Annotated in this window: 50 protein-coding genes (1 of these 50 running past the window's edge); 32 read left to right on the top strand and 18 right to left on the bottom strand. The window is 43.7% G+C overall.

Annotation, left to right across the window (positions count from 1 at the left end; genetic code table 11):
- The 5 genes from GJB59_RS18810 to GJB59_RS18830 all read left to right on the top strand — a co-directional run.
- On the top strand, positions 1-355 hold the 3' portion of the coding sequence (locus GJB59_RS18810; RefSeq protein ID WP_142826286.1) for an urease accessory protein UreF. It extends 332 nt beyond the left edge of the window; only the last 355 of its 687 coding nucleotides appear in the window; its start codon lies beyond the left edge, outside the window; it ends in the stop codon at positions 353-355.
- A gap of 34 nt (positions 356-389) precedes the next feature.
- Positions 390-1,001: an urease accessory protein UreG gene (gene ureG, locus GJB59_RS18815; protein ID WP_142826285.1), complete on the top strand. Its 612-nt coding sequence runs from the start codon at positions 390-392 to the stop codon at positions 999-1,001.
- A gap of 1 nt (position 1,002) precedes the next feature.
- Positions 1,003-1,827 (top strand): urease accessory protein UreD, encoded by an 825-nt coding sequence (locus GJB59_RS18820; protein WP_142826284.1) that lies wholly within the window; start codon positions 1,003-1,005, stop codon positions 1,825-1,827.
- A gap of 149 nt (positions 1,828-1,976) precedes the next feature.
- Positions 1,977-2,450 carry a hypothetical protein gene (locus tag GJB59_RS18825; protein ID WP_142826283.1) on the top strand — a complete coding sequence of 158 codons (474 nt, stop codon included), beginning with the start codon at positions 1,977-1,979 and terminating at the stop codon, positions 2,448-2,450.
- A gap of 75 nt (positions 2,451-2,525) precedes the next feature.
- Positions 2,526-4,088, top strand: a complete 1,563-nt coding sequence (locus GJB59_RS18830) for an ABC transporter substrate-binding protein (RefSeq protein WP_142826282.1) — start codon at positions 2,526-2,528, stop codon at positions 4,086-4,088.
- A gap of 283 nt (positions 4,089-4,371) precedes the next feature.
- Here GJB59_RS18830 and GJB59_RS18835 read toward each other — a convergent pair whose 3' ends face one another.
- The 4 genes from GJB59_RS18835 to GJB59_RS18850 all read right to left on the bottom strand — a co-directional run bounded on the left by GJB59_RS18835 (position 4,372) and on the right by GJB59_RS18850 (position 8,641).
- A complete protein-coding gene (locus GJB59_RS18835; RefSeq protein ID WP_185959980.1) occupies positions 4,372-5,925 on the bottom strand; it encodes an ABC transporter ATP-binding protein in 1,554 nt (517 codons plus the stop codon).
- Positions 5,906-6,754 (bottom strand): ABC transporter permease, encoded by an 849-nt coding sequence (locus GJB59_RS18840; protein ID WP_142826280.1) that lies wholly within the window; start codon positions 6,752-6,754, stop codon positions 5,906-5,908. Before GJB59_RS18840 ends, GJB59_RS18835 begins: the two co-directional genes overlap by 20 nt.
- A complete protein-coding gene (locus tag GJB59_RS18845; protein ID WP_142826279.1) occupies positions 6,754-7,707 on the bottom strand; it encodes an ABC transporter permease in 954 nt (317 codons plus the stop codon). Before GJB59_RS18845 ends, GJB59_RS18840 begins: the two co-directional genes overlap by 1 nt.
- 574 nt (positions 7,708-8,281) lie before the next feature.
- On the bottom strand, positions 8,282-8,641 hold the full coding sequence (locus GJB59_RS18850) for a hypothetical protein (protein ID WP_142826278.1): 360 nt from the start codon (positions 8,639-8,641) through the stop codon (positions 8,282-8,284).
- Between the two features lie 262 nt (positions 8,642-8,903).
- Here GJB59_RS18850 and GJB59_RS18855 point away from each other — a divergent pair, with 262 nt between their 5' ends.
- Entirely contained in the window at positions 8,904-9,584 is a 681-nt protein-coding gene (locus GJB59_RS18855) for a hypothetical protein (protein WP_142826277.1), read from the top strand.
- 239 nt (positions 9,585-9,823) lie between these two features.
- Here the strand turns inward: GJB59_RS18855 and GJB59_RS18860 are convergent, their stop codons facing one another.
- The gene (locus GJB59_RS18860) at positions 9,824-10,954 is read right to left on the bottom strand and encodes a 2-methylaconitate cis-trans isomerase PrpF family protein (protein WP_142826662.1); all 1,131 of its coding nucleotides are present in this window, start codon (positions 10,952-10,954) and stop codon (positions 9,824-9,826) included.
- A gap of 127 nt (positions 10,955-11,081) precedes the next feature.
- Between GJB59_RS18860 and GJB59_RS18865 the strand changes: the two genes are divergently transcribed.
- Positions 11,082-11,945 (top strand): LysR family transcriptional regulator, encoded by an 864-nt coding sequence (locus GJB59_RS18865; protein ID WP_142826276.1) that lies wholly within the window; start codon positions 11,082-11,084, stop codon positions 11,943-11,945.
- 185 nt (positions 11,946-12,130) lie between these two features.
- Positions 12,131-13,438 carry a CitMHS family transporter gene (locus GJB59_RS18870; RefSeq protein ID WP_142826275.1) on the top strand — a complete coding sequence of 436 codons (1,308 nt, stop codon included), beginning with the start codon at positions 12,131-12,133 and terminating at the stop codon, positions 13,436-13,438.
- 45 nt (positions 13,439-13,483) lie between these two features.
- Here the strand turns inward: GJB59_RS18870 and yyaC are convergent, their stop codons facing one another.
- Positions 13,484-14,074, bottom strand: a complete 591-nt coding sequence (yyaC, locus tag GJB59_RS18875; RefSeq protein WP_236015737.1) for a spore protease YyaC — start codon at positions 14,072-14,074, stop codon at positions 13,484-13,486.
- Positions 14,075-14,326: 252 nt separating this feature from the next.
- Between yyaC and tcuA the strand changes: the two genes are divergently transcribed.
- Positions 14,327-15,829 (top strand): FAD-dependent tricarballylate dehydrogenase TcuA, encoded by a 1,503-nt coding sequence (tcuA, locus tag GJB59_RS18880; protein ID WP_142826274.1) that lies wholly within the window; start codon positions 14,327-14,329, stop codon positions 15,827-15,829.
- Positions 15,830-15,897: 68 nt separating this feature from the next.
- Here tcuA and GJB59_RS18885 read toward each other — a convergent pair whose 3' ends face one another.
- Together GJB59_RS18885 and GJB59_RS18890 are read right to left on the bottom strand one after the other, a co-directional pair.
- Positions 15,898-16,800 carry a LysR family transcriptional regulator gene (locus GJB59_RS18885; protein ID WP_142826273.1) on the bottom strand — a complete coding sequence of 301 codons (903 nt, stop codon included), beginning with the start codon at positions 16,798-16,800 and terminating at the stop codon, positions 15,898-15,900.
- 369 nt (positions 16,801-17,169) lie between these two features.
- Positions 17,170-17,862, bottom strand: a complete 693-nt coding sequence (locus tag GJB59_RS18890) for an AIM24 family protein (RefSeq protein WP_142826272.1) — start codon at positions 17,860-17,862, stop codon at positions 17,170-17,172.
- 251 nt (positions 17,863-18,113) lie between these two features.
- On the opposite strand from GJB59_RS18890, the gene GJB59_RS18895 reads away from it, so the two are divergent.
- Together GJB59_RS18895 and GJB59_RS18900 are read left to right on the top strand one after the other, a co-directional pair.
- Positions 18,114-18,998, top strand: coding sequence for a proline iminopeptidase-family hydrolase (locus GJB59_RS18895; protein WP_142826271.1), 885 nt, complete (start codon positions 18,114-18,116; stop codon positions 18,996-18,998).
- A gap of 204 nt (positions 18,999-19,202) precedes the next feature.
- Complete coding sequence (locus tag GJB59_RS18900) at positions 19,203-19,883, top strand: protein kinase family protein (protein WP_142826270.1); 681 nt, start codon at positions 19,203-19,205, stop codon at positions 19,881-19,883.
- A gap of 36 nt (positions 19,884-19,919) precedes the next feature.
- On the opposite strand, the gene GJB59_RS18905 is transcribed toward GJB59_RS18900, so the two are convergent.
- The 4 genes from GJB59_RS18905 to GJB59_RS18920 form a co-directional block, all read right to left on the bottom strand.
- A complete protein-coding gene (locus tag GJB59_RS18905; protein ID WP_142826269.1) occupies positions 19,920-21,446 on the bottom strand; it encodes a PH domain-containing protein in 1,527 nt (508 codons plus the stop codon).
- Positions 21,443-21,937: a PH domain-containing protein gene (locus GJB59_RS18910; RefSeq protein ID WP_142826268.1), complete on the bottom strand. Its 495-nt coding sequence runs from the start codon at positions 21,935-21,937 to the stop codon at positions 21,443-21,445. Before GJB59_RS18910 ends, GJB59_RS18905 begins: the two co-directional genes overlap by 4 nt.
- Before the next feature lie 214 nt (positions 21,938-22,151).
- Complete coding sequence (locus GJB59_RS18915) at positions 22,152-23,183, bottom strand: DUF4097 family beta strand repeat-containing protein (RefSeq protein ID WP_142826267.1); 1,032 nt, start codon at positions 23,181-23,183, stop codon at positions 22,152-22,154.
- Positions 23,176-23,499 carry a PadR family transcriptional regulator gene (locus GJB59_RS18920; protein WP_142826266.1) on the bottom strand — a complete coding sequence of 108 codons (324 nt, stop codon included), beginning with the start codon at positions 23,497-23,499 and terminating at the stop codon, positions 23,176-23,178. The genes GJB59_RS18915 and GJB59_RS18920 overlap by 8 nt, the downstream gene beginning before the upstream one ends.
- A gap of 718 nt (positions 23,500-24,217) precedes the next feature.
- On the opposite strand from GJB59_RS18920, the gene GJB59_RS18925 reads away from it, so the two are divergent.
- On the top strand, positions 24,218-24,619 hold the full coding sequence (locus tag GJB59_RS18925; protein WP_142826265.1) for a hypothetical protein: 402 nt from the start codon (positions 24,218-24,220) through the stop codon (positions 24,617-24,619).
- 161 nt (positions 24,620-24,780) lie between these two features.
- Positions 24,781-24,936 carry a hypothetical protein gene (locus GJB59_RS18930; protein WP_185959979.1) on the top strand — a complete coding sequence of 52 codons (156 nt, stop codon included), beginning with the start codon at positions 24,781-24,783 and terminating at the stop codon, positions 24,934-24,936.
- A 124-nt stretch (positions 24,937-25,060) separates the two neighbouring features.
- Here GJB59_RS18930 and GJB59_RS18935 read toward each other — a convergent pair whose 3' ends face one another.
- Entirely contained in the window at positions 25,061-25,795 is a 735-nt protein-coding gene (locus GJB59_RS18935; RefSeq protein ID WP_142826264.1) for a Bax inhibitor-1/YccA family protein, read from the bottom strand.
- 183 nt (positions 25,796-25,978) lie between these two features.
- Here GJB59_RS18935 and GJB59_RS18940 point away from each other — a divergent pair, with 183 nt between their 5' ends.
- The 8 genes from GJB59_RS18940 to GJB59_RS18975 all read left to right on the top strand — a co-directional run bounded on the left by GJB59_RS18940 (position 25,979) and on the right by GJB59_RS18975 (position 35,408).
- The gene (locus GJB59_RS18940; RefSeq protein ID WP_142826263.1) at positions 25,979-26,962 is read left to right on the top strand and encodes a ketoacyl-ACP synthase III; all 984 of its coding nucleotides are present in this window, start codon (positions 25,979-25,981) and stop codon (positions 26,960-26,962) included.
- A gap of 439 nt (positions 26,963-27,401) precedes the next feature.
- Positions 27,402-27,725, top strand: coding sequence for an IDEAL domain-containing protein (locus tag GJB59_RS18945; protein ID WP_142826262.1), 324 nt, complete (start codon positions 27,402-27,404; stop codon positions 27,723-27,725).
- A 478-nt stretch (positions 27,726-28,203) separates the two neighbouring features.
- Complete coding sequence (locus GJB59_RS18950; protein ID WP_142826261.1) at positions 28,204-29,232, top strand: ABC transporter substrate-binding protein; 1,029 nt, start codon at positions 28,204-28,206, stop codon at positions 29,230-29,232.
- Between the two features lie 35 nt (positions 29,233-29,267).
- Entirely contained in the window at positions 29,268-31,010 is a 1,743-nt protein-coding gene (locus tag GJB59_RS18955; protein WP_142826260.1) for an ABC transporter permease, read from the top strand.
- The gene (locus tag GJB59_RS18960) at positions 31,007-32,077 is read left to right on the top strand and encodes an ABC transporter ATP-binding protein (RefSeq protein WP_142826259.1); all 1,071 of its coding nucleotides are present in this window, start codon (positions 31,007-31,009) and stop codon (positions 32,075-32,077) included. Before GJB59_RS18955 ends, GJB59_RS18960 begins: the two co-directional genes overlap by 4 nt.
- Positions 32,078-32,684: 607 nt before the next feature.
- Positions 32,685-33,152, top strand: coding sequence for an NAD(P)-dependent alcohol dehydrogenase (locus GJB59_RS18965; RefSeq protein WP_142826258.1), 468 nt, complete (start codon positions 32,685-32,687; stop codon positions 33,150-33,152).
- Positions 33,153-33,549: 397 nt separating this feature from the next.
- On the top strand, positions 33,550-34,545 hold the full coding sequence (locus tag GJB59_RS18970; RefSeq protein WP_142826257.1) for an ATP-binding cassette domain-containing protein: 996 nt from the start codon (positions 33,550-33,552) through the stop codon (positions 34,543-34,545).
- Entirely contained in the window at positions 34,542-35,408 is an 867-nt protein-coding gene (locus tag GJB59_RS18975; RefSeq protein WP_142826256.1) for an ABC transporter permease, read from the top strand. The genes GJB59_RS18970 and GJB59_RS18975 overlap by 4 nt, the downstream gene beginning before the upstream one ends.
- Positions 35,409-35,534: 126 nt before the next feature.
- Here GJB59_RS18975 and GJB59_RS18980 read toward each other — a convergent pair whose 3' ends face one another.
- Positions 35,535-36,509, bottom strand: coding sequence for a proline dehydrogenase family protein (locus tag GJB59_RS18980; protein ID WP_142826255.1), 975 nt, complete (start codon positions 36,507-36,509; stop codon positions 35,535-35,537).
- Positions 36,510-36,828: 319 nt separating this feature from the next.
- Here GJB59_RS18980 and GJB59_RS18985 point away from each other — a divergent pair, with 319 nt between their 5' ends.
- Complete coding sequence (locus GJB59_RS18985) at positions 36,829-37,377, top strand: GNAT family N-acetyltransferase (RefSeq protein ID WP_142826254.1); 549 nt, start codon at positions 36,829-36,831, stop codon at positions 37,375-37,377.
- A gap of 24 nt (positions 37,378-37,401) precedes the next feature.
- Positions 37,402-38,109: a class I SAM-dependent methyltransferase gene (locus GJB59_RS18990; protein ID WP_142826253.1), complete on the top strand. Its 708-nt coding sequence runs from the start codon at positions 37,402-37,404 to the stop codon at positions 38,107-38,109.
- 49 nt (positions 38,110-38,158) lie between these two features.
- Here GJB59_RS18990 and GJB59_RS18995 read toward each other — a convergent pair whose 3' ends face one another.
- The 4 genes from GJB59_RS18995 to fdhF all read right to left on the bottom strand — a co-directional run bounded on the left by GJB59_RS18995 (position 38,159) and on the right by fdhF (position 43,755).
- Positions 38,159-38,287 carry a YhfH family protein gene (locus GJB59_RS18995; protein ID WP_203583283.1) on the bottom strand — a complete coding sequence of 43 codons (129 nt, stop codon included), beginning with the start codon at positions 38,285-38,287 and terminating at the stop codon, positions 38,159-38,161.
- 79 nt (positions 38,288-38,366) lie between these two features.
- Positions 38,367-39,659, bottom strand: coding sequence for an isocitrate lyase (gene aceA, locus GJB59_RS19000; RefSeq protein WP_142826252.1), 1,293 nt, complete (start codon positions 39,657-39,659; stop codon positions 38,367-38,369).
- 674 nt (positions 39,660-40,333) lie between these two features.
- A complete protein-coding gene (locus GJB59_RS19005) occupies positions 40,334-40,813 on the bottom strand; it encodes a helical membrane plugin domain-containing protein (RefSeq protein ID WP_142826251.1) in 480 nt (159 codons plus the stop codon).
- 14 nt (positions 40,814-40,827) lie between these two features.
- The gene (gene fdhF / locus GJB59_RS19010; RefSeq protein WP_142826250.1) at positions 40,828-43,755 is read right to left on the bottom strand and encodes a formate dehydrogenase subunit alpha; all 2,928 of its coding nucleotides are present in this window, start codon (positions 43,753-43,755) and stop codon (positions 40,828-40,830) included.
- A 401-nt stretch (positions 43,756-44,156) separates the two neighbouring features.
- On the opposite strand from fdhF, the gene GJB59_RS19015 reads away from it, so the two are divergent.
- The 9 genes from GJB59_RS19015 (at position 44,157) to moaA (ending at position 51,066) form a co-directional block, all read left to right on the top strand.
- Positions 44,157-44,540 (top strand): Na-translocating system protein MpsC family protein, encoded by a 384-nt coding sequence (locus tag GJB59_RS19015; RefSeq protein WP_142826249.1) that lies wholly within the window; start codon positions 44,157-44,159, stop codon positions 44,538-44,540.
- Positions 44,527-45,318 (top strand): formate dehydrogenase accessory sulfurtransferase FdhD, encoded by a 792-nt coding sequence (gene fdhD / locus GJB59_RS19020; RefSeq protein ID WP_142826248.1) that lies wholly within the window; start codon positions 44,527-44,529, stop codon positions 45,316-45,318. Before GJB59_RS19015 ends, fdhD begins: the two co-directional genes overlap by 14 nt.
- Positions 45,319-45,559: 241 nt before the next feature.
- Positions 45,560-46,843: an L-lactate MFS transporter gene (locus GJB59_RS19025; protein WP_142826247.1), complete on the top strand. Its 1,284-nt coding sequence runs from the start codon at positions 45,560-45,562 to the stop codon at positions 46,841-46,843.
- Positions 46,844-47,063: 220 nt separating this feature from the next.
- Entirely contained in the window at positions 47,064-48,308 is a 1,245-nt protein-coding gene (locus GJB59_RS19030) for a molybdopterin molybdotransferase MoeA (RefSeq protein WP_142826246.1), read from the top strand.
- Complete coding sequence (mobB, locus tag GJB59_RS19035; RefSeq protein WP_142826245.1) at positions 48,296-48,817, top strand: molybdopterin-guanine dinucleotide biosynthesis protein B; 522 nt, start codon at positions 48,296-48,298, stop codon at positions 48,815-48,817. Before GJB59_RS19030 ends, mobB begins: the two co-directional genes overlap by 13 nt.
- The gene (locus GJB59_RS19040; RefSeq protein ID WP_142826244.1) at positions 48,804-49,244 is read left to right on the top strand and encodes a molybdenum cofactor biosynthesis protein MoaE; all 441 of its coding nucleotides are present in this window, start codon (positions 48,804-48,806) and stop codon (positions 49,242-49,244) included. The genes mobB and GJB59_RS19040 overlap by 14 nt, the downstream gene beginning before the upstream one ends.
- Positions 49,241-49,474, top strand: a complete 234-nt coding sequence (gene moaD / locus GJB59_RS19045; protein WP_142826243.1) for a molybdopterin converting factor subunit 1 — start codon at positions 49,241-49,243, stop codon at positions 49,472-49,474. The genes GJB59_RS19040 and moaD overlap by 4 nt, the downstream gene beginning before the upstream one ends.
- A complete protein-coding gene (mobA, locus tag GJB59_RS19050) occupies positions 49,471-50,034 on the top strand; it encodes a molybdenum cofactor guanylyltransferase (RefSeq protein ID WP_142826242.1) in 564 nt (187 codons plus the stop codon). The genes moaD and mobA overlap by 4 nt, the downstream gene beginning before the upstream one ends.
- Positions 50,035-50,049: 15 nt before the next feature.
- Positions 50,050-51,066 carry a GTP 3',8-cyclase MoaA gene (gene moaA / locus GJB59_RS19055; RefSeq protein WP_142826241.1) on the top strand — a complete coding sequence of 339 codons (1,017 nt, stop codon included), beginning with the start codon at positions 50,050-50,052 and terminating at the stop codon, positions 51,064-51,066.
- The last annotated feature ends 162 nt before the right edge of the window (positions 51,067-51,228 follow it).

The raw sequence follows: 51,228 nt of genomic DNA on the forward strand, positions 1-51,228 counted from the left end.
CTACGATTTTCCAGTACTTGCGCTCTATCGCGATCGGATTGACAAAAAGAAGGCGTTTGCGCACCCTTCAATCGTATTTACGATGATTGCCTATGGGCTGCAGGTTTCAAAAGAAGATGCCATTCTGTACTATCTGTATTCAGCTTCATCAAGCCTTGTTCAAAATGCCGTCCGGGCAATCCCTTTAGGACAGACAGCGGGAATCATGATTACACACAAATTCCATCCTGAGTTGCAATTGGCAATGAAGAAAATTATGCAGCTCACAGAGAATGACTTCGGGATTGTATCACCTGGGCTTGAGCTTTCCCAAATGCACCATGAACGCGTCAACATTCGTATTTTTATGTCGTAACTATAGAATTTTAAAAAGAGAAGGAAGTGTTTAGATGGGACCGATTAAAATTGGTGTCGGCGGACCGGTAGGGGCAGGAAAAACCATGCTCGTTGAAAAAATAACACGCAACTTGGAGCAGGAAATTGAAATGGCTGTCGTCACAAACGACATCTACACGAAGGAAGATGCAAAGTTCTTGATGGAAAACGGCGTACTTCCAGAAAACCGTATCATCGGAGTTGAAACCGGAGGATGTCCGCATACGGCTATCCGTGAGGACGCATCAATGAACTTTGCGGCAATTGACGAACTGGTAAAGCGCCATCCGGACGTTGAACTTATTTTCGTTGAAAGTGGTGGCGACAACTTGGCAGCAACCTTCAGTCCTGAGCTCGTCGATTTTTCAATTTACATCATTGATGTGGCACAAGGCGAGAAGATTCCACGAAAAGGCGGCCAAGGAATGATCAAATCGGATTTATTTGTTATCAATAAGACCGACCTGGCTCCTTATGTAGGTGCACGCTTGGATGTCATGGCTTCAGATACAAAAGTATTTCGTGGCGACAAGCCGTTCGTGTTTACAAACCTGAAAACTGAGGAAGGGCTCGATCGAGTCATTGAATGGATGAAGACCCACGTTCTGTTAAAAGGGCTGGAATAATATGACCTCATGGACAGGCGAGCTCTCGCTGGATTTAGAAGATAGAAAAGGAAAGACGGTTGCTAGAAATGTGTTCTTTCAAGGAGCATTCAAAGTGATGCGACCGATTTACCATGACGATACTGGCAAAGTCTGTTACTACTTGCTGAATCCTGGCGGCGGATATTTGGATGGCGACCGTTATCGAATGAAAGTGACGGCCAACAAAGGGGCTAAAGTTACCTTAACTACACAATCCGCGACGAAAGTTTATAAGACGCCGAAGGGATATGCCTATCAAGAGACGGATATAGTGCTTGAGAAAGGAAGTTACTTGGAGTTTCTCCCCGACCCGTTGATTGCATATGAAAATGCACGATATTTGCAAAAAAATACTATTCGGATGGAATCCGGAGCAATTTTTCTTTACACTGATATTTTAACGCCTGGATGGTCTCCGAGCGGAAAGAAATTCTCATATCATACAGTCCAATTGGTCAATAAAATATATTTTGATGGCAAACTTGCTGTATTTGACCATATCAAGCTGTCTCCGGGAAAGCAGGACATCTCGGGCTTAGGATTCATGGAAGGATACAGCCATATAGGATCGATGATTGTTATTGGTGAACAAACAAATGCTGAGTTACTCGATGAACTATATGAAATTATCCTTTCTCAGGGAGCTGATATGAAATATGGCTTATCGGAACTAGTTATTTCTGGCTTGAGCATTCGTATATTGGCTAATTCAACACAAGTAATCGAAAGAATTATCTTTGAATGCCGTCGCTTAATACACGAAAAATGGTTTGGTATGACACCTAACTCACTAAGGAAATATTAAGTTTTAATAATCTATCAGTTCAGCAAGTGGATAAATTTTTTATTGCAGAAAATCTAGAGGAGATTATCTTACATTCTTTCAAAAAGCGGATTACTTACTTTATTAATGAGGGAAACTATTAAAACAGAAGTTTTAAGGAGGTCTGGAATATGTTCAAAGAAGAGCAGGATGAACCACTACTAGAAAATTTTGAAGTAACATCCGTTTTTGAAGAGCGTGTATATGAAAGATATGAGTTTACATTTAAAGTAGAAAATCACGAATTTAAAGGCCACTATTATGAAAATAAAATCCAATGGCTACACCCTCACCCAAAGCAATTGATTGGTGAAGAGAAAGTGGGTGCGATTGAGTCCGTTATTCACAAGCTGATGGTGCAATATGGTATTTCAAGTGAAACGAAGGAATTGGAGGTTAAGCCAGTTTTCGAAGATAAAGCTTACAAACGTCTTCAATTTAGTTTGAATGTGCAGGGAGAGCAGTATAAAGGATTCATCCATGAAGATGAAATCCAATGGTTTCATCCACAACCGAAGCAAAAGCTGAAAGAAGAACAAATGGAAGCAATAGAAGCCGAAATTCAGGGGAAATTAGTAGATTATCAAAAAGAAGAAAACGAATGAAAAAGAAAGTTCTAAGAAGTAAGAGTGACTCAAAAAAATGAATCTAGCAAAACATTATCATTAAGGTGAGTGTTTATGAATAAAAGAATTAATTTTTGTTTTCTCGTTGCTGTCTTGTTAACTCTTTCAGCATGCAATCAAGAAAGTAGCACTTCTACAGATTCGCCAACAACTAAACAGCTCGTTTATGGCATGAATTCGGAGATTGAAAAAGTCAACCCAGTTCTGGATGAGAGCCAAGAAATCGACACTCTTCTCTTTCGAGGATTAACAAAACCTGATGCAGAAAATCAGGTGACCTCTGATTTGGCGAAAAGCTGGGAAATTTCAGACGACCAATTGATTTACACTTTTATACTTCGTGAAGATGCGACTTGGCAGGATGGGGAACTGGTAACAGCAGAAGATGTTAAATTCACGTTTGACCAAATCCAAAGTCCTGAGACGAATACACCCATTGCCGGTGAGTTTAACGAGATTGCATCAGTAGAAGTGACAGGTGAATATGAAATAAAGATGACATTACACAGACCCTTTCCTCCGCTTCTCGATAAGCTGAAAATCGGAATTGTTCCGGAACATTTGCTTAGTAATGAAGATCTCAATACAACTAATTTCAATCAAAATCCTGTTGGTAACGGTCCTTTCAAATTGAAAAAATGGGAAGCCGACCATACGATTACGTTGGAACGTAACGAAGAGTATTATGGAATTGCACCAAAATTAGATGAAGTGGTTTTTAAAGCGGTTCCGGATGCGAACACACGGATACTTCAATTGAAAACCGGTGAAATTGATTTAGCACTTGTAGAACCCAACCAGTTAGCCGGTATAAACGAAAATGATCCCTACTCAGTGTATGAAGTTCCAACGGCAGACTACCGTGCTGTGATGTACAATTTCAATCTCCCTTTATTTCAGGATAGACGGGTTCGCCAGGCGATGAATTATGCAGTAAATCGGGATGAATTAGTAAAGGGAATATTAGCCGAAAAGGGAGAAGCAGCATATGGGCCTTTGCAAAAATCATGGGCTGGAACTTCTAATGGAGAAGAATATACTTACAATCCTCAAAAAGCACGGCAACTTTTAGCAGAGGCAGGCTGGGTTAAAGGTACTGATGGTACACTCATGAAAGAGGGAAAGCGTTTTGAATTCGAATTGGTTTCTCCAATTCAAGATACTGTACGTGTAGCACTTGCCAATGTCGTCTCTGAACAACTCAAACCCTTTGGTATAGTTGCCAATCCGAAACCTATTGATCAAAATGCCATCAACTATGAGGCTGAAGAAGCATTAATCATAGGGTGGGGCAGTGAATTTGATCCAGATGACCATACGTATCGTCTGTTCCACAGCAGTGAAATAGGCGACGGACAGTATAATTTTGGATCTTACCAGAATGAAAAAGTTGACGAATTATTGTTGAAAGCGCGCACTACGACGAATACAGATGAAAGAAAAGCTTACTACCAGCAATTTCAGGAAGAAATCACAAATGATCCGCCTTACAATTTTCTTGTTTACCTTGAAGCATTATACGGTGTTAACGAAGATGTATCAGGAATCAGCACACGTACACTTGGCCATCATGGATTCGGTGTTTTGTGGAATATTGAAGAGTGGGATAAAGAATAAACGAAAATTACAAATAAAGTTTTAAGGCTGAATTGACCTAGTAGTTCATGACGTTAGAAAAACCTCTCAGTTAACACTCTATGACACTCGATCGGAAAATAGCAGTCCAATTTTGGAACGACCGTATGCAGTCTAAATTTTTAAAACTAAAAAAACACCTTCGTATTGATTCACGGCTATTTTCATACCTGTGAATCAACGAAAGGTGTTTTTACTTGTTTTATTTATAATTCACCGCAATCGCTTACTACACCCGACGTTGGCGGTGTTTTATTTTGTTTTTTCAAGCTCTAAGTCCTGGCATGTAGGATAAGAGACGTTTCGTGTATGGAGTAGTTGTTAATAATATTGAACTTGCATCCACTTCTTCTAAAATAACTCCTTTTTCCATTACATAAATTCTTTGACAAATGGCAAGAGCAACTTGAATATCGTGTGTAATGAAAAAAACAGCTAAATTTTCTTTCTTATTAATTGATTGAATCAGTAAAATGAGTTTTGCTTGGGAGCTCATGTCTAAGTTGGCAAACGGTTCATCCAGCACTATTAATTCTGGGTCTACTAATAGTGCACGGGCTAATGCAGCACGTTGTCGCATACCACCTGACAATTCGTGAGGGTATAATTTGCCATCTGAAGAAGACAAACCGACTTGTTGTAATACAGCATCAACTTTCTCTTTTTTCACTCCTTTTTCTCCTTTTTGATAATCCAAACCCTCGCCGACGATTTTTTCAACGGTCCACCGCTGATTGAATGAAGCAAGAGGATCTTGGTGAACCCATTGAATGCCTCCAAGGAAAGGCTGTTCCCCTAACCATTGGATGTTCCCGCTCGTACATGTTTCCAATTGCAGCATCAGCCGAGATAATGTGCTTTTGCCTCCTCCGCTTTCACCAATCAAACCAACTATTTCTCCCTTCCCTATATGTAGCGATACATCTGTCACCGCTGTAAGTTTTTCTTGTTTAAACCAATTCTTCTTTGTGTAATATTTGGTCACATGCTCAACTTTTATAAGAAGTTCCTTATTTGAGTGCTTTATTACTTTAGTGGGTCGAGCAAGCAGAGAATAATCTAATAGCAATTGCTTCGCTTGATGGGAGCGGGGGGCAGTTAATAGCTTGTTGGCCGAAGCCCACTCTGCTATTTTTCCATTACTCATAACTATCACTTCATCTGCAATTTCTGATACAACTCCAAGATCGTGAGAGATAAATAAAACCGAACTTCCTGATTTTTGTCTCCAGTCTTTGATTAGTTGGATCATTTCAGCTTGTGTTTGCAAATCGAGTGCAGTCGTCGGCTCATCAACGATCAATAGAGAGGGATTTAGTGCAATGGCTAGCGCTAATTGAACCCGCTGTCTCATACCCCCTGAGAGCTCGTGGGGATAGGAACGAAAAACTTTTTCGACATCGTTCAACTTCATTTGATGAAGCAGATGGAGAGCCTGTTCCTTTGCATTTTTTTTTGATATAGGAGAATGGGCAGCGAATAACTCTAAAAAATGCCGGCCAATGGTTTGAATCGGATCAAACGTCTCCCAGGTATCTTGAAAGACAATACCGATTTCTTTTCCTAGATAATATTTTTTCCTTTTTTTATTCATTGAGAGTACGGATTCTCCAGAGAATTTGACAGAACCGGACAGAATAGAAATACCGTTTGGTAGTAAATCAACAAGAGCCCGAACAGTCAAACTTTTTCCTGAGCCACTCTGACCGATGATTGCTGCAATAGTGTCTCTTCGAACAGAAAAGGAGATATCTGAAACGATTACTTGCTGTTGTTTAATAATCGTTAATTGGTCGACTTCAAGAAGAAATCCAGTCATTTTCATTCCCCTTTCTAAACTGTGGTGCCGCTAAGCGATCCTGTAGTCTGTCACCCAGAAAGTTAACCGTCAAGATAGTGTACATGATGCATCCGGCAGGAAATAGGGCTAGCCACCAAGCTCCTGAAAGTAAGTGGCTTTGGGCACCCATTAGCATATTGCCCCATGAAGGTTCTTGAGGAGGAATACCAATGCCTAAAAAACTAAGTGTGGCTTCTGCAAGAATTGCATGACTGATTCCGCTGACGGCCAGCACAATAATGGTTGGTGTACACTGAGGCAACATGTGGCGGTACAGTAATTGAAAAGGGGATGCTCCAACTATTTTTGAAGCCTGAATGAACACATCTTTTTTTATATAGATGAGTTCGGTGCGAATCAAGCGTGCAATAGGCATCCAACTAGTTAAGCTAATCACTAAAATAACGGCTACCGAATCGGAAGAAAACACCATTTGCAACCCAATCATTAATAATAAAGAAGGAATACTCAAAAGTGCGTCGATTATGCGCATCAACAGGCGGTCAATTCGCCCTCCTATTAATCCACTGATTGCGCCATAAACGACTCCCACGACGACAGAAACTAGCATAGCTACTAAACCTATGGCTAGGGAAACACGTCCGCCATATAAGAGTCGAGATAATACATCTCTGCCAAGTTCATCTGTCCCGAGCAAATGAATAGAACCTGGAGGTTGCAGTACGCTGTTCATTTGAACTGTGAGTGGATCATGTACAGTAAGCAATGGAGCAAAAATTACGGCCATGATAAGCACTCCAAATGAAACAACAGTAAAAACAGAGAAATAACGGCTTTGTTTGCTCATCATTTTTCCTCCTCAATCACTTGGTTACGTATTCGCGGGTCAATCCAAGCGCAAAGAAGATCAACTAATAAATTAACCATGATCACAAAAACCATACTTAGCATAATAATAGCTAGTAGGACGGGGTAGTCATTCGAGAGTGCCGATTTTAATGCTAGGCGCCCGATGCCAGGCCACGAAAAGATGGTTTCCACTACAACCGAGCTTGCCAGTGAAACAGCTAGAGACATACCTGCATATGAAAGAATAGGAATTGCAGCATTTGGCAATAGATGATTTTTCAATATAGTCCATTCCGAAAACCCACGTGCTTTCAAAGCGAAGATAAACCCAGCATCTTTGGTGATTATAATATGATTGCGCAAAAGCCGGACATAATAACCAACATGCGATAAAGCGAGGACGAGCGAAGGAAGCAGAATATAGCGGAGTTGTCCGTTTCCCATTCCGGATGTAGGCAAAATTCCAAGGTAGACCGAGAAAAAAACCATGAGCATCAAAGCGAACCAGAAAGGGGGGATGGAAAGAAGGATGAAACTGATAGCAGTTACTGCATGGTCATAAATTGAACGGTGCTGCAAACCAGTAGTGACACCAAATACTACAGCGAGGATGAGGATGAGGAATTGAGAAGACAGCAATAAAAGAAATGTTGGCTGCAATGTTCCAGCAACTACAGTTGCGACTTCCATACCGGAGATGGTGGAATGCCCCCACTCGCCTTGAAAAACTTGTCCTATCCATTTTGCATACTGTATTGGCAATGATTCATCAAGTCCTAAATTTTCTATAATGCGGAGCCGATCGGCTTCACTTAACTTCTGCAGTTGATTTCCGTACATAGCTGCTGCCGGGTCACCTGGAAGTATGCGTATGAAGGCAAAGCAAATCATGCTGCCAATAACCAAAACAAAGAGTGATTCGACTATCCTCTTTAAAATAAAATACCCCATTATTCTCCTGCTTTCTAAAAATCACTTAATTTTGAAAGAAATATCATCAACTCCATTCCTTCATTTTATCATACGAATACTCCAGTTTAAATCATAACGGAACAACCCATCCCTTTACTGAGTAGACTTTTCTAAAAAGTGTCAAAGACAATTTAGGTGAAAGAACATGATTAGCCCGATCATTAAACTAAACTTAAAAATCAATATATAGTACTGTAAATGCTCTATATGAAGCTGAATAAAAATAAGTTCATCATCAACAACTTTCTGGGACATACTTAATATTTAAGAATTTAAATAATAATTTAATTATAAGCATTTGTTGTTCTCTGCTTTTCTGTAAATTCACACGGCAACTTCCAGAATCGAAGCTTCATCGGAATTGATGAGATTTCTAAATAGCTTACATATCAGTAGTTATCGGAAAGGAAAAAGCAGGAAGAGAGCTTTTCTCTTACTTTTCATCTGGAAAATGTACTTTTACAAGCACTTTTAAAACGTTGAATTAAGCGCGCTCTTAAGTTTTAAATGGAATACTTATCTCTTAAGCCCAAGTGCTTTTTCAGCCAGTATCCTAAATTGTCCGACGGCTTAATTCTTTCTGAATCATTTCAAGCTGGGCGGATCGGAGCTTGCGTTCGTATGGAATCGTTTCGGATTTCGGCTTGGCGAGATAGTCCTCATTATACTTGATCTCCAGGTAAAGGATGTCAGTAGACTCCATAACGGCATGGCGGTGGGACTTTTCCACTTCTGCTTCGATTTTCCCCATTTCATACTCTGCTGGATCTCGCTGAGCAATTTCGGCTTGAATTAGCGTTATTGCTTTCAGATCTGGACTCTTTTCATTGTTCAATCGTATCAGCCGTTCATACAACTTCTTATTCGTCATTTTTTTAACGTTCGCTTCACTGAATTTCGAAAATATGTTCATCATTATCCTCCTTTAAAGCTCTGTTGGTGTAATTACTAAAGCATTTCGTTCACATAAAACGAAATTGGTTGTTCAAAATAGGAACTTTCGCTGATAAGTACACAGTACCATAACGGAATCAACTCCTATAGACTTAAAGAGATTAGGGTAGTTCAAGTCGCGCATATTAATTGTCTCAATTTCCTATAGCATTTGTTTGTGCTTGGACATTGTCCTTCGTAATTAATACAAAAAGTGCAAAAATGAAATGAGGGCTTTTAGAATGATTGGAAAACTTTTCAGGAAATTTTTTTTTAGAGATCACGGGCTGTCATCAACAGAGTTCGCGTCATTATTAGGCTATAAAACATGGAAAGAAGCTCAAGGAAATACCTATGCCATGTTCTTTACTGAAGGGGATGACTGTTGGTTTGCGACAGAACTTTCTGACGGTCAATGGGCGGTGTGGAAAGAAGAAGGAGAAATGCCCTTTCCTTTTACGGTGTTTTCTACTCGGAATGAAGCGATTGAACATCTACGAGTCTTGTTCATGAAAAGTGCCTTACCTGAAAGCCATTGGATCGAGGAAGCACCAAAAAAGAAAAGCAAAGCCTTCGTTGATAAAGAAACTCAAATGCAAATCTTGCTCTTTGGGAACCCCTTGCAATTTGCTTGTGAAACACTGGGTGTGAAAGATATGAGAATTCGTGAATACGCGGAAGTCTTTACAGTAAGCATGGAGGATGTATATGACTATGCTTTGAACCATGGACTTCCGCAAAGTGACTTGATGAGGGATCCGCTGATTGAAGGGTTTCATTATTACAAGAAAGACGGCAAATGGCACACTTTTTTCAGGGAGAGAGGACAGACATTTGACGAAAAGAAGTTTGATGACGAGGAGCTTGGAAAAAGATACATCATTAAAACCCTGGTGCAATTAAGTGGCACGGGATTGTACTAACACTTACAAGCGCAAAGGGCCAATAGGCGCTAATTTCTTAAGCTTTTATTCAAGGTTTTATGAGTTTACATATTAAAGACTATAATAGTGCTTGAGTTCGGTAACTGGAGTATGAAAGATAAAAACCCTTGAATAAAATTAAACCTAAATAGCGGTCACTTTTTAAAAAGTGATCGCTATTTAGGTTTAATTTCTCAAACAAATATACGAATGATTAAAAATTTTTAATAGGTGTTTTGTCAGGCCAAAGCTTCACTAAAATCATATTTATTTTTCGTATAAACATACCCTTCTAAAATTAGTCTAGCGGTGCGAACGACTTTTATATTGCTTATATGGCCAGCAACTAAGTCTACTTTAGTTTCAATGATGCCTGATGGGTGGCCTAAGCGCAACACGGTATTTTCGACTTGGACAACATCATTTAAAATGGTATCTGTTAAAAATGCGCCTGCTGTTGTGCAAATAGCGCCTGTGATTGCCAATGCCTGATGGGGTTTTTGCATGGACATCATTCGAATTCGACAATCCATTTCATCTGCTTTCCGTTCAATACCGTTAACATCCAGATAAGTTTCAGGAGGGGCAATAATCGTGAGTTTAGGCACGGCAGGCGATTTCACAGTAGCTTCTTCTTTGGTTGAAAACAAGCACATTTCAGCTGCCGCTGAACGGATTTCTTCTAATTCTCTAAGTTTTTTCACAGTAAACTCATGAGGCAATTCCGAACCAGTCAATCCTACATCTTCTGCTTTCACAAAAACCAAAGGGTTGGCGACATCAATAATGGAAACTTCAAGCAGGCCGTTTCTTGTTTCAATCCGGTCAATTGGATTTTCAGTCGGGAACAGTTTTCCAGTGACGGCACCTTGCGCATCAGTAAAGGATAAATAGATAGGAGAACCGGTCCCTGGAACACCAGGAATCGAGCATTGTCCTTCTGTTTTCACTCGCCCATTTTCCACTTCGACTTCAGCGATGATTACTTTCTGTGTGTTGGTATTAAAGATTCTGACCACAGTCACTGGCTCCAATGCTGCAACCAGTCCTTGCTCTATGGCATATGGGCCGACCGCGGAAGAGATGTTCCCACAATTCCCTTTAAAATCAACCAACTGATTTTCAATACTCACTTGTGCAAAGGTATATTCTATATCGATTTCTTTCATCTCCGATTTCTTTATGATCGCAGCTTTACTTGTCAAGGAGTTTCCTCCACCAAGACCATCAATTTGTCGCTGGTCGGGACTTCCCATGATATCCAATAAGAAACTGTCCCAGAGCACACGATCCTCCGGCATTTCCTCGTAATTGATGAATATTCCTTTACTGGTTCCGCCGCGCATGACGGCAATCGGTACTCTCATCAGATAAACCACCTTTCTGAATATTCTATTGCTTCTAAAAACATAGTATGATAATTTGAATCATAAGTGAAATAGATATTTTATTCACTATCTTATTAAAAAAATTTATAACATAGATGGAGTGATCGAAATGGATGAAAAAGATTGGGAAGCTATGCAAATCCTATATGAAGAAAAAAATATCAGTCGGGCTTCAGAACGCCTATACATTTCTCAGCCCGCCTTAACGTACCGCTTAAAAAATCTGGAGAAAGAAGTGGGAACAAAACTTTTTTTCAAAACGAAAAAGGGAATTGAACTGACGTCGGAAGGAATCTATTTAGCCCAATACGCTGAAGAAATGACTACAAAACTTCAAAACACAAAAGATTATATTCAAAACATGCAACAAGAAATTCGGGGAACAATTCGCTTAGGAGTTTCAAGCAATTTCGCGCAATACAAATTGCCTCCATTGCTAAAGGAATTTTTGACCACTTATCCAAACATCCAATTTAGTGTAAACACGGGATGGAGTTCAGATGTAATGGGACTGCTCAATTCATCAGGTGTTCAGCTGGGGATCCTGCGCGGCGATTACAATTGGACGGGATCGAAAACGTTGTTACAGACGGAGCAATTGTTTTTAATATCAAAAAAAGAAGTGGACTTAGAGAAAGTGCCGGAACTGCCTTTTATTAATTACAAGACGGATAGTTCGTTAAAAGACATCATCAATAAATGGTGGCATAACCAGTATATTGAACCGCCAATGATTACAATGGAAACCGACAGACAGGAAACCTGCAAAGAAATGGTGAAAAATGATCTAGGAATTGCCATATTGCCGGAAATTTGTCTTCGTCCTTCAGACCAGCTGTACAAATACCCGTTGTTTTACGAGAACGGGGAACCAGTAACCCGGGACACGTGGCTAATGTACAACCAGGAATTTTTGAAGTTATCGACAGTGCGAACATTCATAGACTTTCTTAATGGTCATCCCTCCTTTTAAATAATGGCGATTAGAAGGTCAGCCAATAGATTATAAGTATATTTGTTCATTTCTAATAAGATTTATCTATTTTACTTATTAGATTAGATGAAATATTCTTATAACTAATTCAAGTCGCTAAGTAACCGGAAATCAAAACAGATTTTTCGTAAATGTAAGCGAATACATTCAAAGGGGGAATTCTTATTCTTACATTTTTAGGGGTGTCAATGGTAGTTGTTTTTACGTATCTGATTATGGCGAAAAAGATGTCGCCCGTAGCGGCGTTAGTAGTGGTTCCAATATTCTTTGCTTTGATTGGAGGATTTTGGTCAGGGCTAGGGGATATGATGATGGAAGGGTTGAAGCAGGTTGCTCCGTCCGCGGCATTATTGTTATTCGCGATTTTGTTCTTTGGCATTTTGATTGATGCCGGCTTGTTTGATCCATTGATTAATAAAGTTATGAAAATCGTCAAAGGGGACCCGGTAAAAATTGCTTTGGGTACAGCTGTCATTGCGATGATTGCGTCATTGGATGGCGACGGAACGACCACTCATATGATCACCATTTCAGCCATGCTGGCGCTTTATCTGCGCTTAGGCATGAATCCATTGGTTTTGGCTACAATCTCTATTTTGTCCGTAAGTATCGTCAGCGGCATGACACCATGGGGCGGACCGGCAACACGGGCCATTGCATCGCTTGGTCTGGATGCCAACGAATTCTTTATTCCGATACTACCGACGATGCTGGCGGGGATGCTCAGTATTTTGGCAGTGGCGTATTTGTTGGGCAAAAAAGAACGGACGCGGCTTGGCATTATTACCGTGGAAAAGATTCCGGCGTCCTCAGAAAGCATGCTTCAAGTAGCTGCTACTCACGCCTTAGAAAACGACTTGAAACGGCCGAAACTGATCTGGGTTAACTTGATTTTGGCGGTAACAATTATGACGATTTTGGTGATGGGGTTATTGCCAGCACCAATCAGTTTCTTAATCGGCTTTGTCCTCGCAGCAACGATTAACTATCCTAATTTAAATCTTCAAAAAGAACGAATTCTGTCCCATGCCGGAAATGCCATTACCGTGGTGGTGCTTGTTTTTGCAGCCGGAATATTCTCGGGGATCTTTTCTGGAACTCAAATGGTTGATGCAATCTCCAATTCGTTGATTTCTATCATTCCGGAATCAGTAGGCTCGTTCTATCCATTGGTGGTAGCGATTACCAGTATGCCGTTTACATTCGCGCTTTCAAACGATGCCTATTACTTCGGCGTTTTGCCGATTCTGGCAGAAGCGGGAGCTGCTTATGGCGTCAGTCCGTTGGAAATAGCGCGTGCATCTGTTTTGGGTCAGCCCATACACTTCCTGAGCCCGCTTGTTGCATCCACGCTTCTAGTTGCCAGCATGGTGCAGAAAGACATTGGCGAACTGCAGAAGTTTGCCGTTAAATGGGCCTTTATCTGCTGTATGGTCATCATTGCAGTAGCATTTATCACAGGAGCCATATAAACCCAAAAAAGGATTCCGCCATTCACGGTGGAATCCTTTTTGCTTTTATTCTGCTTTGTCGCTGTCTAAAATAATCTGCGCAATCAGCTTAGCCAGTTTCATGACCGTATGGAGGCGAGTGTCGTTCAAAAACTGGGAACTGGGAAAAGGATCGAGGTAATTGATGATGCCCTGGAAGTGGTAGTCGCCCACTTCCGGAAGCATTTTTTCAAGGGCTTTTCCGGGAACCAAGGGCCCCTCGTTGAATAGCACATCGCCTACTTGCTCCTTTGTTCCGAGGCTTGCGTCAATGCTAATCAGCACAGGATTTTCATTTTTCCTGTAAATTTCTCTTAAAGCGATTTTTAAGTTAAATGCATGAATCGGTTCTTCCAAGGTACCGAATACCCGATGGGTGATTCCGTTCTCCAGCATCATGCTGCCGATTAACGGGCCGAGCGAATCCCCGATGTAACGATCCGATCCGATACACAAGAAAACCACCTGACGCTGTTGCTGCTTCGCTTCCACAAATATTTGTTTCAGCTTTGCAATCAGCAAGGCCATCTCTTCGTTACCAGTCTGTCCATTGAAATGTAAGAGTGCCTTAACCGGAACTTGTAAATGTGAATTTTTATATTTCCGAAAAGTATGCATGGATTCATACCACCTTCGATTATATTTGTAATTGTGGCTATGTCCTCATTATAGCTTTAGAACCACTCCGATTGGTAGGAAAGAGCTTCTATTTCAGAAGCTTATGAGATATAGATTAATGATAAGAAGAAGCTATTTAAAAATGAATTTTAGATAAAATTGCTTTATGATAAATTATAGATTTTTTTGATTTTATTTTCTGACAACTTAGCTTTATGATGAAAGCAAGAGGGAATATAAGGAGGAACAAAGATGACAGAGAAAACGAGTGAATATGATGTAGTTGTGATAGGAGCAGGGAATGCAGCACTTTGTGCGGCGATTTCCGCCCATGAATCAGGGGTGAATGTGCTGGTGCTGGAAAAAGGGCCGCAAGAAAAAAGAGGGGGCAACTCTTTTTTCACGGATGGTGCAATCCGGTTTGCGTATAACGGGATGGATTCCATCAAGGAAATTGTCACCATTACGGAAGAGGAAGCAGAAAAGATTGAGATGCCGAATTACAGTGAGGAAGATTATTATAATGATCTCATGCGTGTGACCGGCAACCGAAGTGAGCCAAGCCTGGCGCGGCAACTCGTATCGAAATCGTATGAGACGATAACCTGGATGAAGGACAATGACATCACGTTTGAACTGATTTATGACAACCAGTCGTTCGAGAAGAATGGAAAGCGACATTTCTGGGGAGGTCTGCCGATAAAAACGGCAGACAAAGGTGTGGGGCTGATCAAGCAATTAAACGAACGCGTCAGCAAACTGGGCATCGACGTTTGGTACGAATCTGCGGCAGTTGGATTGAAAAAAGAAGCGGACCAAATTACCGGAATCGTCATCACTCAAAAAGGAAAAGAGTTTACTGTAAACACAAACTGTGTAATCCTCGCTTGCGGCGGCTTTGAAGCGAATAAGAAAATGCGGATGGAATATCTAGGGGAAGAATGGGAAGCGGCCATTGTCAGAGGAACGGAATTCAATACGGGAGATGGGCTTTCCATGGCAGTGGAAGCCGGTGCAGCCACTTTTGGCCAGTGGTCAGGATGCCACTCGATCGGCACGGATTTCAATGCACCTCGAGTTGGCGACTTTACAAAACCGGGAGATATCTTCAAAAAACACTCATATCCGTTGGGAATCATGCTGAATAAAGACGGCAAGCGTTTTGTTGACGAAGGTGCGGATCTAAGAAACTATACGTATGCCAAATATGGCCGCGAAATATTGAAACAGCCTGGACAAATGGCAATCCAAATATTCGACGCTCATGTCAAGCCATTGCTTCGGAAAGAGTATGATTTGGAAGAGGCATCGGAATACAAAGCGGATACGCTTGAAGAACTGATTGCCCAATTGCCGGTTGATAAGAAACAATTTTTAGAAACAATTCAAGAATATAATCAGGCTGTTCAAGAAGGCGAATACAGTCCGAACGAAAAAGATGGAAAAGGGACAAAAGACATCACCCCTCCGAAATCGAATTGGGCATTAAAAATCGAACAAGGCCCATTCTATGCGTATCCGGTCGCTTGCGGCGTCACCTTCTCGTTTGGTGGACTGCACGTGAATCCCAATGGCGAAGTATTGGATAAAAGTGGCCAATCGATAGACGGGCTGTTTGCAGCAGGTGAGATGATCGGCGGTATTTTCTATGATAACTACCCTGGCGGATCCGGGTTGATGTCCGGTGCCGTATTCGGGAAAATTGCAGGAGCCACAGCAGCATCCCGTTCAAAGCAAGGAAAGGTAAATGTGTAAAGAAGAGGCAACGCGATAAACCCCTGGCTAATTTATAGCCAGGGGTTTTGTGTTCTTGAAGGAACATTTTACATAGATGAACCATCAGCTAATCCCGAATCCGTTTCACAAGGAGCGGAAGAGCGGGTTAAAAAGTCGATGAAGTTCTGGACTGCCGGATAAAGGACGTCCGTTTCTTTGTAGATTAGCCAGGTTGGTCGGTCGAGAGGATTCCCATTTTGATCCAGCAGGGTCACTTTGTGGAGATCAGCCATATCCGTCACGGCCAGTTCCGGTACAATGGCATACCCCAGCCCTCTGGAGACAAGCTTCGTACATGTTTCGATATTATCAATCTCCATATTGATGGCAGGAGGCTGTGAATAATTGCTGTACCACCAGCTGTCCATTATCTGCTGAAGTTTGGGATCGGTATTGAAAACGATGCGTGGCTCTTTGGGCAGGCTCGGCAAATCAATGGGGTCTTTGGAAATGATGCACAAATTTTCCCGGTTCAACAGAACCTTACTGCTCTGCCAGTAAATATCGCCGCGCACAATTCCAAGGACGATATTGTCCTGTTCTATCTCCTTCAGCACTTCATAGCTCCAGCCGGTAAACAGCTTGAATTGGATATTGCTGTATTTCTCGGAAAACTCCTTTAGCACATCGGGCAGGATGAAACGAGCATAATTACTGGAAACCCCCAAGCGAATCATTCCAGCAGACTCTTCAGTTGTATTAAGCAAATGATCTTTTGTCTGTTGGAGCTTTACAAGCATTTCTTTTGCGTACTTTACAATGTATTCTCCTTGAGGAGTGAATTTGATACCCTTTTTGTCGCGCCATATGAGCCGAACACCAACTTCTTCTTCCAATTGATTTAAACGGTAAGTAATAGCCGGCTGAGAGGTGAAAAGTTTATAGGCCGCTTTAGTTATATTTTTTTCTTCATAGATTGTTGTAATAATTCGCCAGTCTTTTTCATCCATATTTATCACCCCTTATAGGAAGTATACTCTAATTGATGAAATCAAATTCTAAAATTGAATATTACCATTGTCTTCATTAGGCTTATTACAGGAGATAGAGCAATCTTAATTTACTGCAGAGGATACAACTTATTATAGAGGGTAATCTCTCTATCGTAGATTTGTATATGTTCGCAAAATACTTATTTAACGAATAAACATATACCAGCTTGTTTTATTTAAAAACCTATATATAAGAACCCCCAGCACCCTAGTTCTAGCAGGTTTGCTGGGGATTCTCAATTAATATACAAAGCCGAACTTGAAGCAGATATAGGACAGCATCGGGAGTGGAATTCTGAGCTCAACTCCGCTTCTTGTAAAATGAAATCAGCCCTGCTGCGCGTGATAGACTTCCTCAAACGGCTGTACGACGACAAAGCCATTTCCGGTAAACTTCATCTGCACCGATTCTCCGCTGCCTCTGCCAAACAAACTTTTCAACTGAATATCCGTCACAAAATCAGGCTCCAAGCTGCCGGACCATGCAACCGTTGCATTCGGATCTGTGAATACGGGACGGTCAGGCGTAACGAGCAAGGTAAGCGGCTCATAATGTGAAGTGAAAGCGACAAGTCCTTTTCCTTCCAAACGAACATTAAAAAGTCCGCCTGCCATCATTCCGGCGACACGGCGCATGAGTTTGATGTCCCAATCGAGACCATCCTGAAAAGCGAGCAAGTCATTGCCGTTAATGAAGATGCTTTCACCTTCTAAATCCAGTATGGTGATCTTTTTGCCGCTATCGGCTATATAGAGTCTTCCGTTGCCGTTAGCTTTCATAAGTTGTGCACCTTCGCCGCTAAAAGCCTTCTTGACGAATTTTCCCAGTCCGTGCTCAAGCATGCCTTCGCGTTCAAATTTTATGTTCCCTTCATAAGAAATCATTGACCCAGCTTTTGCCCAGACAAGGCCGTTCAAGTTTACTTCCAATAGCCGGTCTGTTTCGAGCTCGAAAAACTCACGGGCGCTTTCATCTTGCTTAGTTTGTTGAACAAATTGATGGATGGAGTATTTTGACATCATTAATTCCTCCTCTACTGTAATAACAGTATGTACGTTTAAAAAGTGAAATAGTTCCAACAATATGGAACAGCGCTTAGAATACCGGACATGTACAAGTTATCCATCCATATGGCAGTTGTATAGAAGAGTCACAGCAATCGAGCTGTATGCAAACTTACCAGTCTTCATGTTGTTGTGTAATAAAGGAGTTTATTCATCTTGAAGGGAAATAGTAGTAGAATAGCTAGCAAAAGAGGAGGTAAGTATGGATGAAGAATGTCACAGAAGGTTTTATCCCCGTAACAGGAGGAAACGCATGGTACCGGATCAGCGGTGACGGTCCGGGCATCCCACTGCTGATTTTGCATGGAGGGCCAGGGTCCAAAAGCAGCGACAATGATCCACTTCGGCAGTTGGGAACGGAACGTCCAATTATCCACTATGACCAGCTCGGATGCGGCAAATCAGATCGGCCAACGGATACGAAGCTTTGGACAGTGGAGCGCTATGTAGAAGAGTTGGAGCAAGTCATTAAAGCGTTGAAACTGGAAAAAGTTCATATTCTCGGCCATTCCTGGGGGACGATGCTGGCAGCTTCTTATCTATCTAAAAAGCCAAAAGGCGTCTGCAGCATTATTTTCTCTGGACCAGCGTTAGATGCACAAAGGTGGGAGCGGGACCAGCGGAATTATTTAAAGCAGTTTCCGCAAGAGATCCAGGATACGATTGAACAGAGCGAACGGGAAGGGACGACCGACTCTGCTGAGTATAAACAAGCGATGATGGACTTCTATAAAAAACATATGTGCCGGGTCGATCCGTGGCCAAAAGAGATGCAGGAGGACTTGGATGAAATGAACCAGCAAATTTATAACTTCATGTGGGGAGCTTCTGAATTTACCGTCACCGGTACATTAAAGAATTTTGATGCGACTGGATACTTGCATGAGATTGAAATCCCGGCACTGTTTGCATGCGGCCGCTTTGACGAAGCCACTCCTGAAGCGACAGAATATTATGCAGGGTTGGTTCCAGGTGCAGAATTCCATGTGCTTGAAAATAGTTCCCACATGCCGGGGATTGAAGAACCAGAAGCGTATCTCGAGATGGTACGCGAGTGGGTGAATCGCCAGGAATTGCGGCCGGGCGCGTAGAAGCAAGAAGGCGTGGCTATAAAGCTTTCAGGCATTTAAAGTAATCTCAGGAGCGCAAAATTTAGAACAGGCTGCATCTGTGCTATCATAAAGAATAAATAGAAGGCGAACAATAATGCGAAAATAAACCGCCTTGATTCGAAAAAAGAGCGGTTTTTCTATACGTGAAATTTAGGTAGTTGAAACTTCAAAGGAGAGATTGGCATGAATCACCACAACTGGCAATCAGCAGCACAGTCTCTTGCGGGCATAACGGTGACAGCGAGTCCCAACAACGAACCAGTCGCAATACTGGGCGTTGCGGAAGGATTTCGCTGTATCGGGGTTGGGACAGATGCAGCTGTATTCCAGTCCGATTCGGCTCCGGAATATGCATTTAAAGTCTATGCAGAAGGCAAGCAAGACAAACTGGAAGCTGAGGCGGAAGTATACGCACAGATAGGGTCGTCACCTTATTTTTCAGAATGCTACGGAAAAGATGACCGCATGCTCGTTTTAAAATTCGAAGCAGGGCCGACTTTGTTTGATTGCCTGCTTCAAGGAATTGATGTACCCGAGCAGGCAATAGAGGATGTGGAAGAGGCACGCGACTATATTCGGCATATCGGTTTGAATCCGCGGGATATTCATTTAAAGAATATCATCTTGCAGAATGGCCGTGCGAAATTGCTCGATGTCTCTGAATACATCAAGCCCGGCAATGATTTCCGCTGGGAGCATCTGAAAAAGGCTTACGAGGAGTACTATCAAATTATAGATGGCAAACCGGTGCCGTTTTGGCTGCTTGATACGATCCGCAAATGGTACCACCATTGGAACCGTTATTCTTCTTCATTTGATGAATTTATGCGCATCGTTTCCAAGCAGATGAACTATCGAAAGTGAAAAAAACTCTTTGCCAAAACACAGGCAAAGAGTTTTTTAATTGGCGGTATCCATTTCAACTTCTTTCATGCGGCCGCGATACCAGTGGCTAAAAGTACTGGCCATTGAATCCGGCACATCCTTCAGATAGGAAGTATGAATAGGCCGGGCACGCGTAACCGTTTGAAAAGAAGAGAGGCCAAACTTCCGTTGAATCCGATTTTGCGTGATTTCAACTTCAACAATTTTCTCGCGTTTTGTGACGAATAAGGTAGAAGTAAAGCCGCCGTTTTTCAGCTGGATCAACTCATCATTCAAGCAATAGCGTGTGTGCAGAAAATCCAGCACACGGGATATGAAAACGAAAGCCAGCAGGATACTTGATGCGATCCACCAGGTGTTCTCAATTCCCAAAAATTCAGGCTGGAAATAAATCAGCACTGCCGTAGCGATGATCCACAGCCAGCTTGGCACGAGCAGGCGAATCCAAAGCGCGCGTCGCGGCAAGCGCTTCATGTCTTCCTGGATGCGGTAGCCTGGCAGCAATTCAGAAACGAGCGTATATGCTCTTTTCTTCGGCAAAAAAGGGTAAAGCGAGCTGATGCTCATATCTTCCGGCCCCATCGACAGGCTGCCGGCGCTGATCAGTTTCACTTCAGCGAGGCCGAGAATCCGCTTTGTAAACGTTTGGGTAATTTCAATGGCTTGTACCCGCTCTTTAGCAATTGAAAAAGCCGCTTCCGATAACACGCCTTTTTGGATATAGACACGCTGGCTGTCGGAAGAAATTTTGTATTTCCCATATTTGATAAAGGAATGGATAATGCCAAAAACAAAAGAGGCAAGGACCATCAGCCCAACTGCCAGGATGATAAACCAAGGCGAACTAACCAAAATTGCGCCAATTCCGTCTAGCCGTTCTTCAAGTCCGAAAAACTCGGAAACATTATAATAAAGCGAAGCAAGCAATGGAACCAACAGCAAAAAGCTGAACGATGTCATGGAAGCCTTTAATAAATCCCGTCGTGTTGGTTGGAAATGGATAACTCGCTCTTCTTGCGATTTACGTATGACTCTTTCAGTTTCGGGTGCTGCATCGGCTCTGTCAACATTTGTGCGTACTTCTGAAACCAAAGACTCTTTCTGCTCCTGCACAGCCGTTTCCAGCCGAGCGGCTTCATTTTGGGTCACCACTTCGAATTTTACCGACGCATCTTCACCGGCAATTCCGGTTTCAAAGCGAATGGATGTTAAACCGAGCAAACGGTGCGCAAATGATGTGTGCCGGTTGATGTTTTGTACTTTTGAAAATGGAATCGATTGGTCGGTTTTGCTGAAAATGCCTCTCCGCAGATAAAACCGCTGATCGTCCAGTGCGTATGTAGTGGTCAGCCAAGTTAAAACCGATGATACAAGAAACCATAGAAAAAACAGGAAAAATGCATAACGGCCGTAAACAACATATAGGGAACTGTTGTCACCTTGAAAAACGAATAAAACCAAAAAAATGAAAACCGAATTCCGAATCAGTCTGCCGATTTTAAAAAGGATTTGGATTGGGTGATGGCGTTGGGCGGCAATCATTGCTCCACTTCCTTGATCTTGGCGAAATGGGCAATGCGCTCCCGAAGTTCGGCTGCTGTTTCTTTTGGCAGTGCCGGAATTGCATGGCTCGAACCCATGGTTTCCACTGACAGGGAAGCCAGTTTGTATTTGCGCATCAACGGGCCTTGGGTTAAAGAAACTGCCTGGATCTTTGTCATCGGAACCAACTGCTCTGTCCGGTTCCAAATTCCAAACTGAAGATGCAAAAACTCTTCGTCTAAATCATAGCGCCAGCTTTTAAAAGTAAGTGGCGGGCTGAGCACGGACCAAACAAGGCCAATCAAGAAGATAATCGCCAGGCCGATGAGTATCCAACCAATCCAGTTGTACCAGTCAAATCGCCAATCCAAGTAAAACAGGACAGCTAAGACAACGAACGCAATCAGATTGGAAATAAGTTCCTCTCTGCGCCAGTAGTTGATGGCATTGGGGGAGAGGGAATGCCGAGGAGCTGCATTAAAGTCATTCATCTGTATAGCACCACCATTTTCACAAGATAGTATTCTATACGTACATATCGTTGCAAAGTTTCAAGGAGAAAAGTTCTTGTTATAAAGATGTTAGGTAATAAATGTGAATTTGAAGAGGAACACCAAAAATAAGCCGCAATTATATATACTATTGCATCTTCAAAAGTTGCAGAAAACAGTCCGAAAGCTTTTGTGAATAGCTTTCGGACCGCTTTTATTTACTGGCAAGTTGAACTGTAATTTCTCCATAATCAGATTGTAAATCCACAGAATGGTCGCCATTTCCAAAAACACTGTGTCTGTTTTTTAAACCGAATACCGAAACGGTTCCCCAGTCCACTTCTGCGCGGATGGTTGTATTTTGCGGCTGGGTCCATGTTTGGAGCATAATGGAACCGTTGTCCGTCTCCAGCTTGATGTTCCGCTCAAGATCGTTAGTCAACAGGTGGATGCGGCCGTTATCGGTTTTTGCATGAACGTTGCTTTCCACTTGTTTCATGACGATGGCGCCGTTATCGGATTTAGCATCCAAATTTCGGGCCCGGACATCCTGAAATTTCAGTTGGCCATTGTCGGTCTCCGCTCTCAATTCTTTCGCCAGAATGGATTTCAACTCGATTTCACCGTTTCCAGATTGGAATTCCGCATCATCTACGGTTAGTTGCGAAAAATGGATGCGGCCGTTATCTGTTTCTACGAGGAGCTCTGTACACTGGAGGCCATCACCAGTGACGTTGCCATGATCCGATGCGATTTGAATTTTTTCATAGATTTTCGCCGGCAACTGAACATTGAGTGTTGGTGACTTCATGCTTCCGGTAAAACTGAAGATGCCCCATTTTCTTTCTTCTCTCAGTGAAATGACCAGTGTTCGATTCAAAATATCGACAGACAGCTGCTGGCGATAGCTTTTGTTGATGGCATCAGTATGCATTTTTCCATCTTTTGACGGAGAGATGAACAAGATGCCATTTTCAATTTGGATGTCGACCTTGTCAAACTTATCTTCGGCCAGGTCGTTGATAGCCGATGCAAAATCTGCTTGGTTACCGTCGAATGACTCCATCAGTTCTTTAGCAATTGCTTCTGGAGCCCCAAGTTCTGCAGCGATTTCACTATCGGTTTTACCATCTGCCTGGCCATTTGCAAAATACTCCTGGATGTCTTGCAGGATATCGATGCGTTCTTCTTGCGGCATTTGTGTCAATGCGGATTCCAGTTCCTGCAGAAATTGTTTTTCAGTCATTTTGCACACCCTCTTCAATTAGTTGGTTAACCCCATCCGTAAACCTTTTCCATTCTTCAAGTTGTTCCTGCAGATAAGTTCTGCCGAGCTCAGTAAGCGAGTAGTACTTCCGCGGCGGACCTTCGTTTGATTCCTGTAAATAGGTGGTGAAATAGCCATCCTTTGTCAAACGGCGGAGGAGAGGGTAGACGGCACCTTCTGAAATTGCAATGCGGCTTGAAATTTTTTGTACCAGTTCATACCCATAGCGGTCCTGTTTATCCAGAAGAACGAGTACACATAAATTCAGTGCACCTTTTTTAAATTGGATATTCAAAAAGAACAACACCTTTCTTCGCTATTGTTTTATAAACAGTAGTAGTTAATAAATAATATAGCATAAGCTATTGTTCAATGCAAGGTACTGGATTGACTTTTGAAACTTCGATCTGAAAGGTTAAACCAGCTGCAAACCATGTATTTATATTGAATACTCATTAATGTGGGGGGAGGAGGTACAGGAGTAGAAAAAAAGTTTTTCTTTTTCCTTATTTTAGAAAAACATTTAACAAACAATTTCTTATAGTGCATTAACCGTTGAAGAGATAACTTGATCATCGAGCGGCATGATAGTTCCTTTTCTATAGAGTCATAGGAGGGAGATGTTCATTTGCTGTATGAGCCCGTTGAAGCCTAAAGATTCTCGACATGCTACAAATGAGTTTTTTTTGATCTAACCAGATATCGCATTAAAGTATATAAGAAAAACTTATTGTTATCTGAATTAAAAGAATATTATATAACTCTTTACATATTTTGTGATATATTATAGTCTGATTGTAGTGTTTATTTAAAGTATTTAAATAATAATTATTCGTAATTTTAGGTATTAAGGTAATTATATTAAGTTATAAAGAACTATTTAAAGTGAAAACTGTCTAAAATCATTTAACTGAAAAATTAGTTTTAAAAAGATGTTAATAGAAGGCACCTTCCATTATTTAATTAGTTTTTCATTCAAAATTCCATTTATGAAACTTGAAGGAGTGGTTAGCATGATTGCACTAGATCCACAGGCAATAGCGGCTGAGGCAATAGGAAAATATTTGGATGCAGAAGTGGAATTGCACACAAATGTTTTGCGGTTAAAAAAGAAGCGGACGGCCGAAGTGCAGAGGAGCCCTGATATGCTTGTTGGCTTGTCGCTGGATCTGAATGTTTCATTTAGATTTGCCGGTGATGCACATGAAACAGTTAATCAGGCTGAAGTTTTTCTTTTGCCTGAGGAATTGCCGGTTTTTACAGAGGCGCTGATACAGAACCCACTCTTGCTGCCTATCAGTTATTCGCAGCACTTGTTTGTGGAATGCGGAGTATACTGCATTCGGTTAGCTTCACAGGAACCGCCAGAAAATTTTGCGCAGCGTCTTTCTGAGGCCCTTCATCTGCTTAAGTAAAAAATCCAAATTGTGCGAGTGACCGCGGCGATTTGTACTTCCGAAAGAGGCTCTTAAAAATTTGTATCAAATATCTAAAATATATTTCATGCAGTAAAGAATTCTGACCGCGATGTACGGACTACTTTTTATGAGGAACTATACCAAGGAGGATGATTTAGATGACTGCAGTGATAAAAGAAGAACAAACAATGGGTGCTACTGTGAAAACATATTTGGAAATGTACCAGGAATTTATCGGCGGCTATAAACAATACAAAATGCAGAAGGCAGTTCCTGCTGCTAAAGTAGAAAAGACTCAAAATACTGCGGAATAATAAATTTGGACATTGGTTATATATTTTTTGAGACTAGCATAAAGCCGCATCCTGAAACCATATATGGTTTCGGGATGCGGCTTTTTCTAACGTAACAAAAAGCGTCACGAAGGACGTTTTACTTTTACCTGCTGCGGATTTTGGACAGCAGCCGAAGAATTTCAAGGTAAAGCCAAACCAACGTTACAAGCAATCCAAAAGCACCATACCATTCAAAGTATTTCGGTACTTGTTTCGCAGCTGCATTTTCGATAAAGTCAAAGTCCAATACCAAGTTCAACGCGGCGATAATCACGATTACTACGCTGATGCCAATACCAAGAGGCGTCGATTCGTGCAAATGCGGAATGTTGAAGCCAAAAAATCCGCCGACAAAAGAAATCAGGTAGACAAGAAAAATGGCACCTGTAGCAGCAGCAATACCGATTCTGAAGTTCTGGGTGACTTTGATCAGGCCAGACTTATAAACGAGCAATAAACTCAGCAATACGCCGATCGTAATGAGTACTGCCTGAAAAACGATGCCGCCGTATTGAGCTTCGTATTGTGCCGACACAGCACCGAGAAACAATCCTTCCAGCAGTGCATAGATAGGTGCAGTATAGGGAGACACTTTCGGTACAAAAACAGTGACAAGCCCCACGGCCAGTCCGCCGATAGCACCCACGAGAATGAGCGGCAATACGCTGTTCGGACTCGTGACAAACTGATTCCAGGAATACACAAAAGTCACTAACAAGAGCAGCAGTAAAATGAAGGTTTTGTTCACTGTGCCTTGAATGGTCATCTTGCGTCCAGTGTCGGATTCTTTAAAATTCTGGAACGCTTCGGTTTTTAAACTCGGATTTCCACTTCTCACATTTCTCACCTCGCAAAATAGTTGGAGCAAGCTCAATTATATCCTTATAGTCGAAAGAAATACATGTTTCAATCAGTCCTTACCGATGGACACCAAAAAAATAAATCGAACTTCACAAATTAGTACCTAATACTAATAGTTGATGTTAGAATAAGGCGAGGACACCATAAGGGGGCGATTAAAATAAACACTTCGAAAGCCAGAATTACAGCCATCGGTTCATATGTACCTGAAAAGAGGCTGACAAATCGCCATTTAGAAAAATTAGTCGATACAAATGATGAATGGATTATCCAACGGACCGGAATAAAGGAACGTCGGATTGCTTCAGACACTGAATTTACAAGTGATATCAGCATTAAAGCTGTTGAAAACTTAAAGGAACGCTACAATAAATCACTTGACGACGTCGACATGATCATTGTCTGTACCATGACACCCGATTTTAAGACGCCGAGTGTCTCTGCATTAGTGCAAGCAAAGCTGGGCATAAAAAATACAGGTGCAATTGACCTCAATGCGGCCTGTTCTGGATTTGCGTATGGTCTCCATATGGCAAACGGCTTGATTACATCCGGATTGAACAAAAAGATTTTGGTGATCGGTGCAGAGACCTTTTCTAAAATCCTGGATTATAGTGACCGTTCGACTTGCATCTTATTTGGAGATGGCGGAGGAGCAGTTATGGTGGAATACGATGAAGAAAAGCCGAGCTTTATCGAGTCTCACATGGGAACCAATGGCGAGCTGGCGAACAATCTGTACTGCACAGATCTTTCGACTCAAATGTTCGGAAACGAATTGGCTGTCAATGGATTTGTAAATCAGAATGGGCGTGAAGTTTACAAGTGGGCTGTCAATACCGTTCCAAAAGGCATGACGGCATTGATGGAAAAAGCAGGGTTCGATAAAGACCAAGTGGATTGGTTCGTTCCACACAGCGCTAATCTTCGCATCATCGAGTCGATCTGCAGCAGAAACGGACTGCCTCTTGAGCGGACGATATACAGCCTGGAGTATTATGGGAACACATCTGCCGCATCCATTCCTTTGTCGCTGGACAAAGGAGTTCAGGAAGGCAAGATCAAACCGGATGATAAACTGCTCCTATACGGTTTTGGCGGTGGCTTAACGCATGCCGGTATGCTCGTCAACTGGTCGATTTAGCAATAGCCGAAAACACAATCAACTGTAATAGTAAAATACAACACCTTCATCGCTGGCTTTAATGCAGGTTCAGATGGAGGTGTTTTTTCTATGCAGTAATTTTTCAGCTTTAAGCTCAAAACGGCTGCCAAGTGCAGAAGGTTATTGCCTCAATTTAACCGATTTTCAGTTATCTCGAAACTGAGGCAAATAGTTTGTGTTAACGGCCGGGGAGCCGTAGAATTGGACTTAGCAACAAGTTCCTGTTACTTTATTCCAATGGCTATTCCGCTCGCCAGTTGAAAGTAAGTTCTTCACCTCTTGTTGCACTGGGCAAAGCTACGAAATTCTGCGGTTGACGTTTGCTGATTCTGTTTTAGGGAAATAGTGATTAGAAGCCAAAATTATGATTTTATTTTGAATTAATGAACGATAAATAATGTAAAGAAGGTGCATAGATATGGTTACGAATAAAACGATTTTGAAAACAAGTGATTGGGTGAAAGGCAAATCCCGCCACGACGAACTGATCATCGGTTTCATCGATTCCATGAATGTCCTTAACGAAGCCGTAAACGTCACAGTAGTGGAAAGCGACAACGAGGAAATGATCGGCATGACCATTCCGATGTCAGTACATCAAGTAGAGAGTATTCCAGAGTCTGATACAAAAGATGCGGCTCAACTCGGTTTCTTGATCGATCTGGCGCTTGCAACAGACGATAAAGAATGGTTCCATGAACTATCCGCACAGTTGAATGCTAAAAAAGAAGCCGTCAACTAAGCTGTAGTTTTATCACAAATTCCTATAAAGAGCATTCGTCTATTCGTGGACGTATGCTCTTTTTTGTTTTTAAAAGCCTAAAGGCAATTTAATGGAGTTCCAGCGGCCAATACAATTATTAAAACAGTTCAAGTAATGTTGACTGAACATTCCCTTATTGTTTGACCTGAACATCGGGGCAATTTATAGTTGTTATATTAGGGAATAACTCTAAATTGGCCTTAAAAAACCAACTTTTCCTATCGCTTCGACTGTTTTGCACAACGAAAACAATCGCTCCTGCACTAAAGGGTGGATTGAAAGCAAGCCTGAGTTGTCCTGCTGTTAGCAGCAGACAATTATGTAAGCGCTTTTAAAACGTTATAATATTTCTTAATGCCAGCTTAACAACAGCTTCATAAATCAGCTCTATACTTACTTAGAGTCTTTACATAATGAACACAATAAAGGCCGACAGTAAACTCGAGGGGGAAATAGGATGAAAAAAATCTTTTTTGGTTCGGCATCATTGTGCTTGGCAACATTTTTAGCGGCTTGCGGCAGCGAGGAAAGCACTACAGGTACGGAATCAGCTGAAGGTGGAGCTGGAGTTTCCGGTTCCCTGGATTTCTATACATCCCAGCCGGATGCGGATGCACAAGCGCTAGTGGACGCCTTTAAAGAACAGAATCCGGAAGTCGATATCAGTATATTCCGCTCGGGTACCGAAGAAGTCGTTTCGAAAATTCAAGCGGAAAACCAGGGAGGCAATATCCAGGCGGATGTCCTGCTGGTTGCCGATTCTGTAACATTTGAAAACTTCAAGGCAGAGGAGCTCCTGTTGGCATATGAATCGCCTGAAGCTGAATCGATTGATGAGGCATTTGTCGATCCGGACGGCACTTATGCCGGAACCAAAATCATGGCGACCGGCCTGATCGTTAATACCAATGAAGTAACCGAGATCCCAACCAGCTGGGAAGCTTTAACTGACGAAACGACCAGTGGTCAAGCCGTCATGCCAAGTCCGCTTTATTCCGGTGCAGCTGCCTATAACCTGGGTGTCATGACCCGACAGGATGGCATGGGCTGGGAGTTTTATGAAGCGTTACGCGCTAATGACATTACCATAACTCAAGGCAATGGAGCAGTACTCGAAAGCGTCGCGACAGGTGATAAGAATTACGGCGTAATTGTCGATTATTTGGCAGCACGAGCGAAAAGTGAAGGCTCGCCGGTCGAATTAGTTTATCCGGAAGAGGGCGTTCCTGTAATCACCGAGCCAGTGGGCATCATGGCAAATACGGAAAACGAAGAAGCATCGAAAGCATTTGTCGATTTCATCTTGTCAAAAGAGGGGCAGCAATTGGCTTCTGAACAGGGCTATACGCCAATCCGTGAAGGCGTGGAAGCACCCGAAGGATTAAAAACGCTGGATGAAATGACCATCCTGGATGCAGAAGCGGTCGAACTATTGGAAACGCGGGACGAAGACAAAGCGAAATTCGGACAGATTTTCGGACAATAATCAGCAGCGGAATTTCGACGTGAGGAGTTACAAATATGACAGCAAAACAGCCAATGGTTGAAGAGAGAAAAGAGAGGGATTCCTCTTTTTCTCTCTTTTTTCAAAAAAAGAATCTGTATAAAGTAATCGGCCTCTTGGCCATTTTCGTGTTTTTCTTATTGCCGGTGATGCGGCTCATATGGCTTAGCTTCGTTGATGACGGCTCCTTGACGCTGCAATATTACACAGAAGTCCTTAGGGAGCCGGCAACTTGGAAGACGGTTCAAAATACACTGATCATTGTAGCGGGTTCGACAATCCTTGCTTTGGTGCTTGGTGTCCTTTTTTCCTGGATTGTCGCTTATGTACAGCTGAGCGGCAAACGGGCGATGCAGCTCTTTATCTTTTTGCCGTTCATCATTCCTTCTTATATTACGACGTTGGCATGGACGCAATTTTTCAGTGCTTCGGGTCCGGTAAATGCTGTGCTGTCTTGGTTACCGGGAAGTCTGGAAGCTCCAAATTTATACAGCATCGGCGGGATCATCCTGCTGCTTGGAATTTCGCATTATCCGCTCGTGTACCTGTTTACGGTTAATGTATTTCGGAAAATTCCGCGTGAATTGGAAGAAGCAGCTGCGACCAGCGGGCTGTCTAAAAAGCGTGCATTCCGGAAAGTCGTACTGCCGCTGGCGCTGCCGGGCATTGCCAGCGGGGGACTGATTGCGTTCCTGTCGAATCTCGATAATTTCGGAATTCCGGCATTTCTCGGAACGCCGGCCAATATACGGGTGTTGAGTACCTACATTTACGAGCAAGTTGTCGGATTTGGTCCTTCCGCTTTTTCGCGGGCAGCTGTATTATCCGTTATACTTGGCATTATTGCGTTAGCCGGGACAGTCCTGCAATGGTTCTTGCTGCGCCGCAGCCGTGTCAATGAAACAAACAGGAGCGATCTGACGCCGCGCATCTATTTATCTGCCGGCAAACAAAAACTGCTGGAACTGTCACTGTGGATTTTCTTATTAGTAACGAGCCTGATGCCGCTGATCACGATGGGTGCTTTGTCCCTCATCTCGGCTTATGGTGTCCCGTTCAACTTGGAGAACTTATCACTGCGGAACTACGAATACGTATTTTTGACGGACTCCAAGCCTTTATCGGCCCTAACGAACAGTTTGCAACTGGCCTTTTTCACCATGCTGATCTGTTTGGTGCTTGGTACAGCGATGGCGTATTTACGTTTTAAGTATCCGGATTGGAGCACAAAAGCAGCGGAGCTGTCCATGACCATTCCGTTTGCGCTGCCCGGTACAGTGTTTGCACTCTGTATGATTTTCATGTGGCTGGAACCGATTCCGGGGTGGAACCCGGGCATCTATGGTACTGTCTGGATTTTATTCATCGCTTATGTTGCCCGTTTTTTGGTGCTGCAGGTCAGGGGGAGCTACACGGCATTTTTGCAGATTGACCCGTCGATGGAAGAAGCGGCACGTACTTCCGGCGCTGCGGGCTGGGTTAAATGGCGGCGGATTTTATTGCCATTGCTGTTTCCAGGTATTTTAAGCGGAGCGTTGCTGGTGTTCTTGATGGCACTCACAGAATTGACGGTTTCCAGTTTGTTATGGTCATCAGGCTCTGAAACGGTCGGTGTTGTTATTTTCGGCTACGAGCAGGCAGGCTATTCTACATACTCTACCGCTTTTTCCACGGTTCTCGTACTGGGCATCCTGCTCGGTGGGGGAATGTTTATGCTGCTTGGCAAGCTATGGGATAGAAAGGTGCTGAAAAACAAATGATCAAAGTGAATAATGTAACAAAAAAATACGGATCGTTTACTGCGCTCCATTCGATCGATTTGGAAATCGGCGACGGGGAGTTTATCGCCGTGCTTGGTCCTTCAGGATGTGGAAAAACGACCCTATTGAAGCTGTTGGCAGGATTTATGGGCCCTACAGAAGGGACGATTGCGATGGACGACACGGTTTTGGCATCGACAAAGCGCGTCCTGCCTCCTGAGAAACGCAATATCGGCATGGTATTCCAGTCGTTTGCCCTATGGCCGCATATGACGGTCGCAGAACATGTCAAATTTCCGCTCAGCTACCACCCGAATAAAATCAAAGAAGGCAAAAAGGAGCTTCAGGAACGGATCGATGAAGTACTGAAGCTGGTCGGACTGAATGCACTGGCCGAACGCTATCCTTCAGAGTTGTCAGGCGGGCAGAAGCAGCGTGTGGCGCTGGCAAGGGCCATTGCCCCATTGCCGAATCTCCTGCTGATGGACGAGCCGCTCAGTGCACTGGATGTCGAGCTGCGGATGGAGATGCGCAAAGAAATTCAAAAACTGCACCGGGAAACCAAAGCCTCCATCGTTTTTGTTACGCATGACCAGGGAGAAGCACTGGCTATCGCCGATAAGATTGTCGTCATGAACCAGGGGCGCATTGAACAGATAGCACCCCCGGAAGTCCTGTATACGCGTCCGGAAACAGCATTTGTCGCAACTTTTGTCGGCAAATGCAACCTGGTGAAGGGACAATGGCGAAACGATCAATTCATCCCAGCCATAGATTTGAAGAACGTCTGGCCGGATCTTGGCGTTGCAGACAGCTTTAAAGAAAGCGGCCTATACCCTGTACGGCCTGAGCAGTTGCAATTGATGCCGGCAGAGAGTGATGGGCTCCAAGGAGTGGTGTCATTTGTCCAGTACCAGGGCCACGAAATTCACTATACGGTGGAGGTCGGTGAGGAAACCTGGACAATCCACGAATCAGTATTTTCTTCGCGTTTCCAAACAGGCGATTTTGTCGGCATTTCACTGAAAAATGCACCGGTGCAGGAAGGGTCTTTGATTTCGAGTTGATGTATTTCGATTGTGGATCAATTATTTGTAAGAAAAAAAGCTAAAACGTTCGAAAGGTGCTCATGAGCCTTGCGAACGTTTTTTAATTTCAGTTATGTTGAATGGGATGTGAAATGTCCAGATTTCTGCTTATGGTTTTATTTGAGAATTTTTATGTGATTGAAAGCTTTATTATACCGGTTGACGCAGCATTATAATTAACTAATCTCACTGACAACGAATTGTTATTGCAATCTCGGGAGACTGCAAAGTGCGGAGGGCGGATCCGTTTGCAGTCAGGCTTTTTTAGGGTCTGAAAAAGCCTGAAATCGGGATATCGGGGTCTGAACTGGCTGGAGAAGTCGAAGTGACCGGAAAAGACGCTAATCTTTTAAAAAAAGGAGATTTTGTATTTTGTGGAACGGGGGTGCTAATGCCGAATTTGCATGTCTCAAAGAAAGTGGGCAATCGCGATAAAGCCGGTCAATATGACATTTGAAGAAGCGGCGTCTGTGCCTTTCGGCGCTACAACATCCTTATACTTTCTTCGCGATAGAGGGCATATTCACAAAGGCCAAAAAGTGCTTATTTATGGTGCATCCCGAGCTCTGGGTACTTATGCAGTGCAATGGCCAAGTATTTTGGAACAGAAGTAACTGCAGTCTGCAGTGCAAGAAATATAGAATTAGTAAAGTCGTTGGGAGCTGATCATGCGATCGATTACAACATAAAAAACTTCACTTTAACGGGGGAGACATACGACATTATTTTTGATACGGTAGGCAAACTACTATTTACACAATGCAAAAAATCCCTTAAGAAAAATGGAATCTATCTGGCAGCAGCAGCTGGACTGCCGGAATTTGGCCAGATGATCACCACTTCAGTAAGTGGCAGCAAGAAATTGAAAGGCGGGGTAGCGCCGATGAAAAAACAAGATTTGCTTTTCCTAAAGGAATTGATTGAGAACGGAAAGATTAAGTCAGTAATAGATAGAAGCTATCTGTTAGAACAAACCGCGGAAGCTCATGCATATGTGGGAAAAGGGCATAAGCGGGGAAGTGTTGTTATTGCATTGCCGCATCCAATTTTATAACAATCGAGTAGCTTGTTTCAAAGTGAAATCAAACAAGGCTGAATGCATCGCTCTATATGCATTTAGTCTTGTTTGCATTCTAGTCTTTGTCTACAGTTTGATGAAATTTTGTCGCTTAAATTTGAATAAATTGATTATTCACACTTTTAATAAGAACAAACGTTTGGTATAATGAGGAATATAGATGGCAAACAGCCTTGGGAAAGATGGATGATATAAACAGATATTTAAAACTAGGTCCTCAGGAATAAGGACACCTCCTATCTGCGCCGTGGGTTTGTTCAAAAAAAGTTGGTGAATTGGTGGCGGTGTTGTTTGTTATTCAGCTGTTTCTGCTGTTAACCTGGTTTTTGTTTCGTTTTAAGTATCCACTAACCTATAGAAAAGGGTGAGGGTTTTGAAGGAAGACAAAAAGATCCTGCAGAACAATGACTGGGCAATCGAAGCCAATGGATTAGTAAAGATTTACGGTAAAGAAGCGGCAGTAGATGGTGTGGATTTGGCTATTCAAAAAGGCACGGTTTACGGTTTTTTAGGTCCGAATGGAGCCGGGAAAACCACCACAATCCGCATGCTGGCAACACTTCTTCCTGCTGATGCCGGCAGTGCCCGCATTTTTGGCAATGACCTGGTTTCAGATGGTGCTGCCATAAGAAAGCGAATCAGCCTGACGGGACAATATGCCTCGATTGATGAAGATTTGACTGGTATAGAGAACCTGATGCTGATTGCCCGTCTGATGGGCTATACACGCAGACAGGCGAAAACAAGAGCTATGGAATTGCTGACAGCATTTGGACTGGACCATGCGGCAAAACGCCAAGTAAAAAAATATTCAGGGGGTATGCGCCGTAGGATTGACATTGCGGCAAGCATTGTGGTGACGCCGGATTTGTTGTTCCTGGATGAGCCAACGAGCGGGCTCGACCCACGAAGCCGCAACCAGGTTTGGGACATCATTCGTGCTTTAGTTCGTACTGGGACGACGGTTATGCTGACCACTCAATACCTGGAAGAAGCAGATCAGCTGGCAGATCGGATCGGGGTCATCCAACGCGGCAAAATTATCGCAGAAGGCACGAGCAGTGAATTGAAAGCATCGGTCGGCCGCGGCACCTTAAATGTCCAGCTCGTCCATGCCGAAGACCGACAACAGGCTATTGACATACTTGAAGACTATTTGGGCGCAGCAGTTCACCATGGGACTGATTCTACATCGCTGACGGCACAGGCAGACGACTCTATGCGGGTGGGTGAAGCCTTAGGGGAATTTGCGCGCCGACGCATTGAAGTCAGCGATTTTTCATTGGGCCGTCCAAGCCTTGATGAGGTGTTCCTGACTTTGACTGGCCATTCGGCCGAACAACAAGATTCCGGGGAGGAGATCTTATGACTGTTCAACAGCAAACAAGAGAAACCGCCAATGCAACAAACGGCATAGAGGGAAGTACAGATGAGCGCCTGCTGCAAGCTATCGCTTCAGGCAAAAGGCCGGATCCAGCAAGTGGCTGGTCATCGACAATGGCTTTTGCTTCACGTGCCCTGTTGCGGATCAAACACATTCCTGAACAGATGTTTGATGTAACTTTGTTTCCAATCATTTTCCTGTTGATGTTCACGTATTTATTCGGTGGAGCCATCGCAGGATCGACCAGTGACTACCTGCAATTTCTGCTGCCAGGAATCTTGGTTATGACCGTTGCACAAATTACGGTATATACAGGAATCGATTTGAACAATGATATACGAAAAGGCATTTTTGACCGCTTCCGGACCTTGCCGATCTGGCTGCCATCTGCTTTGATCGGCGCATTGCTGGTGGACGTTGTCCGTTATACGATGGCCTCTGTCGTGATGATTGCGCTTGGGTTGATGCTTGGCTTTCGGCCGGAAGGCGGGGCAGTAGGAGTTTTTCTCGCTATCGCCTTAGTATTGGTTTTTTCGTTCAGCTTGTCGTGGATTTGGACGGCTCTCGGGTTAATTGTACGTTCTGAAAAATCATTGATGATGATGAGTTTCCTGGTGATGATGCCATTGACGTTCATCAGTAATGTCTTCGTGGATCCAACAACGCTGCCAACCTGGCTGCAAGGCTTTGTCAACATCAATCCGATTTCCACACTTGCCACTGCAGTCCGCGGATTTATGCATGGAATGGGAACGTGGCAGCAAGTGGTTAACGTCCTGCTGGTTTCCGCCATCATGACAGCCATCTTCGCACCGCTTACGATGTATCTGTACCGGAATAAAACATAATCAATAAACAAAACGAGTTACATGCCGCAGAAAATTTTGTAACGGCGCAAAAAAACCTGGAACCCTTAAAGGGCTCCAGGTTTAAATTATGGTATCAGTAACTTGTGTATTTCCATCAAGTGTAGCTTATGATTTTTTACTTGTCAGACGGCCGAGCAAAAATGCTCCGGCAATGGCGCCGATCGCTGTATTGGTTTTTTTCGTAAATACTTGTTTTACCACCAGATTTAGGTTCTGTGGGCGTTCAGCTAATCTGCGCATGAAATAACCGTACCAGTCGGTGCCGAATGGGATGTACGTGCAGAAATTATAGCCTTGTTGTGCAAGCTCTACTTGCATTTCCTTGCGGAAGCCGTACAGCATTTGGAATTCGAATTTTTCCATCGGAATGCTGTGGTCGATGACAAACTGTTTTACGTGTGCGATTACGTTGTGGTCATGTGTCGCAATAGATGTGAACTTGCCATTCAATAAATGATATTCGATCAATTCAATAAAATTGGCATCGATTTCCTCTTTGCTTTGGTACGCTACTGCTTCCGGCTCTTTATATGCGCCTTTAACAATGCGCAGGCGGTAATTGCTGTATTTCTTAATATCATCTTCTGCACGGATAAAATAAGATTGAATAACCGTTCCAATATTATTATAGTCTTTTGATAGCTCATCCATCAGATCAAAGGAAGGCTGCAGGCGCGCATAGTTTTCCATATCGAAATTGATGAAGATACTATGCTCGGAAGCTTTAGCAACAATCTCTTTAATATTTTCCAGGCAAAAATCGTAATCGATATCCAATCCGAGTTGTGAAGGTTTTAGTGAAATATGAGCGTCGACCTGGTGCTGGTGGATAGCATGTACAACACCAAGAATCTGATTTTTCGCTTCCAGCGCTTCTGCTTTGTCATGGACAAATTCACCGAGGTTGTCAATAGTGCAGCTAATGCCTTGTGCATTCAATTCCTTGATGCTGCCGATGGCTTCTTCAATATTGGTTCCAGCTACGACACTATGTGCGCCGAGCTTAAAGCCGTAGTTTTGAGCTGCTTTATTTAAAAGTTGGTTTTCTGAAAGATGCATGAAAAAGTTTTTGACGATCATTTTTTATTGCCCCAATCTTCTCTGAATTTTTTAGCGGAACAAATAGCAAAAGGAATTGAATGTACATATCTGTTTGGAAGAAATAAAATCGGAGTGCAAAATATTTTTGCATTAATAATTATCCCTATCTATAATAATGCAAAAAAATAATGCTTTTTGCAATCTTTATTTTCAGCATTTTAATATTAATGAAGTTTTTCAATAAATATCGGGATGGAAAGTGACAGTTAAGTGGACAGCTTTCAGAATTAATATTCTTTGGTAAAATGATAAGTGTGATAAAGAAAGAAGTAGATGTATACATAAAGGGGGAGTATCGATGACAACGCGCTATTTATTTGAATCCGAGCGGCTGGGCTTTCGGCGTTGGAAAGAGCGAGACCGCAAGCCATTTGCGGCTATGTCTGCAGATCCGGAAGTAATGCAGTATTTTCCGCAATTACTGGCTAGAGCAAATGCTGATCGTTTAATCGACCGCTTCGAAGCTCACATGAATGACAAAGGATACACAATGTGGGCGGTGGAAAAGAAAGAAGACAGTTCGTTTATCGGCTTTATCGGTTTACTGGAAATTACCATGGATATAAGTGGACAAGGGTTTGCAGAAATTGGCTGGCGTCTCGACAAACGCTACTGGAAAAAAGGCTTTGCGGTCGAAGGTGCACAAGCCTGTCTTGCCTATGCGTTCGGGCCATTGGGTATGACCAGCGTTTTTTCATTTACGTCGACTCTCAATGAACCTTCCCAAACAGTCATGAAGAGGATTGGCATGACCAAAGAAGGTGAATTTGAACATCCAAAATTGGAACAAGGCAGCCCTTTGAAGAGGCATGTACTATACAGAATTGACAGAGAGCAAGTTATATAAATTCAAAAGAATTCGAGGTGCATGATGAAAAAACAAGTGTTGGAGACATTCAATGAACTGGCAGGAGTCTACGAAAAAATGGGGGAAGACAATAACCTCTACAACACACAATATGAAAGGCCGGCAATGATGCACCTTGTTCCGGATGATTTAGCTGGATTGCAAGTACTTGATGCGGGGTGTTCGGCAGGCTGGTATTCCAATCAATTAGCCGCGAGAGGGGCACAAGTGACAGCAGTCGACATGAGCCCCGAGATGGTCAGCGTTACAAAAAAACTGCTTGGCGACAGAGTCGAAGCACTATGTCTGGACTTGGAAAAGCCTTTGCCATTCAATAACCACTGCTTTGATTTTATTGTCAGTTCCCTGACGCTGCACTACTTGAAAGATTGGCGAACGGTTTTTGCTGAATTTGACCGAGTATTAAAGCCGGGAGGCAGTTTCCTGTTGTCGATCCATCATCCGCTGACGGACTTGCAGCTATTGGACAGAGTTCAGTATTTTTCCACTGAGCTAATTGTCGATGAGTGGAATAAAGCAGGAAAGACTTATGAGGTGCCATTTTATCGTCGCCCTTTAAGCGAAGTCCTTAATGCTTTGCTGGCTCATTTTGCAATTGAACACGTTACAGAACCCGAACCTACTGATATATTTAAGAAGCTTGCGCCTGAAAGTTTTGAGAAGCTGATGAAAAGTCCGAACTTCCTGATCCTAAAAGTTCGGAAAAACTAAAAAAGCAATGGAAAACCCACTCGATTTTTCTGAGTGGGTTTTGTTTGTTCTATTCGTCTTTATTGCACATGCAGCGCTCGCATTCATAGATGATGGATTGTTGCTGCTCCTTGATTTCGCATCCGCACTCGCGGCATTCTTTCTTTGTGCGTGTCTCATAGTTTTGTGTCGTTTTCATAAGGATCTCCTCCAATAGTTTATTTTTTGAATGCCGTGGCGATGGATTGGAAGCTAATCAAATGCTGGCAAGTAATTGCTTACTTGGTTGCTGTGAATTGAGCTGTTTCTGTCGAGCCTTTCATAGCGGTAGTTGAGCTGGTTCCGCCTGAAACGATTTGTGAAATTTCATCAAAGTAACCGGTGCCGACTTCACGCTGGTGGCGTGTAGCTGTATAGCCTTTCGATTCGTTTGCGAATTCAGCTTGCTGCAGCTTCGAGTATGCCGCCATGCCATTGTTTTTGTAATCATGAGCAAGTTCGAACATGCTGTGGTTCAGGGAGTGGAAGCCAGCCAATGTAACGAACTGGAATTTGTAGCCCATCTTGCCGAGTTCAACCTGGTATTTCGCAATTGTTTCTTCATCCAGCTTCGCTTTCCAGTTGAACGATGGAGAGCAGTTGTAAGCGAGAAGTTTGCCTGGGAACTCAGCATGGATGGCATCCGCAAATTGCTGTGCTTCTTCCAAGTTCGGATGGGACGTTTCACACCAGACAAGATCCGCATAAGGAGCGTACGCCAAACCGCGCGCAATGGCTTGGTCGATTCCTGCATTTGTACGGTAGAAGCCTTCTGGAGTACGTTCGCCAGTGATAAAGGCATGGTCACGCGGATCAATATCACTTGTGATCAAATCAGCGGCGTCTGCATCTGTCCGGGCGATAATGATGGTCGGTACGCCAAGCACGTCTGCTGCCAAACGGGCAGAAACCAGGTTTCGCACGGCATTTTGTGTTGGAAGCAATACTTTGCCGCCCAAATGTCCGCATTTCTTCTCGGAAGCCAATTGATCTTCAAAGTGTACGCCAGCAGCGCCTGCTTCGATCATCGCTTTCATCAGTTCAAAAACATTTAGCGGTCCGCCAAAGCCGGCTTCTGCATCAGCCACGATCGGTGCGAACCAGTCAAAACCTTCTGTGCCTTCAACGCCGTCGATCTGATCAGCACGTTGCAGCGCTTGGTTAATCTTTTTAACCACATCTGGAACCGAGTTGACGGGGTATAAACTTTGGTCCGGATACATCTGGCCAGCAGAGTTTGCATCTGCAGCTACTTGCCATCCGCTCAAGTAAATCGCCTTTAAGCCGGCTTTCACTTGCTGGACTGCCTGATTGCCCGTTAATGCGCCTAAAGCGTTTACAAAATCCTCTTCATGAATCGAACGGAATAAACGTTCAGCACCTTTTCTCGCCAATGTATGCTCAATTTGTACAGAACCGCGAAGTTTCACAACTTCTTCTGCTGTATACATGCGTTCAATACCGTTCCAGCGTTCGTCCTGCTCCCAGCTCTTATTCAGTTCCTCGAGTTGTTGAATTTTGTTTGCAACCATGTTATCCATCCCTTTCTGATTTAAGAAGTTTCTTGAACAAACTGTATTAATACAGTTTGTTTTCTTGTTAATTAATATATAACAGAAAGAGGCGGATGTCTTGGAAAATCGACAAAAACGATTATTTCTAGATAAAAGCACATATTCAGCGATAAAGGCGAGAGAGCTTCCCAACAGGGTACTTAAAAGCTGATTAACATAAAAAAGAGATGACTGGATGTATTCTGCGGCGCATCCAAGTGAGGGAAAAGCATTTTCCATAATGTTGCCTCTTGGATTCCGCTTACTATAGAAAGTTTTAAAATAGGCCAGACAAACTTTCTTTAAGTTTTTACCCAAAAGTCATTTGGGTGCTGCAATGGAAAAATGAGCATAATTAAATGCAGTTCCTTCTATATAATAGATAATTTCAGTGTGGCCGGATTTTGAATTCGCCAAATAAGCGGACAAAGCGACTGGAAAAGAGTCTGCCAGCAATAAACACAAAAAAACTAGCCGCAGCTATAAAGAAAGCCGCGGCTAGTATGTGAATGACAAACATATACTTGAATTTTAGTAAGCAACTTTCTCAGCACCAGCGCGTCCAGAGGGGCAGAATGCCGGCCAGCTAGCGCAAAAGTAATCATCTTTGTTTTATACAATGGTGATTCTTAAGGCCAGCTTGTCTGAGTTTCTTAACGATCCAGCCCTTTGCCCATCCCTTTTAGGAAATTGAGCCCGAACTTGATGGAGCGGTTAATGTCAGGATCTCTGATTGCTTTGAGCATCTGGAAGATTCCGAGTTTTTTGCCGTTGTGGTTTTGTGCTTCCGCTTCTTTCAAACCATTGACCACACTCGATGCCAGTTTGCCAGTTGATGCAGGGTCAATCGCCGTCAATGCACCTGCAGCACTCATCATGTTATTGATGAGATTGGTCACCGGTTCACGTGTCGCTTGCCCCATTACCACTTCGGCAATGCCTTCTTTCGCTTTGACCATCGCAAGCACTGCGTCAAGAACTCCTGCATCGTCCAGATCACCCGTGATGGCCAATAGTTTATTAAGCGCCTCGTTTTGTTCGGCAATCAGCGTCTCCAACTCATAAAGCTTTTGCTCGCGAATTTCTTCTGCCGTCCATTCCTTTTTCTTGATCTGTGTTATTGGACTTGCCATAGGACATCACCTTTCTATCGTTGATCTGTCAAATGCACATAGCCTTCACGTGCCCATTTGCGTTCTACCTCAATGCCGGATACCGGATTGCGTTTTTTATCCCGCGGATTTGATTTTGGCAGCGGGCTCTTGACGTGGTCTTTCAAGACTTCCATACGAACTTTCGTCTGCTTATAGGCAGGTGTGTTGGTGCGCTGGTCTCCTGCTGGGCCAGTCAGGAAATTGATGGCCGTTTCTTTTTTCGTCGAGTTCATCGGCAAGAACAATTCATTGCCCTTAACTCGGCTCGTTACAATAACCGGCAATTTCAATGCTCCATAAGGGGAGACAAGGCGGACAGTCGATCCATCTTCAAGTCCTCGTTCTTCTGCCAGCTCGGGAGACACTTCAACGAACGTCTCCGGTAGTTTGGAGATGATGCCTTTGGATTTATCGGTCATATTTCCTTCATGGAAATGCTCCAACAGGCGGCCGTTATTAATGTGAAGATCGTATTCAGCAGGGAAGACCACCGGCTCCACCCAATCAGATAGCGCAAAACGTGCTTTTTTGTCCGGGAAATTAAAGCCGTCCACATAAAGAAGTGGTGTGCTTTCGCCATCCAGGCTGCCCCATAGGAAGCTGTTCCAGCCTTCCATTGAAGCGTAGTCTGCTTGAGCGAACAATGGAGACAAGCTAGCCATTTCAGCGAATATTTCGCTTGGGTGGCTATAGTTCCAGTTAGCGCCAAGCCGGTTGGCGATTTCCTGAACGATCCACCAATCTGCTTTTGATTGGCCAAGTTCCGGAAGTGCTTTGTACAAACGCTGAACGCGGCGTTCCGTATTGGTAAACGTTCCGTCTTTTTCAAGCGACGGAGCTGCCGGTAAGATAACATCCGCATATTGTGCGGTGCGGGAGAAGAAAATGTCCTGGACTACGAAAAAGTCGAGTTTTGATAATACGTCATCTACATGGTTAGCATTTGAATCGACTAATGCCATATCCTCACCAACAACATACATCGCTTTCATGATGCCTTCATCAACAGCCTGCAACATGTGGATATTGTCCATGCCTGGTTTGTCGTCGATTTTTACGCCGTAAGCCCGCTCGAATTTCTGGCGTGCAGCATCATCAGTAACATGCTGATAGCCTGGCAGCCAACCTGGCAATGATCCCATATCGCAAGCACCTTGAACGTTATTGTGGCCGCGAAGCGGATAAGCACCAGCGCCTGGACGGCGGTAGTTTCCTGTTGCCAGCAAAAGATTGGAAATTGCAGCAGAGGTATCTGAACCGCCAGTGTTTTGCGTAACCCCCATGCCCCATAAGATACATGTACCATCAGCGTCACGGATCATTTCAGCTGTGCGGATCAGGGTTTCTTTGGAGACGCCGCTTTGTTTCTCGGCATATTCCAATGTGTACTGGTCCAATACTTCTTTAAAGTCGTTGAAATAATTTACATTTTCATCGATAAACTGCTGATCGTGCCAGCCCTGGTCGATCATGTATTTTGTAACAGCCATCAGCCATACTTGGTCAGTTCCTTGCTTCGGCGTAATGAAGATATCTGAGCGTTCAGCCATTTCGTTTTTGCGCATGTCTGCAACAATCAATTTCTGGCCGTGCAGTTTATGCGCACGTTTTACGCGTGTTGCCAAAACCGGATGGCCTTCTGCAGGATTGGCGCCGACGATAATGACAAGTCCGGCACTGGCGATATCTTTAATAGTCCCAGCATCTCCACCCATGCCAACAGTACGGAAAAGGCCGTCAGTGGCAGGAGATTGGCAATAGCGCGAACAGTTGTCAACGTTATTCGTTTCAAATACTTGGCGGCTCAGTTTCTGGATGACGTAATTGTCTTCATTGGTGATTTTTGAAGAAGAGATAACGCCGATGGAATCTTTGCCGTTTTCTTCTTTGATCGTTTTGAACTTCGATGCAACAAGATCAAGCGCTTCTTCCCAGCTGGCTTCGACAAACTCGCCATTTTTGCGGATAAGGGGAGTGGTGATGCGTTCTTCGCTGTTGACAAAATCCCAGCCGAATTTGCCTTTGACACATGTAGAAATTGCGTTGGCAGGAGCTTCTGAGACTGGCTGAATTTTAAGGATTTCACGGTCTTTTGTCCAAATTTCAAACGAGCAGCCGACGCCGCAGAATGTGCAAACCGTTTTGGTTTTTTCTGTGCGTGTTTCGCGCATTTTCGCTTCAGCGTCCGATACAGCCATGATGCCGCTGTAACCAGGTTCAACATCTTTTACCAAGTCGATCATCGGTGAAAGAATTTTTTCCGGAATAGCGGTCATAAAGCCTGCTTCGCCAAGCATGGAAGTTTCCATCAAGGCGTTGCACGGACAAGCTGTGACACATTGGCCGCAGCTGACACAGGAAGAGTCGTTGATTTTTGCGCCGCCGTCCCAAAGGACAATCGGGCGGTCGCGTGCCCAGTCCATGGTTAAGGTTTCATTGACTTGCAAGTTCTGGCAAACTTCTACGCATTGGCCGCAAGCAATGCATTGGTTTGGGTCATAGCGGTAAAAAGGATTGGTCAAATCGACCTCATCGACTGAACATTTAGGCTCGAACGGATATTTTTGATGTTCAACTTCCATCATGTCGACGGTGTTGTGAATTTTGCAGTTGCCGTTGTTGTTGTCGCAAACCGTACAGTAAAGCAGGTGGTTTTCAAGTATCCGGTCCATTGCTTCGGTCTGTGCTTCTTTTGCACGGAGCGAGGCAAGCTCGACTTCCATGCCAGCCGAAGCTGGAGTTGAACAAGCGCGAACAAGTTTGCCGTCCACTTCGACGATGCACGTGTCACAGGTTTCAATCGGATCCACTTCGGGCATATAACAGATTTGTGGGTGCAAAATCTTTTCTTGGTTGATTACTTGCAAAATGGTTTTTCCCTGTTCAAATTCGATGGGTGAACCGTTAATTTTGATGGACATGCCAAAACCTCCTTTGGGAATAAAAAACTTCACTCGATGATGCTGCGAAATGAATCGTATTTGTTTTCGGTGTCCTGTAAAAAGGGATAAAAAAATCCACTATGAAAAATACACCTTGACAAGTGCATCTGTTTCATAGTGGAATAGTGTCTTAACAGGACTTGTTAAAGGACCAATCCGACCGTTATTAAGAGAGAGTGAAAGCGTTACCGCAACAACGTACGGCAAGACCAACATATGCTATTATTATAAACAGTAAAAATGTGATATACAACAGAATTTGAAAATATTTAAGCCAAATCAAGAAAATACCGTTTTACGAATCGCTTTCTTGCTTGCCGCGATATCGCCGGTTCGGCTATAATCACAAATTATTCATTCCGAAAGAGGAGAAGATTCGAATGTCCAGACAGATCCATGAGTTTAATGACATCATCCGCAAGCTGCGGAAAAACCTTTTCGGTAAAGGGCCGGAGCGTATTCAGACTGTTTTTGTCAATGACATGGCCATTTCTACGTTGTACGGAAATTTGAGTCCGTCAGAACAATTTATTGCCAGAACGGCGGAAGGCAGAGAGATGGTCCATGCTGCCCGTACACGAATGATTCAAAGTGTTTATGCAACAGCCGCTCCGGAAGGAATGGAAGAACTGGTCGGAGCAAAATTTGTCCATCTGTTCTCAGACATCAAAGTTGAAGACGATATTGCCGTATCCGTTTTTCTTTTCGACCGGATGATTGATCAACACATCCAAGAGGGAGGGAAACCCAGTGCAACAAGATAAAATACGAAAAATCATACGGTATGAAAAAGGCGCATTTAGTGAAAAAGAAGATCGCGTTGTAATCGAGCAGCCGGCAACCATCAAAATCAATGGCAAGGAATTTATCACCATCGTCTGTTCGCCGGAGCAGATGGAAGAAATGGCTATCGGTTTTTTGGTCTCTGAACGCATCATTCCCAATTATAAAGACATCCAGGAAATCCGGGTGGATGAAAAAACCGGCACTGTCCACATTACCGCTGAAAAAGTATATCCGTTTTTTGAGCAGCTGCAAAACAAACGATTTATCAGTTCATGCTGCGGCATGAGCCGCCAAGGATTTGTTTTTGCGCACGACGCCATGATTGCAAAGAAAATGACAGAAGTACGTGTCACACTGACTCCGGAAAACTGTTTTCAGCTTATGGCTGATATGGGAAACTCTGCAGAAATGTTCAAGCAGACAGGCGGTGTCCACAACGCAGCTCTGTGTGACGCAAATGGCATTATCGTTTCGCGCATGGACATCGGCAGGCACAATGCGCTTGACAAAATTTACGGCTACTGCCTTGTCAACAATATCGACGTTCGCGACAAAGTCATCGTCTTCAGCGGACGGATTTCTTCAGAAATCCTGCTGAAGGTAGCGAAAATTGGCTGTGAGATCGTTCTGTCAAAATCCGCTCCGACAGAATTGGCATTGTCGCTTGCTGATGACCTTGGCATCACGGCCGTCGGCTTTATCCGCGGCAGCTCGTTTAATCTGTACACCCACCCAGAGCGGATTGTCGTGCAATGACGTACTTTGAAATAATACTTGGTGACAAAAAAAGATTAGGATGCTATGATTCTAATCGTCTTATTATTTAGTCAATTAGAGCGGTGAATTTTACTGATGCCAGCATGTTAATGCTGTTGCAACTGCCTTGAAAAAACCTTTTTTAGGGCCATCAACCTCTGTGCCAAAAAAAATTAATGATTTGGCTTTCTCGAAATCATTTTATATAAGTTCTACCAATTTCATCAGGAGGTTTAGGGAAATGAAAAAAAAGCCAAAAAACAGATGGTTGATCGCGTTATCTGCAGTAGGGATACATATTTCGATCGGTTCCGTATATGCATGGAGTAATTTTACGAATCCGTTGATCGACCAGTTCGGATGGACGACCAGCCAAGTGCAGTTGACATTCAGTATTGCAATCCTATTCTTGGGGTTATCAGCAGCCTTTTTCGGCAGTTTTGTTGAAAAGTACGGACCGAGAAAAGCCGGTCTTGTTGCAGCCTTTTTCTTTGGGGCCGGAATTATTGGTTCAGGATTTGCTGTAACCGCTTCCTCGTTGCCGCTGCTTTATGTGTTTTACGGAGCGCTCGGCGGAATCGGGCTGGGCATCGGCTATATTGCACCGGTTTCGACTTTGGTCAAATGGTTCCCTGACCGCCGCGGACTTGCTACCGGCTTGGCAATTATGGGCTTTGGATTTGCAGCTGCCATCAGCAGCCCGATCATGGAAGCGCTCATCACTTCGGTAGGGATAGAGCAGACCTTTTATATTTTAGGAGCTTCTTATTTCGTCATCATGCTGCTGTCTTCTCTGTACCTTGAAAAACCTCAAGAAGGCTGGTCACCAGCGGGCTTTGAAGAAAAAGTCAACAGTGGCAAAGCTGAACGAAAAACCGATCTTTCTCAACTGACAGCCAATGAAGCCATTAAAACAAAGCGTTTTTATTACCTATGGGTTATGCTGTTTATCAATGTGACTTGTGGAATCGCCATTTTGTCGGCTGCAAAACCGATGGCGATTGACAGCATCGGCATGACGACAGTCCAAGCAGCTGCATTAGTAGGTGTTCTTGGAATCTTTAACGGCCTTGGCCGTCTCGGATGGGCAACAATTTCTGATTATATTGGACGCCCTAATACGTATACCGCATTCTTTGTCATTCAGATTGCATTATTCGCCTTATTGCCGTTCACGACAAATGCAATTTTCTTCCAAATTATGCTGGCCATTATTTATACTTGCTATGGCGGTGGATTCGCGTCGATTCCGGCATATATCGCAGATATTTTTGGTACCAAGCAACTCGGTGCAATCCACGGCTATATTTTGACAGCTTGGGCAGCGGCAGGACTTGCAGGACCATTGTTTGCGGCATTTATGAAAGATCAAACAGGCAGCTATGAAAGCAGCCTCTTGTTCTTCGCAGGTCTGTTTGTGGTGGCGCTGGTCATTTCGGTGGTTATTCGTCTCGATATCCGGCGAATCCGTACTCAAAATGCGAAAGTTGCAGTGCCAGCCAACGCGGATGCAGTCAGCGATTAATTTAAACACACTCATTGCAACAACCTTGAAGTCAATATTTTTCAAGGTTGTTTTTCTTTTTCCAAATGTCTGTTTGACAGCACTCAAGGCATTGTATAAGTTTAGTACGGGAAGAACTCCAATCAAGAAGTGCAAATATATAATTCAAACCGAATGAAAATACATATAGAGAAATCCTAACCCATCAAATAACGTAAACCAACAAAAAGGAGATGGAAAAATGGTTGAAAAACGCACACCAATTGCTGTTTCAGCAGCAATTAAACAGGTATTGGAACATGCTTTTCCGCTTGGCTCGGAAAAAGTAGATCTGGAAGACAGCTATGGTCGCATCCTGGCTGAACCGATTGTCGCTTCAACTGATGTGCCGCCTTTTAATCGCTCGCCTTATGACGGCTATGCCATACGTTCAGCAGATTCTACAGGAGCTTCAGGCGAGAACCGGATTGCATTCAATGTAATCGATCATATTGGAGCGGGAGAAGTATCAGCGAAAATGCTAAATGCTCACGAAGCGATCCGCATTATGACCGGAGCACAACTTCCGGACGGTGCAGATGCCGTGGTGATGTTCGAACAAACTGTTGAAACGCCGGATGCCATAACTATTCGCAAGCCGTTTGAACCGTTGGAGAACGTTTCCTTGCAGGGAGAAGATGTACAAAAAGGTGAAGTGGTCATCGACAGCGGCAGCTTTATCAACCCGGGTACGATTGCACTTCTAGCGACTTTCGGTTATTCGCAAGTGCTTGTGGCAAAACAGCCGGTTGTCGGCATTCTTTCTACTGGCACTGAGTTGCTGGACGTTGGAGATGAGCTTGTGCCAGGGAAAATCCGCAACAGCAATGGGCCTATGATTGTTGCGCAATTGAAGCGGATGGGTTTCCGCTGCAAAATGTATGGCATGTCCATTGATCGGTTGGATGAGAGCTTTAATGTGGTCAAAAAAGCTGCAGAAGAAACCGATTGCCTGATTACGACTGGCGGAGTATCGGTTGGCGATTTTGATTTTCTGCCCGCAATCTATAAGCGGCTCGGCGCAGAAGTGCTGTTCAATAAAGTAGCGATGCGCCCGGGCAGTGTGACGACAGTTGCCGTCGCAAATGGCAAGTATTTATTCGGATTATCAGGCAATCCGTCCGCCTGCTTTACCGGGTTTGAATTGTTTGTCCGTCCCGCACTGCTCAAAATGATGGGAGCCGGCAAGCTGTTTTTGCCTCACACCAAGGCGGTATTGGGAGAGGACTTTACAAAAGCAAATCCGTTTACCCGATTTATCCGGGCTTCTTATGATGGGGAGACAGTGTCGCCGGCTGGCTTCAACAAGTCGAATGCTGTATCATCTATAGCACGAGGAAACGCCTTAATTGTTCTGCCGGGCGGCACCCGCGGTTTCCATTTAGGAGATGCTGTGGACGTACTGCTTCTCGGCGCAGAAGAAGGGTCCGGCAAATGGCAACTGTAAGAGTATTGCAGGTAGTCGGTTTTAAAAACAGCGGCAAAACGACTTTGATGTTGGACTTGTTAAAGCAGGCAACCCAAAGAGGCATGGCTGTTTCTACTGTTAAGCATCATGGCCATGGTGGTGCTTTGGAAATGCCGTCGAATGAAACCGACAGTATGCTTTTTTTTCAGGAAGGCGCATCCTGCTCTATTGTTTATGGCGATGGCGTGGTCCAAATTCATCAACGAAAAAAGCAAGCAACACTGGCTGAACTGGTTGCTTGTGCATCTGCAGAAAATCCTGAGCTGGTTCTGGTCGAGGGTTTTAAAGAAGCAAATTATGAAAAAATCGTTTTGCTGCGCTCAGCTGAAGACTGGCTGGAGCTTCAAAAACTGGAACATATTGCATTGGTGATTGCACCAGAACTGTTGAAACTGGACAATGTACCAGTAATTCTGCAGAATGACAGCAAGAAGCTCTTTTTTTGGTTTACTAATTGGATGGATGGTGACAGCAATGAAGGCATTTGAGATAGTGACAGAAGCGATCAATCCGCAAGCCTATGCTGATTTGGTGCTACGCCCTGAAGCAGGAGCAGTGACTATGTTTACCGGACATGTCCGTGAATGGACAAAAGGCGTCCGAACGCTTTATTTAGCCTACGAGGCATATGTACCGATGGCAGAGAAAAAACTGGCGCAAATCGGTGAAGAAATTGAGCAGCGATGGGAAGGGACGAAAGTGGCAATTGCCCACCGCGTCGGAGAGCTGCAAATTAGCGACATTGCTGTCGTTATCGCCGTCTCGTCGCCGCACCGAAAAACAGCTTATGAAGCAAACGAATATGCCATAGAACGAATCAAGGAAATTGTGCCGATCTGGAAAAAAGAAATATGGGAAGACGGCGAAGAATGGATCGGCGACCAAAAGAAAAAACCGGAAGGGGAATTGAAATGATCTCTTTGCATTATTTTGCGGGACTCAAAGAACAGACCGGTGTTTCGGAAGAGCAAGTGGATCTAGCCGGCCGGACCGTCGATGAATTATGGCAATGGGCAATGGATAAATATCCGGATTTTCAAACCGGTGCTGCCCGCGTTGCCGTTAATGAAGAATATGCATTGCCTACAGATGTGCTGGAAGCTGGGGATGTCGTGGCGTTTATTCCACCGGTCAGCGGGGGATGACAGAGCTTGTTGGCATTCTATTGGCAGGCGGCATGTCGCGGCGTTTCGGCTCACCAAAAGCTTTTGCGGAAATTGGAAAAGAATTGTTCTATGAACGTGCATACCGAGCTTTGGATCAGGTCTGCGATCATGTGGTCATTATCGCCAGACCGGAATTGCTGGCGCATTTTCCAACGGAATATGATGTCATTACGGATCTGGACTGGATCGCAGGGCAAGGTCCATTAGCCGGTATCCTGTCAGGAATGACGGCGAGACCTGCCAAGAAATATTTGGTGCTGCCCTGTGATATGCCGTTTGTCGGTAAGGATGAAACTGCAAAGCTGCTTGATCTTGCTGATCCTTTGTCCGATATTACGGCAGTGCATAATTCAGCTGAAAAGATACCGTTGTTTAGCGTTTGGAACTTCCGTATGAAAGAACCGCTGCAAAACGATCTGGCTGCTGGTCAATTACGTGTCATGAAACTAATGGAAAAAGTGACGACTGAGTGGATCGATTCATCCAGAATTCATGAAGATCCACTCGTTTTTCGAAATATAAATCAGCCTGATAAATAAAGAGGGGGTGGCGTAATGGCCATAAAACCAGTACAGGACCAATTTCAGCGTCCAATACGGGATTTGCGGATATCTGTCACCGACCGCTGCAATTTCCGTTGTTCATACTGCATGCCAAAAGAAGTGTTTGGAGACGATTATGCATTTTTGCCGAAGCAGGAATTATTGTCATTTGAAGAAATCCATCGCTTGACGAAAATTTTCGCTGCGATGGGCGTCAAAAAAATCCGCCTTACGGGTGGGGAGCCACTAATGCGCAGAGGATTGCCGGAATTGGTCAAGAAAATCCTTTCTGTTGAAGGGATAGAGGATATAGGCTTAACAACAAATGGCCTGCTCCTTGGCAATCAGGCACAGGCGCTTTTCGACGCTGGACTTCGCCGTCTGAACATTAGTCTGGACGCACTCGATCCCGAGCTTTTCGGCAAACTCAACGGCCGTGGTGTCGATCCGTCCCATATCCTGAAACAAATCGATTTTGCCCGTCAAGTAGGCTTTGAAATCAAAGTCAATATGGTCGTCCAAAAGGATGTCAACGAACAGGAAATTCTGCCGATGACCGCTTATTTTAAAGAACGCGGCATGACCTTGCGCTTTATCGAATTTATGGATGTTGGCAATGACAATGGTTGGAGCTTCAAAAAAGTGGTTACCAAAAAACAAATTCTTGAAAAGTTGCAGACAGTTTATAAGCTGGAGCCAGTGGATAAAGATTACTATGGTGAAGTGGCAAAGCGCTACCGTTTTGAAGAAGGGGATGCCCAAGTCGGATTTATCACATCCGTCTCGGAATCCTTCTGCTCATCATGCACACGCGCCCGTTTGTCTTCTGATGGGAAATTCTATACCTGCTTGTTCGCTACCGGACATTTCGATATCCGCGAACTAGTGCGGAGCGGCTTGAGCGATGAAGAATTGCTGGAAAAAATTTCAGCCGTATGGGAACGGCGGGACGACCGTTACTCAGACGAACGGACCGAATTCACCGCAAAAAATCGCAACAAGATTGGCATGTCGTATATTGGTGGCTAAAAGCTTTCTGATAAATCAAAAAGCGCTTCCTGAAAATTTTCAGGAAGCGCTTTTTTCGTTTGTCTTTTATACTGAAAAGCTCATCGATATGGTTTCATAGCATGAATCAGCAAGCAGTTTTTGTTTATCTTTCCTCAACTGGCACATAAGTCTGCATGCCCG

Origin of the sequence: Planococcus soli (assembly GCF_016881065.1) — a bacterium.
Classification (GTDB): Bacteria; Bacillota; Bacilli; order Bacillales_A; family Planococcaceae; genus Planococcus; species Planococcus soli.

What these genes read in the sequence shown, in the direction of transcription:
- ureG (WP_142826285.1), top strand. Translation starts at nt 390, where the DNA reads ATGGGACCGATTAAAATTGGTGTCGGCGGACCGGTAGGGGCAGGAAAA.
- GJB59_RS18820 (WP_142826284.1), top strand. Translation starts at nt 1,003, where the DNA reads ATGACCTCATGGACAGGCGAGCTCTCGCTGGATTTAGAAGATAGAAAA.
- GJB59_RS18825 (WP_142826283.1), top strand. Translation starts at nt 1,977, where the DNA reads ATGTTCAAAGAAGAGCAGGATGAACCACTACTAGAAAATTTTGAAGTA.
- GJB59_RS18830 (WP_142826282.1), top strand. Translation starts at nt 2,526, where the DNA reads ATGAATAAAAGAATTAATTTTTGTTTTCTCGTTGCTGTCTTGTTAACT.
- GJB59_RS18835 (WP_185959980.1), bottom strand. Translation starts at nt 5,925, where the DNA reads ATGACTGGATTTCTTCTTGAAGTCGACCAATTAACGATTATTAAACAA.
- GJB59_RS18840 (WP_142826280.1), bottom strand. Translation starts at nt 6,754, where the DNA reads ATGAGCAAACAAAGCCGTTATTTCTCTGTTTTTACTGTTGTTTCATTT.
- GJB59_RS18845 (WP_142826279.1), bottom strand. Translation starts at nt 7,707, where the DNA reads ATGGGGTATTTTATTTTAAAGAGGATAGTCGAATCACTCTTTGTTTTG.
- GJB59_RS18850 (WP_142826278.1), bottom strand. Translation starts at nt 8,641, where the DNA reads ATGAACATATTTTCGAAATTCAGTGAAGCGAACGTTAAAAAAATGACG.
- GJB59_RS18855 (WP_142826277.1), top strand. Translation starts at nt 8,904, where the DNA reads ATGATTGGAAAACTTTTCAGGAAATTTTTTTTTAGAGATCACGGGCTG.
- GJB59_RS18865 (WP_142826276.1), top strand. Translation starts at nt 11,082, where the DNA reads ATGGATGAAAAAGATTGGGAAGCTATGCAAATCCTATATGAAGAAAAA.
- yyaC (WP_236015737.1), bottom strand. Translation starts at nt 14,074, where the DNA reads ATGCATACTTTTCGGAAATATAAAAATTCACATTTACAAGTTCCGGTT.
- tcuA (WP_142826274.1), top strand. Translation starts at nt 14,327, where the DNA reads ATGACAGAGAAAACGAGTGAATATGATGTAGTTGTGATAGGAGCAGGG.
- GJB59_RS18885 (WP_142826273.1), bottom strand. Translation starts at nt 16,800, where the DNA reads ATGGATGAAAAAGACTGGCGAATTATTACAACAATCTATGAAGAAAAA.
- GJB59_RS18890 (WP_142826272.1), bottom strand. Translation starts at nt 17,862, where the DNA reads ATGTCAAAATACTCCATCCATCAATTTGTTCAACAAACTAAGCAAGAT.
- GJB59_RS18895 (WP_142826271.1), top strand. Translation starts at nt 18,114, where the DNA reads ATGAAGAATGTCACAGAAGGTTTTATCCCCGTAACAGGAGGAAACGCA.
- GJB59_RS18900 (WP_142826270.1), top strand. Translation starts at nt 19,203, where the DNA reads ATGAATCACCACAACTGGCAATCAGCAGCACAGTCTCTTGCGGGCATA.
- GJB59_RS18905 (WP_142826269.1), bottom strand. Translation starts at nt 21,446, where the DNA reads ATGATTGCCGCCCAACGCCATCACCCAATCCAAATCCTTTTTAAAATC.
- GJB59_RS18910 (WP_142826268.1), bottom strand. Translation starts at nt 21,937, where the DNA reads ATGAATGACTTTAATGCAGCTCCTCGGCATTCCCTCTCCCCCAATGCC.
- GJB59_RS18915 (WP_142826267.1), bottom strand. Translation starts at nt 23,183, where the DNA reads ATGACTGAAAAACAATTTCTGCAGGAACTGGAATCCGCATTGACACAA.
- GJB59_RS18925 (WP_142826265.1), top strand. Translation starts at nt 24,218, where the DNA reads ATGATTGCACTAGATCCACAGGCAATAGCGGCTGAGGCAATAGGAAAA.
- GJB59_RS18930 (WP_185959979.1), top strand. Translation starts at nt 24,781, where the DNA reads ATGACTGCAGTGATAAAAGAAGAACAAACAATGGGTGCTACTGTGAAA.
- GJB59_RS18945 (WP_142826262.1), top strand. Translation starts at nt 27,402, where the DNA reads ATGGTTACGAATAAAACGATTTTGAAAACAAGTGATTGGGTGAAAGGC.
- GJB59_RS18950 (WP_142826261.1), top strand. Translation starts at nt 28,204, where the DNA reads ATGAAAAAAATCTTTTTTGGTTCGGCATCATTGTGCTTGGCAACATTT.
- GJB59_RS18955 (WP_142826260.1), top strand. Translation starts at nt 29,268, where the DNA reads ATGACAGCAAAACAGCCAATGGTTGAAGAGAGAAAAGAGAGGGATTCC.
- GJB59_RS18960 (WP_142826259.1), top strand. Translation starts at nt 31,007, where the DNA reads ATGATCAAAGTGAATAATGTAACAAAAAAATACGGATCGTTTACTGCG.
- GJB59_RS18965 (WP_142826258.1), top strand. Translation starts at nt 32,685, where the DNA reads ATGGCCAAGTATTTTGGAACAGAAGTAACTGCAGTCTGCAGTGCAAGA.
- GJB59_RS18975 (WP_142826256.1), top strand. Translation starts at nt 34,542, where the DNA reads ATGACTGTTCAACAGCAAACAAGAGAAACCGCCAATGCAACAAACGGC.
- GJB59_RS18980 (WP_142826255.1), bottom strand. Translation starts at nt 36,509, where the DNA reads ATGATCGTCAAAAACTTTTTCATGCATCTTTCAGAAAACCAACTTTTA.
- GJB59_RS18985 (WP_142826254.1), top strand. Translation starts at nt 36,829, where the DNA reads ATGACAACGCGCTATTTATTTGAATCCGAGCGGCTGGGCTTTCGGCGT.
- GJB59_RS18990 (WP_142826253.1), top strand. Translation starts at nt 37,402, where the DNA reads ATGAAAAAACAAGTGTTGGAGACATTCAATGAACTGGCAGGAGTCTAC.
- GJB59_RS18995 (WP_203583283.1), bottom strand. Translation starts at nt 38,287, where the DNA reads ATGAAAACGACACAAAACTATGAGACACGCACAAAGAAAGAATGCCGC.
- aceA (WP_142826252.1), bottom strand. Translation starts at nt 39,659, where the DNA reads ATGGTTGCAAACAAAATTCAACAACTCGAGGAACTGAATAAGAGCTGG.
- GJB59_RS19005 (WP_142826251.1), bottom strand. Translation starts at nt 40,813, where the DNA reads ATGGCAAGTCCAATAACACAGATCAAGAAAAAGGAATGGACGGCAGAA.
- fdhF (WP_142826250.1), bottom strand. Translation starts at nt 43,755, where the DNA reads ATGTCCATCAAAATTAACGGTTCACCCATCGAATTTGAACAGGGAAAA.
- GJB59_RS19015 (WP_142826249.1), top strand. Translation starts at nt 44,157, where the DNA reads ATGTCCAGACAGATCCATGAGTTTAATGACATCATCCGCAAGCTGCGG.
- GJB59_RS19025 (WP_142826247.1), top strand. Translation starts at nt 45,560, where the DNA reads ATGAAAAAAAAGCCAAAAAACAGATGGTTGATCGCGTTATCTGCAGTA.
- GJB59_RS19030 (WP_142826246.1), top strand. Translation starts at nt 47,064, where the DNA reads ATGGTTGAAAAACGCACACCAATTGCTGTTTCAGCAGCAATTAAACAG.
- mobB (WP_142826245.1), top strand. Translation starts at nt 48,296, where the DNA reads ATGGCAACTGTAAGAGTATTGCAGGTAGTCGGTTTTAAAAACAGCGGC.
- GJB59_RS19040 (WP_142826244.1), top strand. Translation starts at nt 48,804, where the DNA reads ATGAAGGCATTTGAGATAGTGACAGAAGCGATCAATCCGCAAGCCTAT.
- moaD (WP_142826243.1), top strand. Translation starts at nt 49,241, where the DNA reads ATGATCTCTTTGCATTATTTTGCGGGACTCAAAGAACAGACCGGTGTT.
- mobA (WP_142826242.1), top strand. Translation starts at nt 49,471, where the DNA reads ATGACAGAGCTTGTTGGCATTCTATTGGCAGGCGGCATGTCGCGGCGT.
- moaA (WP_142826241.1), top strand. Translation starts at nt 50,050, where the DNA reads ATGGCCATAAAACCAGTACAGGACCAATTTCAGCGTCCAATACGGGAT.